Source organism: Rhodanobacter geophilus, from assembly GCF_040812275.1.
Taxonomy (GTDB): domain Bacteria; phylum Pseudomonadota; class Gammaproteobacteria; order Xanthomonadales; family Rhodanobacteraceae; genus Rhodanobacter_A; species Rhodanobacter_A geophilus.
Genome location: NZ_JBFOHL010000010.1, coordinates 54501 through 108848 on the forward strand (window position 1 = coordinate 54501; position 54348 = coordinate 108848).

At 70.1% G+C, this 54348-nt stretch carries 54 protein-coding genes, 4 tRNA genes and 1 riboswitch (2 of these 59 running past the window's edge); of the genes, 29 read left to right on the top strand and 29 right to left on the bottom strand.

What is annotated here, in order from left to right:
* From tuf to ABQJ56_RS12075, 14 genes are all read right to left on the bottom strand, one after another.
* Positions 1–182, bottom strand: the 5' end (the start) of a protein-coding gene (gene tuf / locus ABQJ56_RS12010) for an elongation factor Tu (RefSeq protein ID WP_367845235.1). 1009 nt of this gene lie to the left of the window's left edge; only the first 182 of its 1191 coding nucleotides appear in the window; it begins with the start codon at positions 180–182; its stop codon lies off the left edge, out of view.
* 67 nt (positions 183–249) lie between these two features.
* A tRNA-Thr gene (locus ABQJ56_RS12015) sits at positions 250–325 on the bottom strand.
* 83 nt (positions 326–408) lie between these two features.
* Positions 409–482: transfer RNA gene (locus ABQJ56_RS12020), tRNA-Gly, on the bottom strand.
* Between the two features lie 78 nt (positions 483–560).
* Positions 561–646 (bottom strand) — tRNA-Tyr (locus ABQJ56_RS12025).
* Positions 647–739: 93 nt separating this feature from the next.
* A complete protein-coding gene (locus tag ABQJ56_RS12030) occupies positions 740–1240 on the bottom strand; it encodes an acyl-CoA thioesterase (protein ID WP_367845245.1) in 501 nt (166 codons plus the stop codon).
* A 33-nt stretch (positions 1241–1273) separates the two neighbouring features.
* Complete coding sequence (locus ABQJ56_RS12035; protein ID WP_367845246.1) at positions 1274–1759, bottom strand: GNAT family N-acetyltransferase; 486 nt, start codon at positions 1757–1759, stop codon at positions 1274–1276.
* A gap of 103 nt (positions 1760–1862) precedes the next feature.
* Entirely contained in the window at positions 1863–2954 is a 1092-nt protein-coding gene (gene ychF, locus ABQJ56_RS12040; protein WP_367845247.1) for a redox-regulated ATPase YchF, read from the bottom strand.
* 101 nt (positions 2955–3055) lie between these two features.
* On the bottom strand, positions 3056–3658 hold the full coding sequence (gene pth, locus ABQJ56_RS12045; RefSeq protein WP_367845248.1) for an aminoacyl-tRNA hydrolase: 603 nt from the start codon (positions 3656–3658) through the stop codon (positions 3056–3058).
* A 54-nt stretch (positions 3659–3712) separates the two neighbouring features.
* Positions 3713–4381, bottom strand: a complete 669-nt coding sequence (locus ABQJ56_RS12050; protein WP_367845249.1) for a 50S ribosomal protein L25/general stress protein Ctc — start codon at positions 4379–4381, stop codon at positions 3713–3715.
* 145 nt (positions 4382–4526) lie between these two features.
* On the bottom strand, positions 4527–5465 hold the full coding sequence (locus tag ABQJ56_RS12055) for a ribose-phosphate diphosphokinase (RefSeq protein ID WP_437343427.1): 939 nt from the start codon (positions 5463–5465) through the stop codon (positions 4527–4529).
* Positions 5466–5522: 57 nt separating this feature from the next.
* A tRNA-Gln gene (locus ABQJ56_RS12060) sits at positions 5523–5599 on the bottom strand.
* 162 nt (positions 5600–5761) lie between these two features.
* Positions 5762–7159 (bottom strand): 4-(cytidine 5'-diphospho)-2-C-methyl-D-erythritol kinase, encoded by a 1398-nt coding sequence (gene ispE, locus ABQJ56_RS12065; RefSeq protein ID WP_367845250.1) that lies wholly within the window; start codon positions 7157–7159, stop codon positions 5762–5764.
* 27 nt (positions 7160–7186) lie between these two features.
* Positions 7187–7795, bottom strand: a complete 609-nt coding sequence (gene lolB / locus ABQJ56_RS12070; RefSeq protein WP_367845251.1) for a lipoprotein insertase outer membrane protein LolB — start codon at positions 7793–7795, stop codon at positions 7187–7189.
* Positions 7792–9504: a tetratricopeptide repeat protein gene (locus ABQJ56_RS12075; RefSeq protein ID WP_367845252.1), complete on the bottom strand. Its 1713-nt coding sequence runs from the start codon at positions 9502–9504 to the stop codon at positions 7792–7794. Before ABQJ56_RS12075 ends, lolB begins: the two co-directional genes overlap by 4 nt.
* A gap of 149 nt (positions 9505–9653) precedes the next feature.
* Between ABQJ56_RS12075 and hemA the strand changes: the two genes are divergently transcribed.
* From hemA to ABQJ56_RS12090, 3 genes are all read left to right on the top strand, one after another.
* The gene (gene hemA / locus ABQJ56_RS12080) at positions 9654–10931 is read left to right on the top strand and encodes a glutamyl-tRNA reductase (protein ID WP_367845253.1); all 1278 of its coding nucleotides are present in this window, start codon (positions 9654–9656) and stop codon (positions 10929–10931) included.
* 78 nt (positions 10932–11009) lie between these two features.
* On the top strand, positions 11010–12083 hold the full coding sequence (gene prfA / locus ABQJ56_RS12085; protein WP_367845254.1) for a peptide chain release factor 1: 1074 nt from the start codon (positions 11010–11012) through the stop codon (positions 12081–12083).
* Positions 12084–12121: 38 nt separating this feature from the next.
* The gene (locus ABQJ56_RS12090) at positions 12122–14224 is read left to right on the top strand and encodes an O-linked N-acetylglucosamine transferase, SPINDLY family protein (RefSeq protein ID WP_367845255.1); all 2103 of its coding nucleotides are present in this window, start codon (positions 12122–12124) and stop codon (positions 14222–14224) included.
* Positions 14225–14239: 15 nt separating this feature from the next.
* Here the strand turns inward: ABQJ56_RS12090 and ABQJ56_RS12095 are convergent, their stop codons facing one another.
* Genes ABQJ56_RS12095 through ABQJ56_RS12105 form a run of 3 tightly spaced genes read right to left on the bottom strand, consistent with a single transcriptional unit; the run spans position 14240 to position 16264 of the window.
* A complete protein-coding gene (locus tag ABQJ56_RS12095) occupies positions 14240–14506 on the bottom strand; it encodes an acylphosphatase (RefSeq protein WP_367845256.1) in 267 nt (88 codons plus the stop codon).
* On the bottom strand, positions 14506–14988 hold the full coding sequence (locus ABQJ56_RS12100) for a TlpA family protein disulfide reductase (protein WP_367845257.1): 483 nt from the start codon (positions 14986–14988) through the stop codon (positions 14506–14508). Before ABQJ56_RS12100 ends, ABQJ56_RS12095 begins: the two co-directional genes overlap by 1 nt.
* Complete coding sequence (locus ABQJ56_RS12105; RefSeq protein WP_367845258.1) at positions 14981–16264, bottom strand: YihY family inner membrane protein; 1284 nt, start codon at positions 16262–16264, stop codon at positions 14981–14983. Before ABQJ56_RS12105 ends, ABQJ56_RS12100 begins: the two co-directional genes overlap by 8 nt.
* 67 nt (positions 16265–16331) lie before the next feature.
* Between ABQJ56_RS12105 and wrbA the strand changes: the two genes are divergently transcribed.
* From wrbA to ABQJ56_RS12120, 3 genes are read left to right on the top strand one after another with little or no spacing between them, the layout of a single operon-like run.
* Entirely contained in the window at positions 16332–16931 is a 600-nt protein-coding gene (wrbA, locus tag ABQJ56_RS12110; protein WP_367845259.1) for an NAD(P)H:quinone oxidoreductase, read from the top strand.
* Positions 16928–17275 carry a DUF2069 domain-containing protein gene (locus ABQJ56_RS12115; RefSeq protein ID WP_367845260.1) on the top strand — a complete coding sequence of 116 codons (348 nt, stop codon included), beginning with the start codon at positions 16928–16930 and terminating at the stop codon, positions 17273–17275. Before wrbA ends, ABQJ56_RS12115 begins: the two co-directional genes overlap by 4 nt.
* A 35-nt stretch (positions 17276–17310) precedes the next feature.
* Entirely contained in the window at positions 17311–17778 is a 468-nt protein-coding gene (locus tag ABQJ56_RS12120) for a cupin domain-containing protein (RefSeq protein WP_367845261.1), read from the top strand.
* Between the two features lie 8 nt (positions 17779–17786).
* On the opposite strand, the gene ABQJ56_RS12125 is transcribed toward ABQJ56_RS12120, so the two are convergent.
* Entirely contained in the window at positions 17787–18425 is a 639-nt protein-coding gene (locus ABQJ56_RS12125) for a LysE family translocator (protein ID WP_367845262.1), read from the bottom strand.
* Entirely contained in the window at positions 18422–19294 is an 873-nt protein-coding gene (locus tag ABQJ56_RS12130; RefSeq protein ID WP_367845263.1) for a hypothetical protein, read from the bottom strand. Before ABQJ56_RS12130 ends, ABQJ56_RS12125 begins: the two co-directional genes overlap by 4 nt.
* 80 nt (positions 19295–19374) lie before the next feature.
* Between ABQJ56_RS12130 and ABQJ56_RS12135 the strand changes: the two genes are divergently transcribed.
* The 3 genes from ABQJ56_RS12135 (at position 19375) to ABQJ56_RS12145 (ending at position 22617) form a co-directional block, all read left to right on the top strand.
* Positions 19375–20355, top strand: coding sequence for a helix-turn-helix transcriptional regulator (locus ABQJ56_RS12135; RefSeq protein WP_367845264.1), 981 nt, complete (start codon positions 19375–19377; stop codon positions 20353–20355).
* 75 nt (positions 20356–20430) lie between these two features.
* On the top strand, positions 20431–22068 hold the full coding sequence (locus ABQJ56_RS12140) for an acyl-CoA dehydrogenase family protein (protein WP_367845265.1): 1638 nt from the start codon (positions 20431–20433) through the stop codon (positions 22066–22068).
* Between the two features lie 57 nt (positions 22069–22125).
* Positions 22126–22617, top strand: coding sequence for an asparaginase domain-containing protein (locus ABQJ56_RS12145; protein WP_367845266.1), 492 nt, complete (start codon positions 22126–22128; stop codon positions 22615–22617).
* A 149-nt stretch (positions 22618–22766) separates the two neighbouring features.
* Here the strand turns inward: ABQJ56_RS12145 and sufT are convergent, their stop codons facing one another.
* Complete coding sequence (sufT, locus tag ABQJ56_RS12150; RefSeq protein WP_367845267.1) at positions 22767–23324, bottom strand: putative Fe-S cluster assembly protein SufT; 558 nt, start codon at positions 23322–23324, stop codon at positions 22767–22769.
* A gap of 227 nt (positions 23325–23551) precedes the next feature.
* On the opposite strand from sufT, the gene ABQJ56_RS12155 reads away from it, so the two are divergent.
* The gene (locus ABQJ56_RS12155) at positions 23552–23974 is read left to right on the top strand and encodes a hypothetical protein (protein WP_367845268.1); all 423 of its coding nucleotides are present in this window, start codon (positions 23552–23554) and stop codon (positions 23972–23974) included.
* 230 nt (positions 23975–24204) lie between these two features.
* Here ABQJ56_RS12155 and ABQJ56_RS12160 read toward each other — a convergent pair whose 3' ends face one another.
* Both ABQJ56_RS12160 and ABQJ56_RS12165 read right to left on the bottom strand, forming a co-directional pair.
* On the bottom strand, positions 24205–25701 hold the full coding sequence (locus ABQJ56_RS12160; protein WP_367845269.1) for an NAD(P)(+) transhydrogenase (Re/Si-specific) subunit beta: 1497 nt from the start codon (positions 25699–25701) through the stop codon (positions 24205–24207).
* Complete coding sequence (locus ABQJ56_RS12165) at positions 25698–26000, bottom strand: NAD(P) transhydrogenase subunit alpha part 2 (protein ID WP_367845270.1); 303 nt, start codon at positions 25998–26000, stop codon at positions 25698–25700. Before ABQJ56_RS12165 ends, ABQJ56_RS12160 begins: the two co-directional genes overlap by 4 nt.
* 153 nt (positions 26001–26153) lie before the next feature.
* Here ABQJ56_RS12165 and ABQJ56_RS12170 point away from each other — a divergent pair, with 153 nt between their 5' ends.
* From ABQJ56_RS12170 to ABQJ56_RS12180, 3 genes are read left to right on the top strand one after another with little or no spacing between them, the layout of a single operon-like run.
* On the top strand, positions 26154–26741 hold the full coding sequence (locus tag ABQJ56_RS12170; RefSeq protein WP_367845271.1) for an RNA polymerase sigma factor: 588 nt from the start codon (positions 26154–26156) through the stop codon (positions 26739–26741).
* Positions 26738–27169 (top strand): hypothetical protein, encoded by a 432-nt coding sequence (locus tag ABQJ56_RS12175; protein WP_367845272.1) that lies wholly within the window; start codon positions 26738–26740, stop codon positions 27167–27169. Before ABQJ56_RS12170 ends, ABQJ56_RS12175 begins: the two co-directional genes overlap by 4 nt.
* 3 nt (positions 27170–27172) lie before the next feature.
* Positions 27173–27652, top strand: coding sequence for a DUF3106 domain-containing protein (locus ABQJ56_RS12180; protein ID WP_367845273.1), 480 nt, complete (start codon positions 27173–27175; stop codon positions 27650–27652).
* A 51-nt stretch (positions 27653–27703) separates the two neighbouring features.
* On the opposite strand, the gene ABQJ56_RS12185 is transcribed toward ABQJ56_RS12180, so the two are convergent.
* The gene (locus ABQJ56_RS12185; protein WP_367845274.1) at positions 27704–28804 is read right to left on the bottom strand and encodes an NAD(P) transhydrogenase subunit alpha; all 1101 of its coding nucleotides are present in this window, start codon (positions 28802–28804) and stop codon (positions 27704–27706) included.
* Positions 28805–28930: 126 nt separating this feature from the next.
* On the opposite strand from ABQJ56_RS12185, the gene cdd reads away from it, so the two are divergent.
* The 3 genes from cdd to ABQJ56_RS12200 are packed head-to-tail and all read left to right on the top strand — an operon-like array spanning position 28931 to position 30861.
* Complete coding sequence (cdd, locus tag ABQJ56_RS12190) at positions 28931–29344, top strand: cytidine deaminase (protein WP_437343424.1); 414 nt, start codon at positions 28931–28933, stop codon at positions 29342–29344.
* Between the two features lie 51 nt (positions 29345–29395).
* Positions 29396–29965: a nitroreductase family protein gene (locus tag ABQJ56_RS12195; RefSeq protein ID WP_367845276.1), complete on the top strand. Its 570-nt coding sequence runs from the start codon at positions 29396–29398 to the stop codon at positions 29963–29965.
* Positions 29962–30861 (top strand): 5'-3' exonuclease, encoded by a 900-nt coding sequence (locus ABQJ56_RS12200; protein ID WP_367845277.1) that lies wholly within the window; start codon positions 29962–29964, stop codon positions 30859–30861. Before ABQJ56_RS12195 ends, ABQJ56_RS12200 begins: the two co-directional genes overlap by 4 nt.
* A gap of 11 nt (positions 30862–30872) precedes the next feature.
* Here ABQJ56_RS12200 and ABQJ56_RS12205 read toward each other — a convergent pair whose 3' ends face one another.
* Positions 30873–31442 carry a hypothetical protein gene (locus ABQJ56_RS12205; protein ID WP_367845278.1) on the bottom strand — a complete coding sequence of 190 codons (570 nt, stop codon included), beginning with the start codon at positions 31440–31442 and terminating at the stop codon, positions 30873–30875.
* Between the two features lie 158 nt (positions 31443–31600).
* Here ABQJ56_RS12205 and ABQJ56_RS12210 point away from each other — a divergent pair, with 158 nt between their 5' ends.
* Positions 31601–32254 (top strand): glutathione S-transferase family protein, encoded by a 654-nt coding sequence (locus ABQJ56_RS12210; protein ID WP_367845279.1) that lies wholly within the window; start codon positions 31601–31603, stop codon positions 32252–32254.
* A gap of 3 nt (positions 32255–32257) precedes the next feature.
* Here ABQJ56_RS12210 and ABQJ56_RS12215 read toward each other — a convergent pair whose 3' ends face one another.
* Genes ABQJ56_RS12215 through metX form a run of 3 tightly spaced genes read right to left on the bottom strand, consistent with a single transcriptional unit; the run spans position 32258 to position 35597 of the window.
* Positions 32258–33340, bottom strand: coding sequence for a homoserine dehydrogenase family protein (locus tag ABQJ56_RS12215; RefSeq protein ID WP_367845280.1), 1083 nt, complete (start codon positions 33338–33340; stop codon positions 32258–32260).
* Positions 33337–34527 carry a cystathionine gamma-synthase gene (metB, locus tag ABQJ56_RS12220; RefSeq protein WP_367845281.1) on the bottom strand — a complete coding sequence of 397 codons (1191 nt, stop codon included), beginning with the start codon at positions 34525–34527 and terminating at the stop codon, positions 33337–33339. Before metB ends, ABQJ56_RS12215 begins: the two co-directional genes overlap by 4 nt.
* A 47-nt stretch (positions 34528–34574) precedes the next feature.
* Complete coding sequence (metX, locus tag ABQJ56_RS12225) at positions 34575–35597, bottom strand: homoserine O-succinyltransferase MetX (RefSeq protein ID WP_367845282.1); 1023 nt, start codon at positions 35595–35597, stop codon at positions 34575–34577.
* Positions 35598–35676: 79 nt separating this feature from the next.
* Positions 35677–35789, bottom strand: a riboswitch (SAM riboswitch).
* A gap of 140 nt (positions 35790–35929) precedes the next feature.
* Between metX and ABQJ56_RS12230 the strand changes: the two genes are divergently transcribed.
* The 12 genes from ABQJ56_RS12230 (at position 35930) to ABQJ56_RS12285 (ending at position 51656) form a co-directional block, all read left to right on the top strand.
* Complete coding sequence (locus tag ABQJ56_RS12230) at positions 35930–36565, top strand: peroxiredoxin (protein WP_367845283.1); 636 nt, start codon at positions 35930–35932, stop codon at positions 36563–36565.
* Between the two features lie 226 nt (positions 36566–36791).
* Positions 36792–37868, top strand: a complete 1077-nt coding sequence (locus ABQJ56_RS12235; RefSeq protein ID WP_367845284.1) for a cysteine synthase A — start codon at positions 36792–36794, stop codon at positions 37866–37868.
* A 67-nt stretch (positions 37869–37935) separates the two neighbouring features.
* Positions 37936–38655: a 2OG-Fe dioxygenase family protein gene (locus tag ABQJ56_RS12240; protein WP_367845285.1), complete on the top strand. Its 720-nt coding sequence runs from the start codon at positions 37936–37938 to the stop codon at positions 38653–38655.
* A gap of 129 nt (positions 38656–38784) precedes the next feature.
* Positions 38785–40383 (top strand): sulfatase family protein, encoded by a 1599-nt coding sequence (locus ABQJ56_RS12245; RefSeq protein WP_367845286.1) that lies wholly within the window; start codon positions 38785–38787, stop codon positions 40381–40383.
* Positions 40383–41351: a formylglycine-generating enzyme family protein gene (locus tag ABQJ56_RS12250; RefSeq protein WP_367845287.1), complete on the top strand. Its 969-nt coding sequence runs from the start codon at positions 40383–40385 to the stop codon at positions 41349–41351. Before ABQJ56_RS12245 ends, ABQJ56_RS12250 begins: the two co-directional genes overlap by 1 nt.
* A gap of 84 nt (positions 41352–41435) precedes the next feature.
* Positions 41436–42836, top strand: coding sequence for a M20/M25/M40 family metallo-hydrolase (locus ABQJ56_RS12255; RefSeq protein WP_367845288.1), 1401 nt, complete (start codon positions 41436–41438; stop codon positions 42834–42836).
* Between the two features lie 53 nt (positions 42837–42889).
* Positions 42890–44491, top strand: a complete 1602-nt coding sequence (locus ABQJ56_RS12260; protein WP_367845289.1) for a peptide chain release factor 3 — start codon at positions 42890–42892, stop codon at positions 44489–44491.
* Between the two features lie 85 nt (positions 44492–44576).
* Entirely contained in the window at positions 44577–45476 is a 900-nt protein-coding gene (locus tag ABQJ56_RS12265; protein ID WP_367845290.1) for a CPBP family intramembrane glutamic endopeptidase, read from the top strand.
* Between the two features lie 118 nt (positions 45477–45594).
* Complete coding sequence (locus tag ABQJ56_RS12270) at positions 45595–49218, top strand: response regulator (RefSeq protein ID WP_367845291.1); 3624 nt, start codon at positions 45595–45597, stop codon at positions 49216–49218.
* A 7-nt stretch (positions 49219–49225) separates the two neighbouring features.
* On the top strand, positions 49226–50086 hold the full coding sequence (locus tag ABQJ56_RS12275; RefSeq protein WP_367845292.1) for a CheR family methyltransferase: 861 nt from the start codon (positions 49226–49228) through the stop codon (positions 50084–50086).
* On the top strand, positions 50083–50652 hold the full coding sequence (locus tag ABQJ56_RS12280; protein WP_367845293.1) for a chemotaxis protein CheB: 570 nt from the start codon (positions 50083–50085) through the stop codon (positions 50650–50652). The genes ABQJ56_RS12275 and ABQJ56_RS12280 overlap by 4 nt, the downstream gene beginning before the upstream one ends.
* Positions 50649–51656, top strand: coding sequence for a diguanylate cyclase domain-containing protein (locus ABQJ56_RS12285; RefSeq protein WP_367845294.1), 1008 nt, complete (start codon positions 50649–50651; stop codon positions 51654–51656). Before ABQJ56_RS12280 ends, ABQJ56_RS12285 begins: the two co-directional genes overlap by 4 nt.
* A 4-nt stretch (positions 51657–51660) precedes the next feature.
* Here ABQJ56_RS12285 and ABQJ56_RS12290 read toward each other — a convergent pair whose 3' ends face one another.
* Both ABQJ56_RS12290 and ABQJ56_RS12295 read right to left on the bottom strand, forming a co-directional pair.
* The gene (locus ABQJ56_RS12290) at positions 51661–52131 is read right to left on the bottom strand and encodes a hotdog fold domain-containing protein (RefSeq protein ID WP_367845295.1); all 471 of its coding nucleotides are present in this window, start codon (positions 52129–52131) and stop codon (positions 51661–51663) included.
* Positions 52132–52198: 67 nt separating this feature from the next.
* Positions 52199–54348, bottom strand: partial view of an acyl-CoA dehydrogenase gene (locus tag ABQJ56_RS12295; RefSeq protein WP_367845296.1) — the 3' portion only. Its footprint extends 322 nt past the window's final position; only the last 2150 of its 2472 coding nucleotides appear in the window; the start codon falls outside the window, past its right edge; it ends in the stop codon at positions 52199–52201.

Below are 54348 nucleotides of genomic sequence, written 5' to 3' on the forward strand. Positions count from 1 at the left end.
ATCCCGCGCGCCTTCTCTTCCGGCGCCGCGTCGATCGCGTCGTAGGCCTTGAATTCGCCGCCGAAACGCTCCGCACCAACCTTCGTCAGCGCCGCCGTCAGCGTCGTCTTCCCGTGGTCCACGTGACCGATCGTACCCACGTTCACGTGGGGCTTGGTGCGCTCGAACTTGCCCTTTGCCATACGCCAGAATCCCGGTGGAGTCAGAAAGATGAGGAAACAACCGCCCGGAGCGGGCGACACATGCAGATGGTGCTCATGACTGGAATCGAACCAGCGACCTCTTCCTTACCAAGGAAGTGCTCTACCGACTGAGCTACATGAGCGTAATTTTCAGCCGTCCTCCATGACGGCAAGGAACAGAACCGGCATCCTGCCGGACTCTTCAAGTAAAGCTAAGCGAGATCAATGGAGCGGGAGACGGGAATCGAACCCGCACCATCAGCTTGGAAGGCTGAGGTTCTACCATTGAACTACTCCCGCCCTGCGCGGAGCCTGTTGCCGCATCGACCAACCCGATCCGGCGAAACCAGTCCAACCGCAATCTTTCGCGAACTCGACTGGTGGAGGGAGGTGGATTCGAACCACCGAAGGCGTAAGCCAGCAGATTTACAGTCTGCCCCCGTTGGCCGCTTGGGTATCCCTCCAACAAAGAACGCGTATTGTGTGGATCGGCCTGCCGACTGTCAACACCCGTGAGCGCCTGAAACCGCATCGCAAGCCCGTTCCGCAGGCGGATTTCAGCCCGGATTCTGCTGGTTCTCGTCGGCCCGCAGGTCGACCAGCCGCTCCATCTCCCGCGACAATTCCTGCAGCCGCCGCGCATGCGCCTGCAACTGCCGCTCGCCATCGTCGCGCGGCTCCCAGTGCGGCACCGGCGTGGGCTTGCCGTCCGGGGCGTCCAGCGCCACGAACACCATCACGCAGCTGGTCGCCAGGCGCTGCTCGTTCTTGCGCAGGTCGCTGGCCAGAACATCCACCGCCATATGCATGCTGCTGGTGCCGGTGTGGATCAGCCGCGCCCGCACCGTGACCAGGTCGCCGATCAGGATCGGCGCCACGAACTGGATGCCGCTGACCGAAGCGGTGACGCAGTAGGCCCCGCTCCACGCCACCGCACAGGCGTAGCCGGCCTGGTCGATCCATTTCATCGCCATGCCGCCGTGCACCTTGCCGCCGAAGTTGACGTCGGTGGGCTGGGCGAGGAAGCGGAAGGTCACCTCGTGCTGCTGGCCTGGCATGCGCATCCCGGTTGTTGCGGCTGGGAGTGGGCATTATGCCCGCTTGCCGCGCACCGGCACGCGTTCCAGCGCCATCGGCGTGGTGAGCACGCCGTTCGGTGAAAGCCGCTCCGGCCCGGTGGCCACGAAGCCCAGCCGCAGGTAGGCCGGCACCGCACAGCGCGAAGCGTTGAGCGTGAAGCGGCGCGTGCCGGCGCGGCGCACCGCGTCGGCCATCGTACGCTGCCACAGCTGCCGCGCGATGCCGCGACCCTGATAGCGGGTGCCGACGAAGAGCTGGGTGAGGTGACTGTCGTCGCGCAACGTCGCCACGCCCACCAGGGTGGCGCCGTACCAGGCGAGCTGGAAGCGATGGCCTTCCTGCATGCGCAGGCGCTGGGCCGCCGTGCCCTGACGCGCCAGGAGCGCCCGTCCCGCCTCGTGCGGCTGGTCGGGCACGATCCAGCGCCGCGTCACCCGACGCACCAAGGCAGCCACCGCATGCGCGTCGCCGGGACGCCCCGACCGGATCCGCAGCACCGCCCCCGCCATGCCCCACCCCACGCCTTGCCGAGCGGTGCGCATCCTTGCACGGAAGGGGCACCGTCGGCACGTGCCGCCCGCAAGCGGCAGGCGGCGGGACTCAGACGTTGAACAGGAAGTGCAGCACGTCGCCGTCCTTGACCACGTAGTCCTTGCCTTCCTTGCGCAGGCGGCCGGCGGCGGCGGCGCCGGACTCGCCCTTGTACTGGATGAAATCGTCGTAGGAGACGGTTTCGGCGCGGATGAAGCCGCGCTCGAAGTCGGTGTGGATCACGCCCGCGGCCTGCGGCGCGGTATAGCCGCGCTTGATCGTCCAGGCGCGCACTTCCTTCACGCCCGCGGTGAAGTAGGTCTGCAGGTCGAGCAGCTTGTAGCCGGCGCGGATCACGCGGTTCAGGCCCGGCTCGTGCAGGCCCAGGTCCTTGAGGAACTCGTCGCGGTCGGCATCGTCGAGCTGGGCCAGTTCCTCCTCGATGGCGGCGCACACCGGCACCACCTCGGCGCCTTCTTCCGCGGCGCGGGCGCGCACGGCGTCGAGGTGCGGGTTGTTCTCGAAGCCGTCCTCCAGCACGTTGGCGATGTACATCAGCGGCTTCAGGGTGAGCAGGAACAGGTCGCGCACCAGCGCCTTTTCCTCGTCGTCCAGCTTCACGCTGCGCGCCGAGCGCCCTTCGTTGAGCGCCGCGGCAAGCTTCTGCAGCACCGGCTTCTTCGCCAGCGCTTCCTTGTCGTTGGCCTTGGCGGCGCGCTCGGCGCGGTTCAGCGCCTTCTCCACCGATTCCAGGTCGGCCAGCGCCAGCTCGGTGTCGATCGTCTCGATGTCGGCAATCGGGTCGACCTTGCCGGCCACGTGCACGATGTCGCCGTGCTCGAAGCAGCGCACCACGTGGGCGATCGCGTCCACCTCGCGGATGTGCGCGAGGAACTTGTTGCCCAGGCCCTCGCCCTTCGAGGCGCCGGCGACCAGGCCGGCGATGTCGACGAACTCGACCGCGGTCGGGATCACCTTCTGCGGCTTGACGATCCCGGCCAGCGCGTTGAGGCGCGGGTCGGGCACCGGCACCACGCCCACGTTCGGCTCGATCGTGCAGAACGGGAAGTTCGCCGCGGCGATGCCGGCCTTGGTCAGCGCGTTGAACAGGGTGGACTTGCCGACGTTGGGCAGGCCGACGATGCCGCATTTGATGCCCATGGTGGAACTCCGGGGAACACAGGGAATGAGGAAACGGGGAATGGGGAACGGGGAGCGTGCGGGTCAGGAAAAGACGGAACGGCGCGGCGCTTGCCGGGCGCTCATGTTCCCCGTTCCCCGTTCCCCGCTCCCGCCGTATGAAGCTGCTGCATCGCCTTGTCGAACTGGCCTTGCACGGCCAGCGGCAGCACGTCCAGGGCGCGGGCGATGCCGTCGAGGATCGCGTCCTCGTCCTGTGCCGAAGGCCGGCCCAGCACCCACGGGGTGACCTGGTCGCGATGGCCGGGATGGCCGATGCCGAGGCGCAGGCGATGGAACTTGCCGTGGTCCAGGTGGGCCACGATGTCGCGCAGTCCGTTCTGGCCGCCGTGGCCGCCATCGAACTTCAGGCGCGTGGTGCCGGCGGGGAGGTCCAGGTCGTCGTGGGCGACCAGACACTCCTCCGGCGAAATCTTGTAGTAGCGCAGCGCGGAGGCGACCGCGATGCCGCTCTTGTTCATGAAGGTCGCAGGCTTGAGCAGCCACACAGGCTCGCCGCCGACGCGCAGCTTGCAGCTCTCGCCGTGCAGCTTGCCGTCGAAGCTCCAGCGCCCGTCCTGCCCTGCCGCCAGGGCATCAACAAACCAGAACCCGGCGTTGTGCCGGGTTCGGAGGTATTCGGCACCGGGATTGCCCAGCCCGACGATGAGTCGCAAACCCGCCATGACGGCCAGCAAGCGCCTGGGCCCGCGCTCCAGCGGAGCGCGGGCCGCAGCGGCTTACTTCTTGGCGTCCTTGGCCGGCGCGGCGGCGGCAGGGGCGGCCTCGGCAGCAGCGTCCTCGGCGGCCGGCGCTTCCTCGGCCTCTTCCTTCACCGTGTTCGCGGTGACCACCGTGGTGTCGTGGTCGGCGCCCAGGTGCAGTGCCACGATCTCCACGCCCTTCGGCAGCGTCAGCTGCGACAGGTGGATGATGTCGCCGGGCTTCAGGCCGGCCAGGTCCAGCTCGATGAACTCGGGCAGGTCCTTCGGCAGGCAGGAAACCTCCACTTCCGTCAGGTTGTGCGAGATCACCACGCCGGAGGTCTTGGCGGCGTCGGACTTCTCCTGGTTCAGGAAGTGCAGCGGCACGTTCACGCGGATGGCGTGGTTCTCGTCGATGCGCAGGAAGTCCATGTGCATCATCTGCTGCTTGAACGGGTGCTTCTGCCAGTCGCGCACCAGCACCTTCTGCACCTTGCCGTCGACGTTCAGGTCGAGCACGGAGGAGAAGAACCACTCGTGCTTGGCGGCGAGCAGGATGGTGTTGTGCTCGATCTGGATGCTCTGCGCGGGCTGGCCCGCACCGTAGACGACGGCCGGAACGTAGCTCGCGCGACGCAGGCGGCGGCTCGCACCCTTCCCCTCGTCCTTGCGGCTCTCGGCCTTGATTTCATGAGTCTGTGCCATTTCGGTACTACCTTGGGTTGGAAAACCGCCTCGCGACGGTTGCTCGACTTTTCCGCGACCAGAAAAGCCGGTTGCTTCTGCGCGCCATCCTTGCCGCGAAAAGCTGGACATCAAAACCGCCCGTCCCGGGCGGACTTTCAAATTCTCAATCGATGTACAGCGAACTCACCGACTCGCCGAAGGCGATGCGGCGGATCGTCTCGGCCAGCAGCTCGCCCACCGAGAGCTGGCGGATCTTCGCGCAGGCCTGCGCCTCGGCGCTCAGCGGCAGCGTGTTGGTGACCACCAGCTGGTCGAGCTGGGAGTTCTCCAGGTTGCTCATCGCCGCACCGGACAGTACCGGATGCACGCAGTAGGCCACCACCTTCCTCGCACCGCGCTCCTTCAGCGCCGCGGCCGCGGCGCACAGCGTGCCGGCGGTATCGACGATGTCGTCCACCATCACGCAGGTCTTGCCGTTCACGTCGCCGATGATGTTCATCACCGTGGCCACGTTCGCCTTCGGGCGGCGCTTGTCGATGATCGCCAGGTCCGCGTCGTCGAGGCGCTTGGCCAGCGCGCGGGCGCGCACCACGCCGCCCACGTCCGGGCTGACCACGATCATGTCGTCCATGCTGAAGTGGCGCCAGATGTCGGCCAGCAGCACCGGCGAGGCGTAGACGTTGTCCACCGGGATGTCGAAGAAGCCCTGGATCTGCTCGGCGTGCAGGTCCACCGTGAGCACGCGGTCGACGCCGGCGGTGCCGATCATCTTGGCCACCAGCTTCGCGGTGATCGGCACGCGCGCCGAACGCGGGCGGCGGTCCTGCCGCGCGTAGCCGAAGTACGGGATCACCGCGGTGACGCTGGCGGCGGAGGCACGCTTCAGCGCGTCGGCCAGCGCCAGCAGCTCGACCAGGTTCTTCGCGCTCGGCGCGCCGGTGGGCTGCAGCACGAACACGTCCTGGTTGCGGACGTTCTCCTCGATCTCGATCTGCACCTCGCCGTCGCTGAAGGTGCTGACCAGCGCCTTGCCGAGCGGCACGCCCAGGCGATGGGCGACGTCCTCGGCCAGCGCGGGGTGCGCCTTGCCGGCAAACAGCATCATCGGGCTGGACCTGTCCACGCTCGCGTTCCTCGGAAACCTGCAATCTGTACTGGATGGCTGGGGCGGCAGGATTCGAACCTGCGCATGCGGGAATCAAAATCCCGTGCCTTAACCAGCTTGGCGACGCCCCAACATTTGTTCACTGCGCCACGTCCGTGTGACGAGAAGCCCCAGCGGCCGTCCGGGCCAGACTTCTCGACATTCACCACGCCACATCCATGCAACGGAAAGCTCCCTTGGCCGTCCTGGCCGTACTTTTCAATAAACCGCGCCGCTGCGGCCACGGCGTCGAGTCAACTCGTCTTCGCTCCGGCTGAAGCCGCGTGGTGACGGTCCAGTGCCGCCAGCAGCGGCGAGCGGCTCACGCCATTCGCCACGTGGGCGCCGAACTCACTGGGGCACTGCGCCGCCACGGCTTCGGCCTGCTCTCGCGTAGCCGTTTCCAGGAACATGCAGCCGCCGCTGCCGGAAAGCCGTGCCGGCCCATGCCGACCCAGCCAGTCCAGCGCCGCCGCCACGCGGGGATGGCGCTTGCGCACCACCGGCGTGAAGGCGTTTTCCGTCGTTTCGCCCGAAACAAAGGATGAAATTGTCGCCGGGGGCGCATTTCGTGTCAATTCAGGCGCTTGAAACAGCGCTGTGGTGGGCACGTGCTCGTGCGGATCGAGCACCACGTAGTGCCGCCGCGGCAGCGCCAGCGGGGTGAGCCGCTCGCCCACGCCCTCGGCCCAGGCCGAGCGGCCGCGCACGAACACCGGCACGTCGGCACCCAGCCGCCGGCCCAGTTCGGCCAACGCGTCCTCGTCCAGCCTGCAGCGCCACAGGTGGTTCAGCGCCACCAGCACGGTGGCGGCGTCCGAACTGCCGCCGCCGAGGCCGCCACCCATCGGGATGCGCTTTTCCAGCCCGATCTCGGCGCCTGGCGCGACACCCGCGTGCTCGCGCAGCAGGCGCGCGGCGCGTACCACCAGGTCGCTTTCGGCCGGCACGCCGGGCACGTCGGTGACACGGCGGATCGCACCATCCCCGCGTACGCGCAGGCGCAGCTCGTCGCCCCAGTCGAGCAGGCGGAACACGGTCTGCAACTCGTGGTAACCGTCGGCGCGGCGGCCGGTGATGCGCAGGAACAGGTTGAGCTTGGCCGGCGCGGGCCAGCGCGTCCAGCCTTCGGATGAAGCCTGCAGCCGGCGGCGCATGAAGACGCGCAGATGCATCGGGAAACCGCGCTCGCGGTCATGCGCATGGTGTTCCACCAGCGCCGGGGTGTATTGCCGCGGATCGATCGCCTCGAAACCATGCCGCGCATAGAACGGCGCATTCCACGGCACATCCGAAAGCGTGCCCAGCACCACCGACGGATAGCCCGACTCGGCCGCCCACGCGCAGGCATGCTCCAGCAGCGCCGCGCCGATGCCGCGCCGGCCGTGGCTGGGCAGCACGTCGATCTCGGCAATGCCGATCTCGCCGTCCTCGACCGCCACGCCCACGAAACCCGCGGCGCGGCCATCCTCGTCCAGGGCCACCCACACATGCCCCGCAACGATGGCCTCGGCCAGCGCCTGCGCATCCATCGGCGCGGCGGCATAGGACGGCCACGCGGGATGGCCGCGAAACAGCTCCTGCGCCGCGCGCTCGATGTCGCGCAGCGTGTCGGCCTGGTCGAGGCGGGCGGGAACGATGGTGCAGCTCATGCGGGAAACCCTGGCGGGCCGCGCAGTCTAGCGGATCGTCCAGTTCTCCACCGACAGGCGCACCTTGTACGGCGGTCGCGAGGCGAAGATGGTGGTGGGCAGCGGCGGCTGGCGCGTGATGTCCCAGGCGCGGTAGTCCACCGCCCAGCCGTCCTGCGTGAGCAGCGAAGGCAGGCGGTTGTCGCCGAACGCCAGCTCGGCGGGGCCGCTGTCGGCGCGCAGGCCCAGCACCCAGGCGCGCAAGTCGTGCAGCGGGACTTCCCAGCCCAGCGCGCGGCGCATCAGTGCCTCGGCATCCGCGCCCTGCAAGGGGCCGCCGTCCAGCCCCTTCAGCAGGGCGCCGTCGGGGCCGCCGCTGAGCTCGAAGCTGCGGCCGGTGATCGGCGTGCGGAACACGAAGCGGTAATGGTCGCCGTCCTGGGTCCAGGTGAAACCGCCGCTGCCGCCGTCGCGGCCGTCGGAGACCCCCAGCCGCCCTTCCAGCGTCCAGTGGTCGGCATGCGCGAGCGCCTGTTCGCGCGCGTGCTGCGCATTGAGCAGGGACGCGTCCCCCTTGAGGCGCACCGCCTGCTGCGGCACGCAGGCGGCCAGCAGCAGCGGCAGCACCGCCGCGAGGAGTCGCACGGGATGTTTCATGGGTTCAACCGTTTCAGGGCGCTTTGCAGGCTGGCGTTGTGCGGGTCGATCTTGCGCACTTCATCGAACACGCGCTGCGCGCCCTGGCGATCGCCCTGCTTCCACAGCACCTCGCCCAGGTGCACGCCGACGTCGGCATCCTTGCCCGCCTGCCACGCGCCACGCAGGGTCTGCACCGCCTGCCGCAGGTGACCCAAGCGGTACTGCACCCAGCCCCAGGAGTCGGCGATCGCCGGGTCGTTCGGCCGCGCCGCACGCGCCTTGGCCACCAGCTGCTCCGCCTCGGGCAGGTCGCGGTTCGCGTCGGCCAGGGTGTAGCCCAGCGCATTGCTGGCGTCGATGTCGCCGGGCTTGAGCTTGAGCAGGCTGCGGAAATCCCGCACCGCCAGATCGATCTGGCCGGCCTCGGCATAGGCCAGGCCACGGCCGTACAGCAGGCCGGGATCGTTCGGCACCACCTGCAGCGCGCGGGTGAACGCATTGATCGCCGGCACGTAGCGTTGCTCGCGCATGTAGAGCTCGGCGTCGAGCTGCCAGGCCTGGCGCAGCTGGGCCGGCTGGTCGAGGTAGTCCAGCTGCATCTGGCCCAGCAGTTCGTGCGCCGCGGCGCTCTTGCCCTGCGCCTGCAGCAGCACGGCGCTGCGCAGGTCGGCATCGAAGGCGTGCGGATCGTCGTCGCCGACCTGGCCGTACCAGGCCAGCGCCTCGGTGTCGTGGTGCTGCATCTCGGCCAGCTGGCCGAGCAGGAAGGCGTTCTGCTCGCGCACGTCGGGACCGGCCTGCTGCAGCTGGCGGTACAAGGCGGCCAGGGCCTTGGTGTCCTTGCTGCGCGCGGCCAGCGCGGCGCGCAGCTGGTAGGTGTCGGCGTCCTGCGGGCCGTGGTCCAGCAGCTTCGCGGCCGCCGCGTAGTCGCCGGCCTCGCTGAGCATGCTGGCGTAGACCAGGCGCAGGCGCACGTTGTCGGGTGCCTTGGCGATCGCCTGCTGCAGCAGGGCGCGCGCGCCCTGGCTGTCGCCGTTGCGGGCCTTCATCTGCGCCGCCCAGGCGTAGACCTCGGCATTGTTGCGGAAGCGCCCCATCGCGGCATCCGCGATGCGCTGCGCGTAGGCGTGGCGGCCCAGCTTGTCGCCCAGCTCGCTCATCGCCAGCCAGGCCTGCGGATCGGCAGGCAGGCGCTGCGGCGTGGCCAGCGCCTCCAGCAGCTGCCCGGCCTGGGCCTGGTCGCGCGCGCCCAGCAGCACCTGGCCGAATTCGCGCCAGGCATTCTTGTCATGGCTGCCGGTGAGGATCTGCAGCTGGCGCTGTGCCTCGTCCGTGTCGCCGCGGTTCAGCGCCAGCCGGGCGCGCGCCTGCGCCATCGCCGCCGGCTTGGCACCCAGCGCCTGCCAGCGGTCCAGCGCGCGGCCGGCAGCCGCATCGTCGTGTGTCGCGATCGCCAGCATCGCGGCGCGCTCGGCCACTTCGGGGTCGTCGCCCAGCGTCATCGCCTTGCCGTAGTGGACGGCAGCGGTCTTCAGATCGCTGTGGCCCAGCGCCATCTCGCCGGCCAGCAGCTGCGCGAGCAGGTCGTGGTCCTCGTCCGGCGTCACCACCGTCATCCGCGCCAGCGGCTGGGCGGCCCCTGCCGCCTTGGCAGGCTGCCTGAGCGGCGCCTGGGCGCAGGCGGCCAATCCGAGCATCAGCGTCGCGGCTGCCGTAAAATGCCGCATCTGCTTGAATCCGCAACACCTGCTTCGCACACTGACCACCGTCTGTCCGTTCGTCTGCCTATCCAGCCACGACCGTGTCCGTATCCACGGCGCCTCGACGACAAGCTTAGCCTACGCCGCCAGATCCACGCCGGAAGATTCGCCACACCATGCCGCTGATCGCCCTCGGGCTCAACCACCTCACCGCGCCGGTCACCCTGCGCGAACAGGTGGCGTTCGACCCCGAAGCCACCGCCGCCGCCCTGCACGAACTGCAGCAGGAACCCGGCGTGGAGGAGGCGATGATCCTGTCCACCTGCAACCGCACCGAGCTGTACGTGGGCGTGGCCGCCGGCGCCGAACAGCTGCCGCTGGCGTGGCTGAGCCGACACCACCGTCTGACTCCCGGCAAGCTGGACGAGTTCCTGTATCGGCACGACGAGCAGGACGCGGCGCGCCACCTGTTCCGCGTCGCCACCGGACTGGATTCGATGGTGCTGGGCGAGCCGCAGATCCTCGGCCAGGTGAAGGACGCCTACCAGCTCGCGCGCGAGGCGCACACGCTGAAGGCGCCGCTGGACCGCCTGCTGCAGCACACCTTCGCGGTGGCCAAGCGGGTACGCACGGAAACCCGCATCGGCGCGCACACCGTGTCGGTGGCGTTCACCGCGGTGCGCCTCGCCGAGCAGGTGTTCGCCGACCTGCGCGAGGCCTGCGTGCTGCTGATCGGCGCGGGCGACACCATCGAACTGGCCGCACGCCACCTCGCCGACAAGCAGGCACGCCGGCTGATCGTGGCGAACCGCACGCTGGAGACCGCGCAGGAACTCGCCGGCCGCTACGGCGGCTACGCGGTCGCGCTGGCCGACCTGCCACAGCATCTGGCCGAAGCCGACATCGTGATTTCCTCCACCGCCGCGCGCCAGCCCGTCGTCACCCGCGCGATGGTCGAACAGGCGCTGGCCGCGCGCCGGCGCAAGCCGATGTTCATGGTCGACATCGCCGTGCCGCGCGACATCGAGCCCGCCGTGGCCGAACTGCCCGACGTGTACCTCTACGGCATCGACGACCTGCAGCAGGTGATCGACGACAACCGCCGCTCGCGCGCCGCCGCCGCGCGCGAGGCCGACGCCATCATCGACCTGCAGGTGGACCGCTACATGGCCTGGCGCCGCGCGCTCACCCTGCGCAATCCCGCGCTGGACCTGCGCCAGCACGCCGAGGCGTACCGCGACGAAGTGCTGGACAAGGCCCGCGCCATGCTCGCGCGCGGCAAGTCGCCCGAGGAGGCACTGGGCTTCCTCGCCCATACGCTCACCAACAAGCTGCTGCACCACCCCAGCGCGCGCCTGCGCGAGGCGGCGCTTTCCGGCGACCTCGACCTGCTGCACGCGGCCGGACGGCTGTACGGGCTGGACGAGGAAGAACCGGGCCCGCGGGACGCGTAGCGAGGGCGGCTGGCTGCCGCCTCCCGCACCCGTGCGGTCGCTGCGGCGGCCGCCCCGTCCCCGCACTCACGCCCGCCCATGACCCCTTCCATCCGCCGCAAACTCGAAACCCTCGCCGAACGCCACGAGGAGATCGGCCTGCTGCTGGCCCAGCCGGACGTGCTCGCCGACGGCACGCGCTTCCGCGACCTGTCGCGCGAGTACGCCCAGCTGGATCCGGTCACCACTGCGCTGCGCGAGCACGACGCTGCCGAACGCGAACTGGCCGATGCGCGCGCGATGCTGGACGACCCCGACCTCGCGGGGATGGCCGCCGACGACATCGCGCGGCTGGAAGCGCGCCTCCTCGAACTGGACGGCGAGCTGCAGGTCCTGCTGCTGCCGAAGGACCCGCGCGACGAGGCCAACCTCTACCTCGAAGTGCGCGCGGGCACCGGCGGCGACGAGGCGGCGATCTTCGCCGGCGACCTGTTCCGCATGTACCTGCGCTACGCCGAGCGCCGGCGCTGGCAGGTGGAAATCCTCAGCGAGCACGCCGGCGAGCACGGCGGCTACAAGGAGATCGTGGCGCGCGTCGAGGGCAAGGGTGCCTACTCGCGGCTGAAATTCGAGTCGGGCACCCATCGCGTGCAGCGCGTGCCGGAGACCGAATCGCAGGGGCGCATCCACACCTCGGCGGCCACGGTGGCGATCCTGCCCGAGCTGGACGAGATCGAAGCCATCGCGATCAACCCCGCCGACCTCAAGATCGACACCTTCCGCGCTTCCGGCGCCGGCGGCCAGCACGTCAACAAGACCGACTCGGCAATCCGCATCACCCACCTGCCCAGCGGCACCGTGGTGGAGTGCCAGGACGAACGCAGCCAGCACAAGAACCGCGCCCGCGCGATGAGCCTGCTGCAGGCGCGCCTGCTGGACGAGGCGCAATCGAAGCAGAGCGCGGCGCAGGCGCAGGAGCGGCGCCTGCAGGTGGGCTCGGGCGACCGCAGCCAGCGCATCCGCACCTACAACTTCCCGCAGGGCCGCATCACCGACCACCGCGTCAACCTCACCCTGTACCGCCTGCCCGAGATCATGCAGGGCGACCTGGACGAGCTGGTCGACACGCTCACCCGCGAGCACCAGGCCGACGCGCTGAAGGCCCTCGCCTGACGTTTGGCAACGCTGGCGGCCTCGGTTAGCGTTGCGCCATGGCCAGCACATCCTTCGCCGATGTCAACGCCGTACTGAACCGGCTGAACGCCCTGCTGCAGGACGGCGCGTTTGCCGATGCCGCGAATCTCGCTGCCGGCGCACGCCTGGGATTTCCCATGGCGGCGGAACTGGCCCGATTGCACGGCATCGCCCTCATGCAACTGGGGCGCATCAGGGAGGCGCGGATGGCCCTGGTCCGTGCGGCGGAACTGGCGCCCGAAAGCGTCGAGACGCAATGCAGCCTGGCCAGCATTGCGCTGGCCGACGGCGGGGCCGACGCCGCCATCGAGCGCATGCGCGCCACGCTGCGCCGCGCGCCGGATCACCCTGCGGCCCTGCAGATGCTCGGCACCGCGTTGATGGTCGCCACGCGCTATACCGAGGCCCGCGATTCATTCGCCCAGGCCTTGCAGGCCATGCCGCAGCATCCGGCCCTGTGCCTGGATCTCGCCAACGCCGAACTGCAACTTGGCCATGTCGAGCAAGCCGAGGCGCGGGTGCGCGACGCCCTGCAGATCGCACCCGGGTCCGACACCGCGCACGCCCTGCTCGCGCAGGTGCTGCAGGTGCAGGGCCGTTCCCGGGAAGCCGTCGATGCCTGGCTGCAGGCCGAGCGCCTCGACCCGCGCAACGCGCAATATCCCTGCGAAGCGGGCCGGATGCTGGAGGGGATGGGCAAGCTCGAAGCGGCTGCCGATGCCTTCGACCGGGCGCTCCGTGTGGACCCGAATCACCTCCAGGCACTGGGCCGGCTGGTCTCCCTGCGGCGCCGGCTGTGCGACTGGCGCGAGCTGGACACGCTTGCCCAGCGCCTGCGCCAGGCAGCAGCTTCGGGCCGCGCCATCGTCAACCCGTCGGCACTGCTTTCCGAGGACGTGGAGCCGGCCGTGCAACAGCGCGCCGCCAGGGCCTGGGCGGCCACCGTCGAGCAACGGCTCGCGCCATTGCGGCGGCGGCTCGACTTCACGCACCCCAGGCCCCCGCTGGACATGCCGATACGCGTGGGCTTCGTCGCCGATGGCTTCAACGAACACGCCACCGGCCTGCTGGTGGTCGCGCTGCTCGAAGCCTTGCCCGGCAACCCGCTGGAACTGCACCTGTTCGCCACCACGCCGGACGACGGCGGCCCCACCCGCCGCCGGCTGGCCGCCGCCGCCAGATTGCACGATGTCTCGACGCTCAAGCCGGCGCAGGTCGCCCGGCGGATCCACGCGGCCGGCATCGAGATCCTGTTCGACCTCAACGGCTATCGCGGCAAGGACGGTGCCGAGCTGATGGCCTTGCGCGCCGCACCGCTGCAGGTGGGCTGGCTGGCCTGCCCCGGCACCTCGGGCGCGCCCTGGATGGATTACCTGCTGGCCGACGCCGTGATGCTGCCGGACAGCCTGCGTGTCCACGTCCGCGAAAAACTGCTGCGCCTGCCGCGCTGCTGCCAACCCAGCGACACCACCCGCATCGTGCGGCCCGCGCCCGCGCGCGCGGACTGCGGCCTGCCCGCACACGGCACCGTATTCGCCTGCTTCAACGGCAGCCACAAGCTCAACGCGGCCTCGTTCGGGCGGATGACGAAGATCCTGCAGCAGGTGCACGACAGCGTGCTGTGGCTGTGCTCCGGCCCGGAAGGCGCGGACGATCGCCTGCGCGAGGCAGCCGCCGCTGCCGGCATCGCGCCGGAGCGGCTGGTCTTCATGCCGCGCCTGCCGCATCTGGAGTACCTGGCGCGCTACAACCACGCCGACCTGTGCCTGGACACGCTGCCCTGCACCGCGCACGCCACCGCGTCGGATGCGCTGTGGGCAGGCTGCCCGCTGCTCACCTGCCGCGGCCACGGCTTCGCCGGCCGGATCGCCGCCAGCCTGCTCCATCACCTGGACATGCCGGAGCTCGTCTGCGAGAACGAGGACGCCTTCATCGCCACGGCCGTCCTGTACGGCAACGATCGCGACGCGCTCGACATGCTTCGCCTGCGCCTTGCGATGCAGCGCGCCAACAATCCGCTGTTCGACATGCAAGGCTTTGCCGCTGACTTCCGCCGCATGATCAAGGCCATCAGCGCCAGGTATCGCAGCGGGCGCCCAGCGGCAGACCTGGATGGGTAACCCGCGTACGGCCGATCAGGCGATATGGAATCCGCGCAACGGCTGATCGGGCAGCGCCGTGCGATCCACGGCCGTCACCGTCGCGTGCGGTGGCCCCTGGCGCAGCCAGCGCCCCAGGGCATCAAGCGCCTCCGCCGTGCCGCTGGCGACCACTTCGACACGCCCGTCCGGCAGATTCTTCGCGCAACCGGCCACGCCCAGGCCGAGCGCCTGCTCGCGGGCGCCGGCGCGGAAGCACACGCCCTGCACCCGGCCGCTGACCAGGAAACGCGCGGCCGGCATCAGCGCCGGCCCTTGCCGATCGCCGCATCGAGTTTCGCGGCGTCGATCGGACCGATGAAATGCGTCGCCACCGTGCCGTCCGGCGCGATCAGCCAGGTGGTGGGCAGGCCGAGCGGTTCGTCGAAACCCTTGAGCGGCTTGTCCAGCGTGACCTGGGCGACCGGGTACACCACGGGATGCTTCCTGAGGAAGGACTTGATGTCGGCCGGCTCGCTGTCCTCGTAGGCCAGGCCGATCGCGCGCACATTCGGATGCGTGGCCACGTAATGCGAGAGCTCGGGCATCTCCGTGATGCAGGGCACGCACCAGGTGGCCCAGAAATTCACGATCACCCAGTGCCCGCGCTGCGCGGCGAGGTCGTAGGGCCTGCCGTCCAGCGTGGTGACGCGGATGGCCGGGTGCGCGGGCATCGCGGCACGCGCCGTGCCCAGCAATGCGAGCGGCAGCAGCAACAGTGCAGCGAACCGGATACCGCTATTCATGTGGAAGACTCCGTGCATTGGAGGCCGCGGATGCGGCCGGGAAAACGTGTGCCAGCGATGCGCCCAGCGTCGAGCGCATGACCGCGGCAAGCTCGGCCAGCATCGCCAGCAATTCCTGCGGCAGTTCCAGCTTCAGCTCCGCCGCCTCCTGCGCCGGCTGCAGCGGCAGGCGGTAACGGGTGTGCTGGTATACGCGCAGCAGGTCGGCGCTATCCAGGCTGCGGCTGAGCAACCAGCCGCCGGCCTCGTTGCGCTGGATCAGGCCGGCACGCACGAGGTCGTCGAAATACGCCGCCACCGGCGCGCCACGCAGGCGCGGTTCGCTGGCGCAGATCGATGCGGGAGCCACGCTCTCGCCGCGCCGCTGCGCATCGACGAAATGCCTGAGCACCACCAGCAGGCCGAGGAACTCCGCGCCTTCCGGCAACACCTCGTCGGGCGAGCGGTACTCGTATGCCGAGATCGAGGCGGCGATCGACGCGCCAAGGATCACGATGATCCACGACAGGTAGATCCACACCAGGAGGATCGGGATCGCCGCCAGCGCCTTGCCGTAGATCTGCTGGTAGGTGTGCGCCCCATGCACGAACAGGCGGAAGCCCCAGCGCGCGAACTCGAACAGGATCGCCGCAACCAGCGCGCCCACGGTCGCGTCGCGCCGCGACACGCGGCGGTTCGGCACCAGCGTGTACATCAGCCACAGGGTCACGAAGGTGGCCACGAACGGCACCGCGCGCAGCACGTGCATGCCCTCGCCCGCCGGCGCGGGAGCGGACGCGCCCTGCAGCAACGGCTGCGCGCTCAGGTAGGAACTGATCGCGATGCCGCCGCCCACCAGCACCGGCCCCAGCGTCAGCGCCGCCCAGTACAGCAGCAGGCGCGCACCCCAGCTGCGCGAGCGCTGCACGCGCCAGATGCGGTTCAGGCGGTCCTCGATGCTGACCATCATCGAGATCGCGCTGAACAGCATCATCAGAATGCTGAGGCCCGTGAGCTGGCTCGCGTTGCCGGCGAAGCCCTGCAAGGCGTCCTGGATGTGATGGCCCGCCGCCGGCACGAAATTGCGGAACACGAAATCGAGCAGCAGGTCGCGCGACTGCGCGAACACCGGGAACGCCGCGAACATCGCCAGCGCCGCCACCATCAGCGGCACCAGCGACACCAGGGTGGTGTAGGACAGCGCGCCTGCGGTCTCGAAGCACTTGTCGTCGACGAAGCGCTGCCACAGGAAGCGCCCGAAACTCTGCGTGCGGTCGCGGTCGATGCGCAGTTTCATGGACAACTCGCCAGGCTCGCGGATATCACTCGTACACTAGCGCATCCATCGCAACGCGCCCATACGCATGAACGACATCCTCGTCCTCTACTACAGCCGCAGCGGCCACACCGCGCAGCTGGCGCGACTGATCGCCCGCGGCATCGAGGAGATCCCCGGCGCACGTGCGCGCCTGCGCCAGGTGCCCCCGGTGGCGCCGCTCACCGAAACCGCGCAGCCGCCGGTGCCGGACGAGGGCGCGCCCTACGTGACGAAGCAGGATCTCGCGGAATGCAGCGGGCTCGCATTGGGCAGCCCCACCCGCTTCGGCAACATGGCCGCGCCGCTCAAGCACTTCCTCGACACCACCGGCGCCGAATGGGCCAGCGGCACCCTGGCCGGCAAGCCCGCCGCGCTGTTCACCTCCACCAGCACCATGCATGGCGGCCAGGAATCCACCCTGCTGACGATGGCCCTGCCGCTGCTGCACCACGGCATGCTGATCGTCGGCATTCCCTACACCGAGCCCGCGCTCACCACGACCCGCAGCGGCGGTTCGCCCTACGGCGCCAGCCACGTCGCCGGCCCCAAGGGCGAGCACGCCATCAGCGAGCACGAGCGCGAACTGGCCCGCGCGCTGGGCCATCGCCTCGCCGAAACCGCGCGCAAGCTGGCCGCGGACGCATGAGCACCACCGCCTTGCCGGTCGAGCAGAAGCTCGGCCTCGCCGCCTGGGCCGCGCTCACCGTACTGCAGCTGCTCTGGCACGGCTGGCTGCTGCCGCCGCAGGGCATGCCCGCGGCACCGGTGCTGGCGATCACGGTGATCCCTCTGCTGCTGCCGCTCGCCGCGTTGCGCCAGCCACGCCGCGCCCTGCTCTGGGTCGGCATCCTCGCCTTGTTCTATTTCTGCCACGGCGTGGCGGAAGCATGGAGCGCACCGGTAGAACGCACGCTGGCCATGGCCGAGATCGCGCTGACCCTGCTGCTGATCGGCACGCTGGGTGCGGGCGTGCGGCGCCCGCGCCGCTGACGACGCCTCATCCATCGATCGATCGGGAGACCCGCATGTCCCAGCCCCGCGAACTGCTGAAGGCCGCCGACATCGAGGCCATGGAGGCGGTGGCCAGCCCCCATCCGCTGAACCCGAACGCGCTGTGCCTGCGCAAGTCGCTGGGCGACGCCACCGGGCTCACCCAGCTGGGCTTCCATCGCATCGAGCTGATGCCCGGCCGCGACTCCAGCGAATACCACCGCCACCACTACGAGGAAGAATGCGTCTACGTGCTGGCCGGGCACGGGCGGGCGCTGATCGACGAGCAGGCGCATGCCGTCGGCCCCGGCGACTTCCTCGGCTTCGCGCGCAACGGCGCGGCCCACGTGATCACCAACACCGGCGACGCGCCGCTGGTGCTGCTGGTCGCCGGCCAGCGCCTGGCGCAGGACATCTGCGACTACCCGCACCGCCGCAAGCGCCTGTACATGCGCGGCGAGCAGGGCGACCTGGTCGACTTCGACGCGATCGTGCCGGACTGACCGCTTGCTCACGACGGGCGCAGGCCCTCCAGCCCGGCAAGCACCACCACCGCGATCAGCAGGCCGCCCACGCAGCGCGTGGCCAGTACGCCGCTCGCCGGCCGCCCCTGCATCCAGCTGCGCACGCGACCGGCCAGCAGCGCCAGCGTGCCGTACACGCCGCATTGGGTGAGCGCGATGATCGCCCACAGCACCAGCGCCTGCAGCCACAGCAGGCCATCGGCGGGGCGCAGGAACTGCGGGAAGATCGCCAGCATGAACAGGTAGGCCTTGGGATTGAGCAGGCAGGTGAGCAGCCCCTGGCGGAAGGCCACGCCCAGCGATGATGCCGCGTTTCCGGTCGCCGGCGCCTGCAACACCGCAGCGCTGCGCAGCAGCGAGACGCCGATCCAGGCGATGTACAGCGCGCCCGCCAGCAGCAGCGCGTCGAACACGCCCGGCACCAGCCGGACCAGCACGCTGATCCCCAGCGCCGTCATCAGCACGTGGCAGGCGCCGCCGGCCACGATGCCGCCCAACGCCGCCAGCCCGCGCGCGCGACCACCGCTCAGCGCGCTGCCGAACACGAAGGCCATGTCCAGCCCCGGCAGCGCGATCACTCCGAACACCACCACGAAGAACAGCCACAGCTGGGCGGCGTGGCTCATCGCGCCGCCTCGGCGGCATCCGGCAACCAGCGCAGCCGCGAGCGCGACGTGGGGGCCATCGCCAGCTGTTCCGGCGCGTCGCGCAACATGCCGCTGGCAAGCAGGGCCCTGCCGACGGCCCGCATCGCCGGCTCCAGCCGCGCGTGCAGCGTGGCCTCGTCGCGCACCACGCCCAGCCAGACCAGCCACGGGCCATCCGTGCGCACCGGCAACTGCGGGAAGTTGTTTGGCTCGTCCAGCGTGACCAGGATGCCGGCCGGCCGCGCGCCTGCAACGCGGTAACTCTCGAACTGCGCCTCCGCATGCGCCGCGAGCACTTCCTCGCTGCCCGGCTTCACCGCGAACAGCTGCGCCACCACGATGCCCTGCGCACCCTGCGGTTCGTCCACCGGATCCACCGCCGGCAGCACCGCGACGCCGGCGTCCGCCCGCAACGGGCGCAACAGCAGCACGTCGTCGCTGTCGGGCAGCAGCGCGTTCACTTTCAGGCGGTGCTCGCGCCACAGCGGGCCGTAATAGAACTGCGCGTTCACCACGGGCCGCGCCGGCATGTCGCGGAAGCCGCGCAGCCACACGAACCGGTCCGGCTGCCCGCGCGGCAGGAACTGCCCGAACACCATCGCGCCCAGCTGCTCGAAGGCCTCGGGGAAATAGGCGTCGAAATAGCTGGCGAAGCGCGCCCGCCCGCCCGGGCTCGTGGTGTAGCGGCGCAGTTCGACGACCTGGTAATCGCGCAAGTGGCCGACGCTTGCCGGCACCGGGGGAACTTCGTGCGCCTGCGCGTCGGGGGAGCCGACCGGCGGGGCGTTACCCGCGCCGGCGGTGGGCGGGGCGGACCATCCCGGCAATGGGTGCTGCGGTTCGTTCATGGCGGCTCCCCGGGCGCCGAACGGCGCGGATGGTCGAGTCGCGCACACGCTATGCCTCAATCAGGACAAATCCCGCCCTGATGAATCGCTACACTGCGCGCATGACCCGCCCCACCACCCGCGTGCTGGCCGTGCTGGAGCTGCTGCAGGGCCGCGGCCGCATCAGCGGCCCGGAACTGGCGCGGCAAATCGGCGTGGACGGCCGCACCCTGCGCCGCTACATCGCCATGCTGGAGGAACTGGGCATCCCGATCGTCGCCGAGCGCGGCCGCTACGGCGCCTACCTGCTGGTGCCCGGCTTCAAGCTGCCGCCGCTGATGTTCAGCGACGACGAGGCGCTGGCGCTGTCGGTGGGCCTGGTCGCCGCGCGCGGGCTGGGCCTCGCCGAAGCCGCGCCGGCCGTGGCCAGCGCCCAGGCCAAGCTGGCGCGCGTCACGCCGGAACGCCTGAAGCGCCAGCTGCATGCGATTGCCGAGACGGTGCGCGTCGACCTCGTCCACGCGAGCGACGCGCCGCACAGCAACGACACGCTGATCGTGCTCACCGCCGCGGCGCAGGCGCAGCAACGCGTGCATCTGGACTACACCACGCCGCAAGGCCAGCGCAGCGAACGCGACGTCGATCCCTACGGCCTCGCCTGGCGCGCAGGGGCGTGGTACGTGGTGGGCTGGTGCCACCTGCGCCACGACCTGCGCTCGTTCCGATTGGATCGCGTCGGCGCGGCGCAGCCGCTGGCCGCGCATTTCGAGCGGCCGGCCGGCTTCGATGCGCTGGAGCAGCTCGCCTTCAGCATCGCCACCCTGCCGCGCAGCATCGCGATCGAGGTGCTGCTGCGCACCGACCTGAAGACTGCCAGCGACGCCTTCTCGCTCGCCTTCGGCCTGTTCGAACCGGTGGCCGGCGGCGTGCTCCTGCGCAGCAGCGCGGACGATCTCGACTGGTTCGCCCGCCAGCTGGCGCGCCTGTCGTTCGACTTCGAGGTGCGCGCACCGGCGCGCCTGCGCGGCGCGCTCAGGCGCCACGCGGCACGCCTGCAGAAGCGGGCCAGCGCCGGCGCCTGAGCGCGATCCACGACTCACGCGGCGCGGACGGCCCCTTGCCTATACTGGCGCGGTCGATCCGCACCGGAGCCGGTCATGGGATTCCTGCAAGACGCCCCGCAGCTTGCCCACCCGTACCGCAGCGACCGCCTGCTGCACGCGCTGCTGGATCGCGCCCTGCCCACTGCACGCCGCGCCGCGCTGGACGCCGACCTCGATGCGCTGGGCGATTACGCGCTGATGGCATGGCAGCGCGCCGCCGTCACCACGCGGCGCAAGCCGGTGCTCACGCCGTGGGACGCCTGGGGCCGCCGCGTCGACCGCATCGAGCTGACCACAGCATGGCAGGAAGGCCCCGGCATCACCACTCGCCACGCCGTGCTGGCCAGCGGCCACGAGAACCACGAGCACGCGCGGCTGGAGGAATTCGCCCGCGTCTACCTCTACCACGTGGCCAGCGAGTTCTACACCTGTCCGCTGGCGATGACCGACGGTGCGGCCACGGCGCTGAAGGCTTCCGGCAACCAGGCGCTGGTCGAGCGCGCGCTGCCGCATTTCCTCAGCCGCGACGCGGCGACGTTCTGGCTCAGCGGCCAGTGGATGACGGAAACGCACGGTGGCTCGGACGTGGGCCACACCGAAACGCAGGCGCGGCAGGGTGCCGACGGCCAGTGGCGGCTGCATGGCCGCAAGTGGTTCAGCTCGGCCGTGGTGGGCGAGGCGGCGCTGGCGTTGGCCAGGCCCGAAGGCGCCGGGAGTGGCTCCGCGGCGCTGGCGCTGTTCTACGTGGAGACGATGGACGGTGCCGCGCGCAAGTCCGGACTCGTCATCGACCGCCTCAAGGACAAGCTGGGCACGCACGAACTGCCCACCGCCGAGATCCACCTGGACGGCCTGCCGGCCTGGCCGCTGGGCGAGCTGGCGAACGGCGTGCGCCAGGTGGCGCCGATGCTCAACGTCACGCGCACCTGGAACGCGGTGTGCGCCGTCGCCAGCATGGCGCGGGCGATCGCGCTGGCCCGCGACTACGCCGGGCGGCGGCAGGTGTTCGGGCGGCCCTTGGTCGAGCAGCCCTTGCACGCGCAGACGCTGGCCGACATGCAGGCCGAGTTCGAGGGCGCCTTCGCGCTGGCCTTCGAGGTGGCGCAGCTGCTGGGCCGGGTGGAACATGGCGCCGCCGCACCGCACGAGGCCACGCTGCTGCGCCTGCTCACCCCGCTGGCGAAACTGTGGACGGGCAAGCTCGCGGTGCGCCTCTGCTCCGAGGCGCTGGAGTGTTTCGGCGGCGCCGGCTACATCGAGGACACCGGCCTGCCGCAACTGCTGCGCGACGCGCAGGTGTACGCGATCTGGGAAGGCACCACCAATGTGCTGGCGCTGGACGCGCTGCGCGCGCTGGCGGGCGACGGGCTGGGCGCGCTGCGCGGCGCCATCGCCGCGTGGCTGCAGGACGGCGATCCGCACGCCGCGTTCGCGATCGACGCCGCACTGGACGCCGCCGCCAGCCATCTCGATGCACCATCCACCGATCGCGCCGTGCTGGAAGCCGGTGCGCGGGGGCTGGCACTCACCCTGGCACGCAGCGCGGCGGCGGCCCTGCTCGCCAGACAGGCAATGCGGGCACAGGCGCGTGGCGACGCACGACCTGCCGCAGCCCTGCGCCGCTTCCTCGGCCACGGCCTGCTGCGGCTGGCCGATACCGGCATGGACGACACCGCCCTGCTGCTGGGTTGAGCGGGTGGACGGCATGAACGGCTAAAATGCCGTTCTACCCCTCTCGGCGCAGCGACCATGCAGCATCTCACCATCGTCACCACCGGCGGCACCATCGACAAGATCTACTTCGACGACAAGTCGGACTACAAGATCGGCGCGCCGCAGATCGGCGAGATCCTGGGCCAGCTCGGCGTGGCGTTCCAGTTCGACGTGATCCCCATCCTGCGCAAGGACAGCCTGCACGTCACCGACGAGGACCGCACGCTGATCCGCTCCACCATCGAGGCGCAGCCGCATCGCCACGTGCTGGTGACCCACGGCACCGACACCATGGTGGAAACCGCCAGGGTGCTGGCCAGTATCCCCGGCAAGGTGATCGTGCTCACCGGCGCGCTGAACCCTGCACGCTTCCAGGGCTCGGACGCGGTGTTCAACATCGGCTGCGCGGTGGCCGCGGTGCAGACCCTGCCCGACGGCGTGTACATCGCGATGAACGGCCGCGTGTGGGATCCGGCGAAGGTGCGCAAGAACCGGGCGGAGAACCGGTTCGAGGAAGCGGGGGGCTGAAGAGCGCTTTCTTCCTCCCCCTCGGGGAGAGGATCGAGGCGAGGCGCTGGCTTGCGGAAGCGCTGCAAGGGAAGCGCGCTTCGATCTTCCATTTTCGCGAGGTTGGCCCCTCACCCCCGCCCACTCCCCGCAGGGAGAGGGAGCAAAAGCTAGAGCATCCCCGTTTCCAGCTTCGCCAACTCGGACATCATCGAGTGGTTCCACGGCGGGTCGAACACCAGGTCGATGTCGGCCTCGGCGATGGTGGGGATCATCTCCAGCTTGGTGCGGGCGTCGTCCACCAGGATGTCGCCCATGCCGCAGCCGGGCGCGGTGAGGGTGAGCTTGACGTAGACCTTGCGCTGGCCGTCCTCGCGCTGTTCCAGGCTGAGGTCGTAGACCAGGCCCAGCTCGACCACGTTCACCGGGATCTCCGGGTCGAACACGGTGCGCAGCTGGTCCCACGCGAGTTTTTCCACGTCGGCGTCGGTGGCGTCGTCCGCTACCTCGATCGGCGGCGGCGGCTCCTTGCCCAGCGCGTCGGCGTCCTTGCCCGCGATGCGGAACAGGTTGCCTTCCACGTACACGGTGAAGCTGCCGCCCAGCGCCTGGGTGATGTAGCCGATCTGGCCGGCGGGCAGGTTCACCGTTTCGCCCTGCGGCACCATCACCGCCTCGCAGTCGCGCATCAGGGTGAAGGGTTCGCTGCTCAGACTGAAACCGCTCATGCCACTCGCCAATCCGTCGTCAATGAAGGGCGCCACGCGGCGCGCCAGACTGCCTATTATGCCGTGCCGCGCCGCTGCCTACCTGCTCCAGATCAGGCCGGCGCCGCGGAATTGCAAGCTGCGGCATGCCCGCGCAGGGCGGCGACCGGCCATGGCGACCGGCTATGATCGGCGCCTTGCCTGCCGGACCGATGCATGCGCCACCTCCCCTCATTCCGCCCTGCGCCATGAAGCCGCGCGACGTTCCGCTGTATGTGTTCGCCCTGTTCTGCGCCGCGATGATGGGCCTGGCGGTGGGCGCGACGTGGATGGTGGCGGCCATGTACCTGCGCCAATCCGCGCCCTGGCTGGCGCTGGCGGCAGGCGTGGTGCTGGCGTGGGCGATCCGCCACTGGGTTCGCCGCCCCGGTGCCGGCGCGGCGGTGCTGGCGGCCTTCGCCACCCTGCTGGCCGCGCTCTACTTCAACGTGCTGATGGCCGCGATCAAGCTCGCCGGCAACTTCGGCATGAGCCTCACCGACACGCTGCACACGGCCGGCACCGGCATGCTGCTGTCGCTGGCGCGGCTGGGCCTGCGCCCGGTCGACTGGATCTGGTACGCAGTGGGCGCGCTGCTGGCGGCGTGGCTGGCCTGGCGCCGGAAGCAGTGATCCTTGCGGGCACCACGACCGTCCCCTTCCGTACCTTTGCGATCATCCCTGATCGCTGAAATCAAACGGGCGGCCATCCGTGGCCGCACTCTTCATACGTAACCTTTGCGCTCATCCATGATCGCTAGAGTCAAACGGGCGGCCATCCATGGCCGCACTCTTCATACGTAACCTTTGCGCTCATCCATGATCGCTAGAGTCAAACGGGCGGCCATCCATGGCCGCACTCCTCATACATCGAGAGACTTCAACTCGCTGACCAGTTGGCCGGCGGCGGCCTGGCCGTCGCCGTACAGCATGCGGGTGTTGTCGGCGTAGAACAGGGCGTTCTCGATGCCGGCGAAGCCGGTGCCCTTGCCGCGCTTGACCACGATCACCTGCTTCGCCGCGGCCACGTCGAGGATGGGCATGCCGTAGATCGGCGAGGCCGGATCGGTCTTCGCCACCGGGTTCACCACGTCGTTCGCGCCTATCACCAGCACCACGTCGGTGTTCGGGAACTCGGGGTTGATGTCGTCCATGTCCTCGATCAGGTCGTAGGGCACGCCCGCCTCGGCCAGCAGCACGTTCATGTGGCCGGGCATGCGGCCGGCCACCGGGTGGATCGCGAACTTCACCTTCACCCCGCGCTCGATCAGCAGCTTGGCGAATTCCCACACCTTGTGCTGCGCCTGCGCCACCGCCATGCCGTAGCCCGGCACGATCGCCACGCGCTCGGCGTAGGCCATCATCACCGCCGCGTCGGCGGCCTCGATCGGCTTCTGCGCGCCGGCGATTTCCTGCGCCACGCCGCCCGCCGCCGCGCCGAAGCTGCCGAACAGCACGTTGCCCAGCGAGCGGTTCATCGCCTTCGCCATCAGCTGGGTCAGCAGGGTACCGGCCGCGCCCACCACCATGCCGGCGATGATCATCGCCTCGTTGCCCAGCACGTAGCCCTCGAACGCCACCGCCAGTCCGGTGAAGGCGTTGTACAGCGAGATCACCACCGGCATGTCGGCGCCGCCGATCGGCAGCGTCATCAGCAGGCCGAACAGCAGCGCGAACACGAAGAAGCCTGCGATCACCGGCAGCGTGAGGTCGCCACCGACCAGCATCGCGCCGTGCAACAGCGCCAGCAGCAGCACCAGCAGGTTCACGATGCGCTGGCCGGGGAACACGAAACGCTTGTCCAGCCAGCCCTGCAGCTTGGCGAAGGCGACCAGCGAGCCGGAGAAGCTCACCGCGCCGATCAGCGCACCCAGCACGCCCAAGCCCAGTGCCACAGGCGGCAACGGTGGCGGTACGCGAATGAGGTCAATTGACGAATTCATCGCCCAGACTTCAGGGCGCAACGGCGAGATGTTCGGCACCAACACTGGTGAGCCGTCCCCCATCCGCATCACAACGTGCTGAACGTGGGCCACCAGCTCCACCGCGCCGATGCCCGCCGCCGCGCCGCCGCCCATGCCGTTGTACAGCGCCACCATCTGCGGCATCGCGGTCATCGCCACGCGGCGGCCGCTCCACCACGCCGCCGCCACGCCGATCAGCACCGCGGCGAGGATCAGCCCGCGGTGGTGCATGTCCGGCAGCGCGAAGGTGGCCAGCACCGCCAGCAGCATGCCCACGCCCGCCCACACGATGCCGCCGCGTGCGGTGCGCGGCGAACTCATGCGTTTCAGACCCAGGATGAACAGCAGCGCGGCGAGGAAATAGCAGGCCTTGACCAGGGTGGGCAGCCAGCTCATGCCTTGCCTCCCGGCTGCTTCGCGCTGGGCTTGAACATCTCCAGCATGCGCTCGGTGACCACGTAGCCGCCGGCGGCGTTGCCGGCGCCCAGCAGCACGGCGAGGAAGCCCAGGCCGGTCTCGAACGGCGTGGTGGCGTGGCCAAGCGCTATCATGGCGCCCACCAGCACGATGCCGTGAACGAAGTTGGAACCGGACATCAGCGGGGTGTGCAGGATCACCGGCACCCGCGCGATGATCTCGTGACCGGTGAACGCGGCCAGCATGAAGATGTACAGCGCCAGGAACCCGTCGATCATGACCCCGCCCCCAATGAGTGCCGCCTGCCGGGACACCGGCATCCCCGCATCATACGGGTGCCGGTCAACCCGCGCGAGCCTGCGGCGTTGAGCACGGGTGTCGATCCGATGGAGCCCAGGCATGCATCTGCCGACGATGCGGACGAGGCGGCCATGAACAGCCTCGCCGGCACACTCGATGCCGAACTGCTGGCCGAAACCGCGCAGGAGACCCCGGCCACCCTCGACGCCTTCCTGGCGCAGGTGGAGCGGCGCGCCTTCCGCGTGGCGGAGCTGAACTTGCGCCAACGCGAGGACGCCATGGACGCGGTGCAGGACGCCATGCTGCGGCTGGTCAAGCATTACCGCGACAAGCCGGCCGCCGAATGGGCGCCGCTGTTCTGGGGCATCCTGCGCCGGCGCATCGTCGACCTGCAGCGCCGCCGCAAGGTGCGCTCGATCGTGGTGGGCTGGCTGGGCGGCGGCCGCGACGACGAGGGCGACGAATTGCCCAGCTGGGAGCCGGCCGACCACGGCCCGGGTCCGCTGGATCGCCTGCAGGATGCGCAGTCCTGGAGCGACCTCAGCGCCGCGCTGCGCGAATTGCCGCAGCGCCAGCGCGAGGCCTTCATGCTGCGCATGCTGGAGGGCCTGGACGTGGCCGAGACCGCACAGGCCATGGGCTGCTCCGAGGGCAGCGTGAAAACGCATCTGTCGCGCGCCATGCAACGGCTGCGCGGGCAACTGGAGGACTGGCGATGAACACGCCCGACAAGCACAGGCCTGATGAGAGCAGGCCGGACCACATGCCGGACAAGCGGCTGGAACAGCGCGCCCGCGCGCTCTACCACGAGGCCGCGCGATGCATCGACCCCGCCACCGCGGGCCGCCTGCGCGCCGCGCGCCGCGAGGCGCTGGCTGGCGCGCAACAGGCGCACCGGCCGCACCATCTCGCGCGCTGGCTGGTGCCGTCAGGCGCCTGTGCGGTGATCGCGTTGGCCGCCTTGCTGGTATGGCCGTCCGCGCCGCGCCCGATCGTCGCCACCCCGACCACTGCCGCAGCCGGCACCGGCGGCGAAACCGACAACGCACTGCCGCCCGACCCCGAGCAGGCCGATCCCAACCTGTACCAGAACCTCGACTTCTACGGCTGGCTGGCCGCCAACGACAGCCAGCCCCCCACGCACTGACCCATGACCCTGCCCGCACGCCCGCTGCTGTCGTTCACCCTCGCCATCCTGCTCGGCGGCCTCGCCGCGCCCGTGCTGCATGCGCAGAATGCGCCGGTGCCGACCCGGTGGAACAGCCTCACGCCCGCCCAGCGCGACGTGCTGGCGCCGCTGCGGCAGGAGTGGAACGGCATGCCGCCACGCCGGCAGCAGCGCCTGCTGGAGAAGAGCGAGCAATGGGTGACCCTGCCGCCCGCCAAGCGCGAGGAAATCCGCGAACGCATTGCGCGCTGGCAGCAGATGACGCCGGCCGAGCGCCAGCAGGCGCGCGAAAACCAGCGCCTGTTCCGCCAGCTGCCGCCCGCGCAGCGCGAGCAGCTGCACGCGGCCTACCAGCGGTTCCAGCAATTGCCGCCGGAGCAACGTGCCCGGCTGATGCAGCAATGGCACGCCATGCCGCCGGAACAGCGGCTGCAGTGGCTGCACCACGGTCAGGGACACTGACCGGCCGCAGCGCCGGTGCCGCGCCAGCCACGACGCACGGCACCCGAACGATCAGCCCCTGAACAGCACCTCGCCGGCGCGCACCAGGCAGCTCTTCGCCACCAGCTCGTCGTCGAAGTCCGGCTGCAGCGCGCCATCCTTCAGCAACAGCTCGGCGAAGTTCACCACGTTGCGCGCGTACATCTCCGAGGCATGCAGCGGCGCACCGGCCGGCAGGTTCAGCGGGCCCAGGATGCTGACGCCGCCCTGTTCCACGCGCTCGCCTGGCCGGGTCAGTTCGCAGTTGCCGCCGCTTTCGGCGGCGAGGTCCACGATCAAGGCACCGGGCTTCATGCCCGCCACCATCGCGGCGGAGAGGATCTTCGGCGCCGGCCGCCCCGGCACCGCGGCCGTGCTCACCACCACGTCGAAGGCCTTCAGGTGCTCGGCCAGCGCCTGCTGCTGCGCCGCGCGCTCTTCCGCCGACAGCTCGCGCGCATAGCCGCCGCTGCCGGCGGCGCTGACGCCAAGGTCGAGGAACTTCGCGCCCAGCGATTCCACCTGCTCGCGCGTCTCCGGGCGCACGTCGTAGCCCTCGGTCTGCGCGCCCAGCCGGCGCGCGGTGGCGATCGCCTGCAGGCCGGCCACGCCGGCGCCGATCACCAGCACCTTCGAGGGACGGATCGTGCCCGCCGCGGTGGTGAGCATGGGGAAGAACTTCGGGCAGGCCTCGGCGGCGATCAGCATGGCGCGGTAGCCGGCCACCGCCGCCTGCGAGCTGAGCACGTCCATCGCCTGCGCGCGGGTGGTGCGCGGCAGCAGTTCCAGCGCGAACGCGGTGAGCCGGCGAGCGGCCAGCGCCGCGATGCGCGCGGGCGCGCCGTAAGGCCGCAACTGCCCCACCACGACCACACCTTCGCGCAGCTGCGCGAACACCGCATCCGCGGGCGGCAGCACGCAGGCCAGCAGGTCGGCCTGCGCCAACACTTCGCCGGCAGCCGCGAAATCCGTGTTCGCATACAGCTCGTCCGGGAAGCCGGCCGACGCGCCCGCGCCGCGTTCCAGCAGCACGCGCAGGCCCTTGCCGCCGAGCTTCTTCGCCATCTCGGGCGTGATCGCCACGCGGCGTTCGCCGGCGACGGTTTCGCGCAAGGCGGCTACGGTGATCGGCATGGCGCATCCCCTCGTGGACGATCGCCGCATCTTATCGGTTCGGCCCGCAAACGCCACTCATCCACGCCGGCGGGTGCGCTTGGACATGCCGGCTGCGCGCGCTAATCTGACCCACCGCCGGAGAACATGATGCCCGTGTCCACCCCGCACGACGAACTGCTGGCGCTGGCGCGCGCGGCCCGCGCGCAGGCCCACGCCCCGTATTCCGGCTTCGCCGTGGGCGCGGCCCTGCTCGCCCGCGACGGCCGCCGCTTCGCCGGCTGCAACGTCGAGAACGCTGCCTATGGCCTGTGCAACTGCGCCGAGCGCACCGCGCTGTTTGCCGCCATCGCGGCCGGCTGCAAGCCGGGCGACTTCGCCGCGATCGCGGTGATCGCCGACACCGACGCGCCGGTCAGCCCCTGCGGCGCCTGCCGCCAGGTGCTGAGTGAACTGTGCGACGGCGACATGCCGGTGCTGCTCGCCAACCTGCACGGCGACACCACGCAGACCAGCGTGGCGGCGCTGCTGCCCGGCGCGTTCACCCTGCCGCCACGCTGATGCACCGCCCCGCGCGGGTTACCATGCGGCTTTCCGCAACACGGTTCCACCATGGCCGCCCCGCTTGAACTGCTGCTGCAGCGCCATTCCGTTCCCTCGCGCCAACTGGGCGAACCCGCACCCGACGAAGCCACGCTGCGCGAGCTGCTCGGCGCCGCGATCCGCGTGCCGGATCACGGCAAGCTGGTGCCGTTCCGGCTGGTCCGCCTGGCCGGCGAAGCCAAGCTGCGCTTCGGCGAGCGACTGGCCGAACTGGCGATCCGCAAGCAGCCGGAACTGTCCGAGGCCAAGCGCGAGAAGGAACGCCTGCGCTACACCTTCGCGCCGCTGGTGATCGCGGTGGTCGCGCGCCTCGACGACACCAGCAAGGTGCCCGAGATCGAGCAACGCCTGTGCGCCGGCAACGTGGCGTACAACATCCTGCTCGGCGCCAGCGCGCTGGGTTACGGTGCGCAGTGGCTCACCGGCTGGGCCGCCTACGATCCCGACGTGGCGGCCATCCTCGGCCTGGCCGCGAACGAGCACGTGGTCGCCTTCGTGCACCTGGGCACGCCGCAGATCGAGGTGCCCGACCGCGAGCGCCCGCTGCTCGATGAGCTCCTGGGCACCTGGACGCCATGAGCGCGCGACACCGCGATGCCGCCCACCTGGTCGACGGCAGCCTGTACGTGTTCCGCGCCTGGCACTCGATGCCGGACGAGTTCCACGACGCCGACGGCCATCCGGCCAACGCCGTGCACGGTTACACCCGCTTCCTGTGCGAACTGCTGGAAAAGGCGCGGCCGGAACGGCTGGCGGTGGCCTTCGACGCCTCGCTCACCAGCTCGTTCCGCAACGCGATCTACCCACCCTACAAGGCCAACCGCGAGCTGCCGCCGCCCGACCTCGAACGCCAGTTCGTGCTGTGCCGCGAAGTGACCGCGGCGCTCGGCATCACCGTGATGATCGACCACAGCTACGAAGCCGACGACCTGATCGGCAGCGCGCTGTGGAGCCTGCGCGCACACGGCGTGCCCGGCGTGATCGTCTCCGCCGACAAGGACTTCGGCCAGCTGCTGGGCGAGCACGACGAGCAGTGGGACTACGCCCGCAACCTGCGCTGGGGCCCCGCCGGCGTGCACGAGAAACTCGGCGTGCACCCGCACCAGGTCGCCGACTACCTCGCGCTGTGCGGCGACGCCGTGGACAACATCCCCGGCGTGCCCGGCATCGGCGCCAAGACCGCCGCCGCCCTGCTCAGCCACTTCGGCAGCCTCGACGCCCTGCTCGAACGCGTGGACGAGGTCCCCTTCCTGCGCCTGCGCGGCGCCGCCAGCTGCGCCGCGAAACTGCGCGAACACGGCGAACAGGCACGGCTCTACCGGCGGCTCACCCGCATCGCGCTGGACGCGCCGGTGCCCGAAGATGCCGATTCACTGCTGCGCCTGGCCGGCGACAGCGCCGCGCTCGATGCGCTGTGCGAGCGCTTGCGCTTCGGGCCGTTGACGCGGACGCGGCTCAAGGCCCTGCTGGCGTAAACCGGCGCCGCTCAATCCGCATCCTCGGTCGACTGCCTGTCTCCGTCCACGCCCAGCGTGCGCACCTGAAGTTGCTTGCCGTCCGGTGTCAGCGCGGACACCTGCAGGCTGCCACCCTTGTCGCCGCCTTTCGCCACCACTACCGGCACGGCCTTGGCATCGAGCAGCATGAACATGGTGTTGCCCTTGCCGTCGACCATCAGGCCGACGCGATCGCGATCCGTGCCCTTCGGTGTGCTCGACGCATCCAGTGCCACCGCCGCGCTGCCATTGGCCATGGTGCCCATGCCGCCGCGCTCGAGACCGGTGCCATCGTAGAAGGTGACGCCCGCAACACGGCTCAGCCGATGACCGCCCGCGGGATCCTGACCGATCCGCACGCGCACCGTGCCGGTGTCATCCACCGCATAGATGCGATGCACCCGTATCTCGCGCTGCACGATGCCGCCCACGCCGTACCAGGCGAGGAACAGCGCCACCACCAGCAACAGCAGGCCGAGCATGCCCCAGCGGGCGCGCTGCAGCGAGCGCTCCAGCCGGGCCAGGCGCACCTCCAGGACTTCGGGGCTTGCCGAATTCATGCGTGTTCCTTTGCGGTGGGTGGGGACGCGACGGACGCTAGCACCCGGGTGAATCCGGCGGCAATCGCCTGTCCGTGTCGATAATCCGCCGCCCCGTTCGTCGCTGCAGCGGAAGGCCGCCGGCACGGCCCCGCCTCCGACCACCCAAGGACCCCGCCATGAGTCTGCTGCTCTACATGCACCCGCTGTCCTCGTTCTGCCACAAGGTGCTGATCGCGCTGTACGAGAACGACACGCCGTTCGAGCCGCGCGAGGTGCGGCTGGACGAGGAAGCCTCGCGCGAGGCGTTCCGCAAGGTCTGGCCGATCCTGCGCTTCCCGGTGCTGCGCGACGAGGCGCGCGGCCGCACCGTGCCGGAATCCAGCATCGTCATCGAGTACCTGGCGCGGCACTATCCCGGCCGCACGGCGCTGCTGCCCGCCGATCCGCAGGCCGCGTTCGAGGTGCGCGAGCGCGACCGCTTCTTCGACCTGTACCTGCACGTGCCCACGCAGAAGATCATCACCGACCGGCTGCGCCCCGAAGGCGGCCACGACGCGGTCGGCGTGGCGCAGGCGCGCGGGCAGTTGCGCACCGCCTACGCGCTGGTCGAGCAGGAAATGCGCGAACGCACCTGGGCCATGGGCGACACATTCAGCATGGCCGACTGCGCGGCGGCGCCGCCGCTGTTCTATTCCGCGTGGGCGGAGCCGCTGGACGACTTCCCGCACGTCGCCGCCTACCGGCAGCGGCTGATGGAGCGGCCGTCCTTCGCCCGCGCGCTGCGCGAGGCCGAGCCGTACCTGCAGTTCGTGCCGAAGGCGGCACCCTGAGAATCAGGCCAGCGCCAGCACGTCGCCCAGCAGCGCCTGCGCGGTGACTTCCGGCCCCGCGCCCGGCCCCTGGATCACCAGCGGCTGGGTGTGGTAGCGGGTGGTGGTGAGCGCGAACTGGTTGTCGGTGCCGTGGAGGCGCGCGGCGGGATGCCCGGCGGGCACTTCGACCAGGCCCACGCGGGCGCGGCCACGCTGGTTGAGCCGGGCGAGGAAGCGCAGCACGTTGCCGCGTGCCTTCGCCTCGGCGTGGAGCGTGGCGAGCGGTTCGTCGAGTTCCTCGAGGCGGGCGAGGAACTGCCCGGTGTCGAGCGCACGCAGGGCTTCCGGCACCAGGCTTTCCACCTGCACCTCGTCCCAGCCCAGCGCGAAGCCGGCGTTGCGGGCGATGATCAGCAGCTTGCGCGCCACGTCCTCGCCGGACAGGTCGGCGCGCGGGTCAGGCTCGGTGTAGCCCAGTTCGCGCGCCTCGCGCAGCAATGCGGAAAACGGGCGACTGCCGTCGTAGCTGTTGAACAGGTAGCTGAGCGAGCCGGAGAACACGCCCTCCAGCGTGAGCAGCGCGTCGCCGCACTGGCGCAGGCGGCGCAGCGTGGAAAGCACCGGCAGGCCCGCGCCCACGGTGGCGGAATCGCCGTAGCGCGCGCCGTTGGCCAGCGCCGCCTGCAGCGCGCGCCACCCCTGCAGTTCACCGCCGCCCAGCGACTTGTTGGCGGTGACCACGTGATAGCCGCGATCCAGCCATTCCGCATGGCGTGCGGCGAGCGTGGCGCTGGCGGTGGCATCCACGATCACCTTGATCGCGGCATCGCCGGCGTCGAGTGCGGCGAGCAGGGCCGCGTCGTCGCGCGGCGCGCCGGCCCCCTTGAGCTGCTCGCGCAGGTTGCGCTCGGCCAGCTTCGCGGGCTCGGTCTGCTGGTGGCGCGAATTGGCCGCGCCCACCAGTTGCAGCGCGGCGGCGGCCGGCGTGTTGAGCAACTTCAGGAAGGCGCCGCCGACCACGCCGGTGCCCAGCAGCACCACGGCGACGGCGGGCGCCGCCGCGCGTTTCGCCGCGGGCGCGGCTTCGGCCAGCACCGCGCTCATGCACCCACCACGCGTTTGGATTTGCCCGCGGCCGCCGCGCGCGCCAGCCCGGCGTCGAGGTCGCGCAGCAGGTCGTCGCCATCCTCGATGCCCACCGACACGCGCAGCAGGGTGTCGGCGATGCCGGCCTTGCGGCGCGCTTCCGGCGCCATCGCGGCATGGGTCATGGTGGCCGGGTGCGCGACCAGGCTTTCCACGCCGCCCAGCGACTCGGCCAGCGAGAAGTATTCCAGGCCGTCGACGAAGGCGGCGATCTGCGCCTCGCCACCTTCCAGCTCGAAGCTGAGCATGGCGCCGAAGCCCTGCTGCTGGCGCGCGGCCAGCGCGTGGTACGGGCTGGACGCGAGGCCGGGGTAGTACACCTTGCGCACCACGGCATGGCCGTCCAGGTGCGCGGCGATGCGCTCGGCGTTTTCCTGGTGCTGGCGCAGGCGCACGCCCAGCGTGCGCAGGCCGCGCAGGGTGAGGTAGCTGTCGAACGGCGCGCCGGTGAGGCCGTTGCAGTTGCCCCACCACTTCAATTGCTCGGCCAGCTCCGGCGTGCGCGCCACCACGGCGCCACCCACCACGTCGCTGTGGCCGTTGATGTACTTGGTGGTGGAGTGCACCACCACGTCGGCGCCCAGCGCCAGCGGCTGCTGCAGGGCGGGCGACAGGAAGGTGTTGTCCACCACCACCAGCGCGCCGACGGCGTGCGCGGCCTGCGCCACGTGGCGGATGTCGGTGATGCGCAGCAGCGGATTGGACGGCGTCTCCACCCACACCAGCGCGGGCCTGGCGGCAAGGCCGGCGGCCAGCGCGGCGGGATCGGTGAGGTCGGCGAACTGCACCGCGAAGCGGCCCTTCTTCGCCCAGGCGTCGAGCAGGCGCCAGGTGCCGCCGTAGCAGTCGTGCGCGGCCAGCACCGTGGCACCGGCCGGCACCAGTTCCAGCGCCAGCGCCACCGCGGCCATGCCGCTGGCGGTGACCACCGCGCCCGCGCCCTGCTCCAGCTCGGCCAGCGCGTTCGCCAGCAGGTCGCGCGTGGGGTTGCCGCTGCGCGAATAGTCGTAGGGACGCTTCTTGCCGAAGCCCTCGAAGCTGTAGTTGGTCGAGAGGTGCAGCGGCGGCACCACCGCGCCGTGCTGGGTGTCGCTCTCGATGCCGGCGCGCACGGCGCGGGTGCTGGAGGCGGTGTCGTCGCTCATGGGGTTCTCCCGAAATCCAAGACGTTGCTATGTGTTGTATGCGTGTTTCAGCGCAGGGCTTCGCGCAGCAGCGGCGCGAGTTGCTCCGGCTCCTTGAGGAAGGCGTCGTGGCCATAGGGCGACTCCACCACCTCCAGCGTGGCGGGGCCACGCAGGCGGCGCTGCAGTTCGCAGAGGTCGGCCAGCGGCACCAGGCGATCGGAGGGGAAGCCGATCAGGGTGGCCGGCAGCGGCACCTGCTCGGGCTTCACGTCGTGCAGGTCGATGGACTCGGACAGCGCGAGGAAGCGCTCGGCGTCGAAGCGTTCGACGAAGCGGCGGCCCTGGTGTTCCAGGTAATCCTCGACCGGGAAATGGAAGCGGTCGCCGCGCCACTCCGGCGCGCCGGCGAAGCGGCGACCGAACTCGGCGCTGCCGCGGTAGGTGGTCATAGCCAGCTGGCGCGCCAGCGCCAGCGCCTCGTCCAGCCGGCCGCTCTGCTGGCCCAGCCGCACGATGCCGCGCTGCACGCTGCGCTGCGCGGTGGAAAGCGGATGCGCCCGGTGCGCGCCGCACAGCAGCACCAGCCGCTCGGCCCGCTGTGGATGACGCGCGGCGAAGGCCAGCGCCACCATCGCGCCATAGGACGAACCGATGAAGGCCTGCGCGCGGGCGATGCCCAGCGCGTCCAGCAGCGCGGCCAGCGCATCGGCCTGGTCCTCGCTGGAGACGGTGCTGGTGCCCAGTTCGGCGGGGACCAGCCAGTCGATCGCCAGCACGCGGTAGCGCTCGAGATCGACCGCCGCGCCCGCGGCCACCAGCGGCTGCCACCAGCCCGGCGCCGCATCGGCCGGCGCGGTGACGTCGCGGTCGGCGGAGATGCCGCCCTGCACGATCACGGTGGGCGCATCCGGCGCACCGCACCACAGGTAGCGCACGTCGACCCCGCGCGGGCCGCTGCCGTACTTCGGATTGAGCGCCAGCCGCCGCGTGCTGCGCTGCACGCCGAGCCCGCCGCGCGCACGCGGCACGACGGGGAGCGCGACCACTTCGGCGGTACAGGGGGGGCGGGTTTCGGGCAGCTGGCTCATGCGTCTCTCCGGTCGGCATCGCCCTGCGGATGCCGGAGAGGAGCCCCGCGCGTACGGCACGAGTGCCGCCTGCGCAAGCCGCCCATCTGCCGGGGCGCCATGGCGCCACCGCAGGAGTTGGCACCGTCGCGGAACATTCCGCAGGTTGCCCCGGCTTCAAAGGGCCTGTCCCTCAGCCGGTCTCGATGAGTGGGGCAAATATGCCGGTGCCGCGCAAACCTGTCAATAGACGTCTAAACGTCTGGACGTGCATATGCATATTAGTGATATGTATTTGCCGCCCGCATGATGACCGGCGCAGGCTGGGTGCACCGTTCGCAAAGGAGTACCGCATGAGCCTGCAACTGGGCGACACCGCTCCCGACTTCACCCTCGATTCCACCGCCGGCACGGTGCGCTTCCACGACTACGCGGGCGACCACTGGGTGGTGTTCTTCTCGCACCCGAAGGATTTCACCCCGGTGTGCACCACCGAGCTGGGCGCGTTCGCCAGCCGCAAGGCGGAGTTCGACGCGCGCAACACGAAGCTGATCGGCCTGTCGGTGGACTCGGTGGCCGACCACCACGGCTGGGCGAAGGATGTCGCCGAGGTGGGCGGCGCGGAAATCAACTACCCGCTGCTGGCCGACCCCGAGCTGGAAGTGGCGAGGCTCTACGGCATGTTCCACCCCAAGGCCGACCCCAAGGTCACCGTGCGCTCGGTGTTCGTGATCGACCCGCAGAAGAAGGTGCGGCTGATCCTCACCTACCCGCCGAGCGCGGGCCGCAACGTGGACGAGGTGCTGCGCGTGCTCGACTCGCTGCAGCTCACCGACGGCCGCAAGCTCACCACGCCGGTGGACTGGCAGCCGGGCGACGACGTGATCATCGCCCCCTCGGTGTCCGACGAGGACGCGCGCAAGCTGTATCCCGAGGGCTGGCGCACGCTGAAGCCCTATCTGCGCCTGGTGCCCGCTCCGGCGGCGTGAATGGTTTCCGGCCCCCGCACGCAGCCTGCCAAATGCAAAAGTCTCGGTGGAAAGTCCTGTTCGCGCTGAGCGTGGCTTGCGATAGTAAGCGCAGTCGAAGCGCCGCCACGACGTCCCTTCGACTTCGGCCCTTCGGGCCTTCGCTCAGGACGAACGGTGACAGGCTATCGAGACTCGTTGCCAATCAGGCTGCGCACCATCACCCCACCCGAGCCGCGTGCAGACCATGAGCATCCAAGCCGACCTCTCCGCCAGCGTGGGCCACACCCCGCTGATCCGCCTGCGCCACGCCAGCGAGCTCACCGGCTGCGAGGTGCTGGCCAAGGCCGAGCTCCTGAATCCCGGCGGATCGATCAAGGACCGCACCGCGCTGGGCCTGGTGCTGGATGCGGAGCGGCGCGGCGAACTGCAGCCGGGCGGCCTCATCGTGGAGGGCACCGCGGGCAACACCGGCATCGGCCTGGCGCTGGTCGGCGCCAGCCGCGGCTATCGCACGGTGATCTTCATGCCCGACACGCAAAGCGCGGAGAAGATCGCCGCGCTGCGCGTCACCGGCGCCGAGGTGCGGCTGGTGCCCGCCGTGCCCTACAAGGACCCCAACCACTACGCCCACCACGCACGCCGCCACGCCGAGGCGCTGAACGCGGCGCGGCCTGGCAGCGCGTGGTTCGCCGACCAGTTCGACAACACCGCGAACCGCGACTGGCACGCCGCCACCACCGGCGTGGAGATCTGGGAGCAGACCGGCGGCCGCGTGGACGGCTTCGTCTGCGCCGCCGGCACCGGCGGCACCCTGGCCGGCGTGGGCCATGCGCTGAAGGCGCGCAAGCCCGCGGTGCGCATCGCGCTGGCCGACCCGGCCGGCTCCGCGCTGGCCAGCTACGTGCGCACCGGCGAGCTCGCCGCCAGCGGCAACTCGATCAGCGAGGGCATCGGCTCCAGCCGCGTCACCGCGAACTTCGACGGCGCGCCGATCGACCTCGCCTGGTCCATCCCCGACGACGAGTCCGTGCCGCTGGCGCACCGCCTGCTGCACGAGGAAGGCTGGTGCGTGGGCGGCTCCAGCGGGGTGAACATCGCCGGCGCGATCCGGCTCGCCCGCGCGCTCGGCCCCGGCCACACCATCGTCACCGTGCTCGCCGACGCCGGCACGCGCTACCAGGCCAAGCTGTTCAACCCCGCCTTCCTGCGCGGGAAGGGCATCCCGGTGCCGGCGTGGCTGAAGCAGGCGTTCCCGGCCGCGGCACCGGTCCAGCCGCCACAGGCGGAAATCGTGCACCGGGTGTTCGCCAAGGCGCTCTGATCCACTGCCCGCCCACGGCCACGCGCAAGGCCGTGCCGCTGCACGGGCTTCCTGCTAGCGTGCGCGCATGAACGCCCCCACGCCTCCCGATTTGCGCGTCGCCCTGCGGCGCGACGGCTTCGCCTTCGTCACCGCCGACACCATGCGCGACCTGCTGGCCGCGACCGCGCTCGACGACTGGCCCGCGTTCGCCGCGAGCTGGAACCAGCTCGGCGAAGACGGCTACCTCGCCGCGCGCGGCCGCCAGCGCCGCCGCCGGCACGCGGTGTTCGCCGCCGATGCCGGCGGCGCGATCCGCCGCGAGCCGCACCAGCCGCATTACCAGAGCTTGGCCTACAACCCGCTGCAGGGCGACATCGAGCGCTGGTTCGAGCCGGTCGCGCCGGCGATCGCGGACGGCGCCAGCCTGCAGCGCATCCTCGCGTTCTGCCGCGACGGCTTCGGCGCGCTGGCGCCGGAGGTACGGCAATGGCGCATCGAGGTGCACCAGTTCCGCATCGAGGCGCGCGCCGACGAGGCCGGCGAGCCCACCCCCGAAGGCGTGCACCGCGACGGCGTGGACTACGTGCTGGTATTGCTGATCGACCGCGAGAACATCGAGCGCGGCACCACCACCATCCATGCCCCCGACGGCCGCGAGCTGGGCCAGTTCACCCTCGCGCGTGCCTTCGATGCCGCCCTGCTCGACGACCACCGCGTGTTCCACGGCGTCACCCCGGTGGTGCCCAAGGATCCCGGACAACCCGCGCACCGCGACGTGCTGGTGGTGACGTTCAAGGCAAGCTGAGCGCCCACTCCACGCCAGGGATGGTGCGCAAGAGCGCAAGCCCACACGCCGTCCGGAGCCTTTCTTCACGCATCGTCCGTATATTGGTGCCTCCCCGACGTCGCCCGCGGTTTCCGGAAAAGGTGGCATATGACCGAACACGAACACGACGGCATCGACTCACCATCGCGTCGCAACGCCCTGCGGAAACTCGGCACTGCGGCGGGACTGGCACTGGCTGCGCCCCGCCTGCTGGCTGCACCGGGCACCGGGAATGCCGCCGCGACGTCCGCAAACGGCCCCGGCGAACATCCGCATATCCTGTGGATCAACCTCGAAGGCGTGCCCATCAGCGTGCTGAGCTGCTACGGCAGCAAGCTGATGGACACACCCAACATCGACCGCCTCGCCCGCGAAGGCATGCGCTTCGAGAACGCCTTCTGCACCAACGCGCTGTGCGCGCCGAGCCGCGCCACCTTGCTGACCGGCAAGTACGACCACCTCAACGGCATGATCGCCAACGACCCCGGCGGCGGCTCGACCGGCGAGCCGGTGTCGCGCTTCGACGTGGCGCAGGAGACCTTTCCCAGGATCATGCAGCGCGCCGGCTACCAGACCACGCATGCCGGCAAGTGGCATGTGACCGGCACGCCCGGGCAGGCGGGTTTCGACGCCTTCATCTACAAGGACGGCGCCGGCGGCCCTTATTACGCCGCCGGCGGCTACATGGAGAACACGGCCCGGCCCGGCGACGGCAGCGTCCGCCATACGAGCCATGCGGGCTACCAGACCGACATCCTCACCGACTACGCCATCGCCGCCATCGACCGCATGGCGCAGTCCGGCAAGCCGTTCCTGATGTCGTACCAGCCGTTCAGCGACCATCGCCCGTTCGATCCGCCGCACAGGTACGATCATATTTTCGACGACCACCGCTTCCCCGAAGCGGGGACGTTCTGGGACGACTACAGCCACCGCGCCGCCGCCGCGCGCGAGGCGCACATGCGCCTGGCCGACATGCCCGATTTCAACCCGCCCGGGGATCTCACCCGGCGGCAGCGGCAACAGTGGAACCACCAGCAGTTCATGCGCCGCTTCATGGCCAACCTGAAGGCGCTGGACGACAGCGTGGGGCGGCTGCTCGACCACCTCGACCAGACCGGCCTGGCCGGCAGGACGATCGTCGTGCTCAGCTCCGACCACGGCTTCTTCATGGGCGACCATGGCTGGTTCGACAAGCGCATTATGTACGAACAGGCCATCCGCGTCCCCCTGATGGTGCGCTGGCCCGGCCGCGTCAAACCCGGCTCGGTCAACGGCGACTGGACTTTCAACATCGACAACGCGCCGACCACGCTCGCGATGGCCGGCCTGGACATTCCCGCGGACATGCAGGGCAAGAGCATCCTGCCCCTGCTCGACGGCAAGACGCCGGCCGATTGGCACCGCGACCTCTACTACCATTACTACGAGTTCGGGCCGCCGCATTTCGTGTTCCCGCATTACGGCATACGCACGCAGCGGCACAAGTTGATCTACTACTACCGCGTCAACGAGTGGGAGCTTTTCGACCTGGAAAAGGATCCGGACGAAATGGAAAGCCTGTTCCAGCACCCGGACTACAAGGTTCTGGACGGTTATCAGGACGTGTTCGAAGACCTGGCGGAAAGGCTCCGGCAGTTGCGCACCCGGTACGCCGACAACAGCGGGATCGCGCCGCAGATCTACCCGTTGCCCGATTACGATTGATGGCCGATCCGACCTTGGACAAGCCGGGCAAACCCTGTTGCACGGCCGGCCGCGGAACATCCCCCGCGGCGCCAGCGCAACCGGGTGAACCGAAGATCGCCGACACCATGGACGCCACGTCCATGACCCGACTGCCGGGCGGCGCGTTCCTGATGGGAGCCGACGACGAACAGGGCCTCATCGCCGATGGCGAGGGACCCGTGCGCGAGATCGAGCTGGATCCGTTCCTCATCGGAGTGACGGCCGTCAGCAACGCCGATTTCGCCGCCTTTGTCGATGCCACCGGTTACGTCACCGAAGCGGAACACTTCGGCTGGTCGTTCGTGTTTTACGGCCTGCTTGCGCAGTCGGTGCTGGACACGCACCCGCAAGTGGCCGCCGCAGCGCCATGGTGGTGCGCCGTCGCGGGTGCGCATTGGCGTGCGCCGGAAGGGCCGGGCAGCCGCCTCGACGCACGCATGGACCATCCCGTCGTGCACGTGTCGTGGAACGACGCCGCCGCTTACGCGGCATGGGCAGGCAAGCGCCTACCCAGCGAGGCGGAGTGGGAATACGCCGCGCGCGGCGGCCTGGTGCAGCAACGTTACCCGTGGGGCGACGAGCTGACCCCGGGCGGCGAACACCGCTGCAACATCTGGCAAGGCCGCTTTCCCGAATACAACTCCCTGGCCGACGGCTATCTGGGCACGGCCCCCGCCCGCAGCTTCGAGCCCAACGGCTACGGCCTCTACAACATGGTCGGCAACGTGTGGGAGTGGTGCCGGGACTGGTTCGCCCGCGAGCGCACGCCGGAGCGCCGCAACCCGGGCGGCCCCGCATCGGGGACGGCACGCGTGATGCGCGGCGGCTCCTTCCTCTGCCATGCCTCGTACTGCAACCGCTACCGCGTCGCCGCCCGGTACTGCAACACGCCCGACAGCACGGCCTCGAACATCGGCTTCCGCTGCGTCGCAGATATCCAGCCCTGAGAGCCCCCTCCCGATGCATGCGGCGAATGCGTCGCGCATACTCCCCGTGCAGCGCCACCGGGCGCACCACGGGGAGATCGCCGGATGAAGGCAACACATTCGCTGCGGCCACTGGCCGCCCTGCTCGCCCTGGGCCTCGTCGCCGGCACGGCGCTGGCCGATACCGCGCCACCCGCACGCGAGCTGGCCGACACCATGGCGATGCTGCGCCACGCGATCGGCGTGCCCACCGTGCAAGGCCGGCATCAGGTACCCGCACTCGCGGCCTATCTCGCCGACCAGCTCAAGGCCGGCGGCTTCGCCGCCAGCGACGTGGAGATCATCCCGGTGGGCGAGACCGCCGCGCTGGTGGCACGCTACCGCGGCACCGGGCACGGCAAGCCGATCTACCTGTCCGGGCACATGGACGTGGTGGCGGCGAAGCGCGCCGACTGGACACGCGACCCGTTCACCCTGGTCGAGGAAAACGGCTACCTCTACGGCCGCGGCAGCGCCGACATGAAGACCGCGGTGGTGGTGATGGTGGAAACCCTGATCCGGCTCAAGCGCGAAGGCTTCAAGCCCGGCCGCGACATCGTCCTGCTGCTGTCGGGCGACGAGGAAACCGACATGGCCACCACCCGCGAGCTGGCCAGGCGCTACCACGACGCGGAATTCCTGCTCAATGCCGACGCCGGCGGCGGCACGCTCGACCCCGCCACGGGCAAGCCCGTGGTGTACGAAATCCAGGCGGCGGAGAAAACCTATGCCGACTTCCGCATCGGCTACAGCTCGCCCGGCGGCCACTCCAGCGAGCCCTCGCCGGACAACGCGATCTACCGGCTGGCCCGCGCCATCGACAAGGTCGCCGCCTATCAATTCCCGGTCATGGGCAACGCGATCACCCTTGCCTCGCTGCGCGCCACCGGCGCCCACACGCCGGGAGCGCTGGGCGCAGCGATGACGCGCTTCGCGGCACATCCCGGCGACGCGCGGGCAGCCGCCACGATCTCGGCCGACCCCGCCTACGTGGGCCAGGTCCGCACCACCTGCGTGGCGACCATGCTGCAGGGCGGCCATGCCCTCAACGCGCTGCCGCAAAGCGCCAGCGTCAACGTGAACTGCCGCATCTTCCCCGGCACCCCGGTGGCCAGCGTGCGCGACACGCTCGCCAGGGTGATGGACGACCCCCAGGCCACGATCACCACGCTGGACCCGCCACCGGTGGAAAGCCCCGCCTCGCCGCTGCGCCCGGACGTGATCGCCGCGGTCACCGATGCCGTGCACGCGCGCTTCCCCGGCGTGGAGGTGGTGCCGGGCATGTCCGCCGGCGCCTCCGACAGCATGTATTTCCGCAACGCCGGCGTGCCCTGCTACGGCGTGGATGCCTCCTTCACCAAGCCTGACGACACCTTCGCCCACGGCCTCAACGAGAAGCTGCCCGCCACGGAACTGGCGGCGGGCCTGGCGTTCTGGCACCGGCTGCTGACGCGGCTGGCGGAATAAGGAGCGCGGGCCAGCCGCTATAATGGCCGGTTCCCGCGCATCGACACGTCGCCATGTCCACCCATCTCGCCGAAACCCGCCGCCGCCGCACCTTCGCCATCGTCAGCCATCCTGACGCGGGCAAGACCACGCTGACGGAAAAGCTGCTGCTGTTCGGCGGCGCGATCCAGATGGCCGGCAGCGTGAAGGGCCGCAAGGCCGCGCGCCACGCGACGTCCGACTGGATGGCGCTGGAAAAGGAGCGCGGCATCTCGGTGACCTCGTCGGTGATGCAGTTCCCGTACGAGGGCAAGATCGTCAACCTGCTGGACACGCCCGGCCACGCGGACTTCTCCGAGGACACCTACCGCGTGCTCACCGCGGTGGACTCGGCGCTGATGGTGATCGACTGCGCCAAGGGCGTGGAGGAGCGCACGATCAAGCTGATGGAGGTGTGCCGCCTGCGCGACACGCCGATCATGACCTTCATCAACAAGCTCGACCGCGAGGGCAAGTCGCCGATCGAGCTGCTGGACGAAGTGGAATCCGTGCTCGGCATCGCCTGCGCGCCGCTGACCTGGCCGATCGGCATGGGCAAGCGGCTGAAGGGCGTGTACCACCTGCTGCTGGACGAGGTGCACATCTTCGAGCAAGGCAAGAACTTCACCCGCCAGGATTCCACCATCTTCCGGGGCCTGGACGCGCCCGGCCTCGAAGCGGCCATCGGCAGCGAGGCGCTGGCCGAGCTGCGCGAGGAACTGGAGCTGGTGCAGGGCGCCGCGCCTTCGTTCGACCTCGACGACTACCTCGCCGGCAAGCTCACGCCGGTGTTCTTCGGTTCCGCGGTGAACAACTTCGGCGTGCAGCTGCTGCTGGACTTCTTCGTCGAGCACGCGCCCGCGCCGCGCCCGCGCGCCACCACCTCGCGCGAGGTGCAGCCGGAGGAGGAAAAGCTCACCGGCTTCGTGTTCAAGATCCAGGCCAACATGGACCCCGCGCACCGCGACCGCGTGGCCTTCATGCGCGTGTGCTCGGGCACCTACAGCGCCGGCATGAAGATGATCCAGACGCGTACCGGCAAGGACGTGCGCATCGCCAATGCACTCACCTTCATGGCATCCGACCGCGAGATCGTGGAAACCGCCTACCCCGGCGACGTGATCGGCCTGCACAACCATGGCACCATCGCCATCGGCGACACTTTCACCGAGGGCGAGCCGGTCTCGTTCACCGGCATCCCGAACTTCGCGCCCGAGCTGTTCCGCCGCGCGCGCCTGCGCGACCCGCTGAAGATGAAGGCCTTGCAGAAGGGCCTGGCGCAGCTGTCCGAGGAAGGCGCCACGCAGTTCTTCCGCCCGCTGATGTCGAACGACCTGATCCTCGGCGCGGTGGGCGTGCTGCAGTTCGACGTGGTGGCCTACCGCCTCAAGGACGAGTACGGCGTGGACGCCGCGTTCGAGCCGGTGACCGTGGCCACCGCACGCTGGGTGCATTGCGACGACGCGAAGAAGCTGGAGGAGTTCCGCGAGAAGAACGCGATGAACCTCGCCATCGACGCCGCCGGCGAGCTGGTCTACCTGGCGCCGTCGCGGGTGAACCTGCAGCTGGCGCAGGAACGTTCGCCCGCGGTGCGCTTCTCGGCCACGCGCGAGCACGCGACTGCCGTGGAAATGTGATGCGGCTTCCGATGGCGGAAGTCACGCAGACGGGATGCCGCATGGTTGCCACCCTTCGTGGCACTTCGCCCAGGGGATTGCACGCATGAACGCCACGCCGTCGCTCGCCTACGTCACGCCAGCCGCGACCCCGCCATGGAAGCGCTGGCTGGTGTGTTCGCCGATGGCGCGCATCGTGATCTGCGTGGTGCTGTTCATCGTGCTGAACCGGTCGGCTTCGGCACTCGTGCATGCGCTCACGCAAGGCATGGCCAAGACAGCGATGAGCCCGGCCCTGGTCTACCTGGCGGTCGCCCTGCTGCCGGCTATCCTCACCTACGCGTTCCTGGTCCGCGTCGTGGAGCGCCGCAGGCCGGCGGAACTCGCGCCGCGGCGCTGGCCCGATGCGCTGCGCGGCCTGCTCGCGGGTGGCCTGCTGCTCAGCGCCGTGGTCGGCGTGCTGTGGCTGCTGGGCAGCTACCACGTCACCGGCTTCAATCCCCGCGCCAACTGGCTGCCGGCCCTGCTGGTCGCCGGCATCGGCGCCGGCATCGGCGAGGAGATCCTGTTCCGCGGCGTGCTGTTCCGCATCGTCGAGGAGGGCCTGGGCACCTGGGCAGCGCTGCTGATCTCGGCCCTGTTCTTCGGCTTCGCCCATGCCGGCAACCCGGGCGCCACCGCATGGAGTTCCGCGGCCATCGCGATCGAGGCCGGCCTGCTGTTCGGCCTGCTCTACCACGTCGCCCGTTCGCTGCCGCTCTGCATGGGCCTGCACGCGGCCTGGAACTTCTGCCAGGGCACGGTCTACGGCATCCCGGTTTCCGGCATGAAGGCCGACGGCTGGCTGGTGTCCACACGCACCGGTCCGGACTGGCTCAGCGGCGGCGTGTTCGGCGCCGAAGCCTCGGTGGTGGCGCTGGCGCTGTGCCTGCTGTGCTCGGCGGCCCTGCTGGCACTCGCCCTGCGGCGGCACTCGCTGGTGCCGCCCAGCTGGCGCCGGCGCTGATCCCGGCGGCGCCGGCTATGGCTGGATAACCGCAGCGGTTACGCTGTGTGCCTACCCGCCCCCGCGCACGGCAGGGATCTGCGGCGGCCGGTCCCTCGAACCGTTTGGCGCAACGACCATGCCCGCAACGCCCCGCACGACGCCACGCAAGTACTCCTGGCTGGCGAACCAGCCGATCCAGCACAAGATCCGGCTGGCCATCGTGCTGCTGCTCGGCGTGTCGCTGGCCGCCAACCTGCTCACGCTGGACTCGCTGCGCCAGCAGGACGTGGCACGGCACTGGTACGTGCACACCTACGCCGTGCTGCAGCAGATCGACGAGATCCACGATGCGACCAAGGCCATCCAGGTCGATGTGCGCGGCTACCTGCTGGACCGGCGCACCGGGAAACGGGACGCATACCAGAGCGGCGTGCAATCGTTCGGCGGGCAGCTTGGTCGCCTGCGCGCACTGACCACGGACAACCCGTTGCAGCAGGGGCGCATCGACCGGCTCGAGACCGCGATCACGCAGTGGAGCCGGGAAGTGGACGACGGCGTGACCCTGCCGATGACGCACCTGGCCGCGCTGGCACCGGCAGAGCAGGCGACGGAACAACAGCGCATCGCGGCCGCCTACATGGACCACGGTTCCGCGCGGGCCACCAACATCCTCGCCCTGCTCGACCAGATGAGCGCCAGCGAGAAGGAGCTGCTGACCAGCCGCACCGCGCGCCTGGACAGCCTGATGACGCGTACCCGCGTGATCGACGCGGTGGTCACCCTGCTCATGCTGCTGCTCGGCTGGTGGGTGATCTCGCTGTGCTTCCGCCTGATCACCCGGCCGCTGCGCCGCATCACGGACCAGATGAGCCGGCTCGCCGCGCACGACCACAGCGTCGAGGTGCGCCAGGTGGAGCGGCAAGACGAGATCGGCGAGATCGCCCGCGCGCTGCAGGTGTTCAAGGAGATGGCGGTCGAGACACACGACAACGCCCGGCTGAAGAGCCAGGTCACGGCGATCTCGCGGCAGCTGCAGGAAGCCACCACCCATCGCGCGTTCGCCGAACGGCTGACCGGCGAGCTGATGCCGCTGCTCAAGGCCGGCGTGGGCCTGCTCTACCTGTACGACGAACCCAGCGGGCGGCTCGACCTGATCGGCAGCTACGGCCTGCGGCTGGGCGCCGACCCCGCCGTGCGCTACCTGCCGGGCGAGGGCCTGGTCGGCCAGTGCGCGCAGACCCACCAACCCATCGAACTGGACCGGCTGCCGGACGACTACCTGCGCATCGATTCCGGCAGCGGCAGCGCATTGCCGCGCCACCTGCTGATCCTGCCCGTGCTGCTGCGCGGCCGCCTGGTCGGCGTGCTGGAATTCGCCGGCTTCGAAACTCCGACGTCCCTGCATCGGCAATTGCTGGAACAGCTGCTGCCAATGGTCGCGCTGTCGCTGGACAACCTCAGCCGCGCCATCCGCACCCAGGACCTGCTCGAACAGACCCGGGAACAGGCCGACCAGCTGCGCGTCAGCAGCATCACCATGCGCCAGCAGCAGGAAGCCCTGCGCGAGTCGCACGACACCCTGGAAGCAAAGACGCTGGAGCTGGAGGAACAGTCGCAGCGCCTGCGGGTATCCGAGGAGGAATTGCGCGTGCAGGCGGAGGAGCTGCAGGCCTCGAACGAGGAGCTGCGCCTGCAGAGCGACACCTTGCACGAGCAGAAGCGCACGCTGGAAGCGCTGCAGGCGGAGACCGCCGGGAAGGCGCAGGAGCTGGCACGCGCCAGCCAGTACAAGAGCGAGTTCCTCGCCAACATGTCGCACGAGCTGCGCACGCCGCTGAACAGCCTGCTGATCCTCTCGCGCAGCCTGGCCGAGAACGCGGGTGGCCGGCTGGACGCCGAGGAAGTCGAGTCGGCGCAGATCGTCCACGACGCCGGCAGCAGCCTGCTGCGGTTGATCAACGACATCCTCGACCTGTCCAAGATCGAGGCCGGCAAGATGGAGCTGGCGCTGGATGACTACGCGCTGGATGACCTCGCCCGCAGCCTGCGCCGCAACTTCGACCACGTGGCCCGCGACAAGGGTCTGGACTTCGGCGTGCAACTGGCCGACGGACTGCCTGCGCATATCCACACCGATCCCGGCAAGCTCGAACAGATCGTCAACAACCTGCTGGCGAACGCGTTCAAGTTCACCGCCAGCGGATCGGTGCAGGTGCGCATCGGGCGCCCCGCCGCCGACCTGCCGCTGTCCGCGGCACTGGCCGGCCAGCCGCTGCTGGCGATCGGCGTGACCGACACCGGCATCGGCATCCCCGCCGACAAGCTGGAAAAAGTGTTCGCCGCGTTCGAGCAGGTCGACTCCAGCACCAGCCGGCACTACGGCGGCACCGGCCTGGGCCTGAGCATCTCGCGGCGCATGGCCGGGCTGCTTGGCGGCGACATCATGCTGCGCAGCGAGAGTGGCCGCGGCAGCGAATTCACCCTGCTGCTGCCCGAGCGCGGCGTGGCCAGCGCGCCGGCCACGGAACCTTCGGCCGCGGTGCCCGTGCGGCCGCTGCCGAACCCGGCGCTGCTGCCGGGCAGCCTGCCCGACGACCGCGAGCGCCTCGTTCCCGGCGACGCGCCGATCCTGATCGTCGAAGACGATCCCGCGTTCGCCCGCATCCTCGCCGACATGGTGCGCCAGAAGGGCCATCCCATGCTGCTCGCCGCCGACGGCGAGAGCGGGCTGGAGCTGGCGCGCCGCTTCCGTCCGCTGGGCATCCTGCTCGACGTGATGCTGCCGGGCATCGACGGCTGGACGGTGATCGAGCGGCTGCAGGCCGATCCGGCCACGCGCGCCATTCCGGTGCATTTCCTCTCCGCGGCCGACGGCGCCGAGCACGGCCGCGAACTCGGCGCGGTGGGCTTCCTCACCAAGCCGGTCAGCCGCGAGCAGATCAACGCGGCGGTCGAGCGCCTGCTGCACGTGGCCCGCGACCGCACCCGCCGCCTGCTGGTGGTGGACGACGATGCCGCCGAACGCAGCGCGCTGCGCAACCTGCTGCGGCAGGACCGGGTCGAGATCGACGAGGCGGGCTCCGCCGAAGAAGCGCTGGAACGGATCGCGCGCGGTGCCTACGACTGCGTCGTGCTCGACCTCGGCCTGCCTGGCCTCTCCGGCATGGAACTGCTGGAACGCCTTGCCGCCGCCGGCAGCGTGCCGCCCGTGGTGATCTATTCCGGCCGCGACCTCAGCCGCGAGGAAAGCCTGCGCATCCGCCAGTACACCGACAGCATCGTGATCAAGGGGTCGCGTTCGCCGGACCGGCTGCTGGACGAAGTCAGCCTGTTCCTGCACCGCATCCGCCAGCCCGCCGCGGGTGCGGCGAACATCGCCGACGGGCTGCAGGGCCACCAGTTGCTGCTGGTCGACGACGACATGCGCAACCTGTTCGCGCTGTCAAAGGTGCTGCGCGGCTGGGGCCTCAAGGTCAGCATGGCGCAGGACGGCCCGCGGGCGTTGCGCATGCTGGACGAGGAGGCCGCGCTGGAGCTGGTGCTGATGGACATCATGATGCCGGGCATGGACGGCTACGAGGCGATCCGGCAGATCCGCGCCCAGCCGCGCTTCGCGCAACTGCCGATCATCGCGCTCACCGCCAAGGCCATGCGCGGCGACCGCGAGCAATGCCTAGCGGCCGGCGCGAACGACTACCTCTCCAAACCGGTCGACCTCGACAAGCTCGCCTCGATGATCCGCGTCTGGCTGCGCCGCTGAAGACCCGATGAGCGGCACGCCGGACGATCCCGAACTGGAAGGCATCGAACTGGACCTGTTCGTCGAGGCGATGCGGCGGCGCCACGGCTACGACTTCGGCCAGTACGCGCCGGCCTCGTTGCTGCGCCGCGTGCGCCAGCTGGCGAAGGACTTCGGCGACGGCGCGATCAGCGCGCTCACCCATCGCCTGCTGCACGAACCGGGGCTGCTGCCGGAATTGCTGGAAGGGCTGTCGGTGCCCGCCTCGGACATGTTCCGCGATCCCTCCGTGTTCCGCGCCCTGCGCGAACAGGTGCTGCCGCTGCTTGCCTCGTACCCGCAGATCACCATCTGGCAGGCCGGCTGTGCGCACGGCGAGGAAGTCTATTCGCTCGCCATCCTGCTGGAGGAGGCCGGGCTGTACGAGCGCAGCCAGATCTTCGCCACCGACCTCAGCGCGAAGGCGCTGGAGCGCGCGCGCGAAGGCATCTACCCGCTGCACACGGCCCAGCAATGGTCGCGCAACTACCTGGCGGCCGGTGGCAACCACTCGCTGGCCGACTACTACAGCGCACGCTACGGCCTGCTCAAGCTCGACCGGCGGCTGCGCCGCCACGTCACCTTCGCCCAGCACAGCCTGGTGGCCGACGCGGTGTTCTGCGAGGCGCAGCTGGTGTTGTGCCGCAACGTGCTGATCTATTTCTGCAACCCGCTGCAGCAGCGCTGCCTCGCGCTGTTCCGCGATTCGCTGGTGCGCGGCGGCTTCCTCTGCCTGGGGTTGCGCGAGCGCCCGGATGCCGCCGAAGCCGCGGCCGACTTCGCGCCCGTCGATGCCAGCCTGCGCATCTACCGGCGCATTGATCCGGCGGCGGGGGAACGGCGGCCATGACGCGCCCGGCCGCGATCGTGCTGGGCTGTTCGGCCGGCGGCCCCGAGGCGCTGAAGACCGTGCTGGGCGGGCTGGACCCGCGCCTGCCGCAGGTGGTGCTGGTCTGCTGCCACACCGGCTCGGAGACGGTGGAGCTGCTGTGCGAACTGCTGGCCCGTGCGTCGAGCCTGCCGGTGATCGAGGCCGCGGAGCGCGAACCGGCGCGGGGTGGCGTGGTGCAGGTCGCTCCCGCCGGCTACCACCTGCTGGTGGAGCGCGACCTGCATTTCACGCTGTCGACGGATCCGCGCGTCAATCTGGTGCGGCCCTCGATTGACGTCCTGTTCGCTTCCGCTGCCGCAGCATGGCGCGACGCCCTGGTCGGCGTGGTGCTCAGCGGCGCGAATGCCGACGGCGCCGGCGGCCTGCGCGAGTTGCGCCGGCTGGGTGGCTGCGCCATCGTGCAATCGCCGGACGGCGCGCTGGCAAGCGCGATGCCGCAGGCGGCGATCGACCGCGCCGGTGCCGACCACTGCGTCTCGCTGGATGCGATCGCCCCCCTGCTCAACCGGTTGTGCCTGCCATGAACGACCCGCGTCCGAAACTCCTGATCGTCGACGACACCCGCGCCAACCTGGTGGCGATGCGCCACCTGCTCGGCGACTGCGGCGCCGAACTGGTCGAGGCGAGCAGCGGCAACGAGGCGCTGGCGCTGTGCCTGGAACATGCGTTCGCGCTGATCCTGCTCGACGTGAACATGCCCGACATGGACGGCTTCGAGGTCGCCACCCTGCTCGGCGAGGCCGAGCAGCTGCGCGACACGCCGATCATCTTCGTCACCGCCGCCTACGCCGACGACCTCAACCGCCTGAAGGGCTACCGCTCCGGCGCGGTGGACTACATCGCCAAGCCGGTCAACGACAGCATCCTGCGCTCGAAGGTGCGCGTGTTCCTCGAGCTCTACAACGCGCGCATGCAGCTGCAGCAGGCGCTGGGCGAGCTGTCCGAGCGCAATCGCCAGCTGCACGAGGAGATCGCCGAGCGCCTGCGCGCCGAAGCCGTGGTGCGCCACCAGGCCACCCACGACATGCTCACCGGCCTGCCGAACCGCGCACTGTTCCACGAGCGGCTGCACGAGGCCATCCGGCAGTACCCGGCGCACGGTCGCGGCTTCGCGCTGGCCATGCTCGACATCGACGGCTTCAAGGCGGTCAACGACACCCATGGCCATCCCGTCGGCGACGCCCTGCTCCAGGCGATTGCCGCCCGCCTGCGCGGACACGTGCGCGCCGGCGACACGGTGGCGCGACTGGGCGGCGACGAGTTCGCGCTGATCCTCGAGGACGCCGCGCAGCTGCAGCTGCTGCTCGAACGCTGCCAGCAGCTGTGCGACACGCTCGCCCTGCCCTATCCCCTGCCCGGCCCGTCCGGCGAGGTGCTGGCCCGGGTCAGCGCCAGCATCGGCATCGCGGTGTGGCGCCCTGGCATGCTGTCGGACGAGGCCTTGATCCAGGCCGCCGATCGGGCGCTCTATGAAGCCAAGCGGGCAGGCAGGAACCGCTGCCTGCTCGACGTGGCGGACGCCGCCTGAAACCTCATTTCCTGCGTCGCGGCGACAGCCACATCTCGATGCGCGCACGGAACACCTCGGTGCCCGCGTCGTCCCGCACCGTCACCGTCACCGGCCATGCGTAACCGTTGGCAGACTCGACGACGGGATGCTCCGGCAGGGCCGTCGCATGCATGCTGCCGCGCGCCTTCGCGAGGTATTCGACCGTCATGCCCTTCGGGATCCAGCGCATGCCGGCAGGGATCGTGGCCTCGACCATCATGCCCGCACCGAGCTCGGCGAGGTTGCACAGCGCGATCGCGTGCACGGTGCCGACGTGATTGTGCACGCGGCGGCGGTCGCGTATCACGATCTCGCAACGCCCCGCCTCCAGCACCACGAAACGCGGTGCGATGGTGGCGAAGTACGGCGCCTTGAGGCAGATCAGCCGACCGTAGAGCCAGCGGCCGGCGGGCAACCCGGAAAGCCGGTGCCAGAGTTTCAGTGCCGCACTCATGCTCATGCTTCCGGAAGGCACACGGGTGATGCAGCCCGTTCGTCCGTGGCCATCGCCGCGGCACCCCTCAGGCCGCGTCGGCCAGCCGCCTGCGCTCGTCCGCGCGGGTCACCGCCGCGCGCAGCTCGGACGGATCGAAGTCGTCCACCGAGATGAACTCGAACGCCGCGTCGTGCACGCGTTTCAGCAGGTCGCGTTCGGCCTGGCTGATGACGTTGGCGGCCAAGGCCTCGTCCAGCTGGCCGTCGTAGTCGTGGGCCTTGAACTGGCCGGCCTTCAGGCCCTTCAGGAACTTGCGCTCCACCGGCTCGGCGGCGATCACGTCGGGCAGCAGCGCGTTCATGCGGCCCACCGTGTTGTTCGCCGTGGGGGTGAGGTACACCCACTCGGTGAGGCGCGCACGCGCTTCGTTCGGTGCCGTGAGCAACGCGGCGACGCGACGGCCCAGGCGATCCGACGGCGGCACTTCGCGGCGGCCGAATGGGAACACCAGCGCACGCAGCAGCCACGCCACCGGGCGCACCGGGAAGTTGCGGATCGCACCGTCCAGCGCGTTCTGGATCAGCCACATGCACTCGTGGAAACCCCAGGCGAGGAACGGGCGGTCCGCCTCCGGCCGGCCGGTGTCCTCGTAGCGCTTCAGCATGGCGCTGGCGATGTAGAGGTAGCTCAGCACGTCGCCGAGGCGCGCGGAGAGCTTCTCCTTGAACTTCAGCTTGCCGCCCAGCACGCCCATGAAGGTGTCGGCGCACAGCGCCAACGCGGCGGAATAGCGGTTGAGCTTGCGGTAGTAGCGGCGCGTGTAGGCGTCACCCGCGGCGTCGCCCATGCGGCCGCCGGAGAGGCCCATCGCGAAGCTGCGCACCGCGTTGGAGATGCCGAAGCCGATATGGCCGAACAGCGCCTTGTCGAAGCTGCGCAGGCGGGCGCCGTAGTCGCCAATGGACAGCGCCTGCATTTCCTTCAGCACGTAGGGATGGCAGCGGATCGCACCCTGGCCGAAGATCATCAGGCTGCGCGTCATGATGTTCGCGCCTTCCACGGTGATCGCGATCGGCACGCTGGACCAGCCGCGCCCGGCATAGTTCTTCGGGCCCAGCTGCACGGCCTTGCCGCCGTGCACGTCCATGGTGGCGCCGGCCACCACGCGCGCCCACTCGGTGGCGTGGTACTTGGCGATGGCCGAGGGCACCGCCGGCTTCTCGCCGCGGTCCACCGCGGCGGCCGTGGCGCGCGACAGCGCGGTGGTGGCGTAGGTAAGGCCGCCGATGCGGCCCAGCGCTTCCTCCACGCCCTCGAAGCGGGCGATCGCGAGGCCGAACTGCTTGCGCATGCGCGCATACGCGCCGGTGGCCGCGGCCGAACCGCGCATCGCGCCGGTGGCGTTCGACGGCAGCGAGATCGCGCGGCCCACCGACAGGCATTCCACCAGCATGCGCCAGCCGTGCCCGGCCATGTGCGGCCCGCCGATCAGCGTGCTGAGCGGCGCGAACACGTCCTTGCCGTGGATCGGGCCGTTCTGGAACGGGATGTTGAGCGGGAAGTGGCGGCGGCCGATCTGCAGCCCCGGCGTGGAGCGCGGCAGCAGCGCCAGGGTGATGCCGAGGTCTTCCTTGTCGCCGAGCAGGTGCTCCGGGTCGTACATGCGGAAGGCCAGGCCCACCACGGTGGCGATCGGCGCCAGCGTGATGTAGCGCTTGTCGAAGGTGAGGCGGATGCCCAGCGTCTCGACGCCGTCGACGACCTGCTTGCAGACGATGCCCACGTCGGGGATCGAGGTGGCGTCGGAGCCGGCGTAGGGGCCGGTGAGCGCGAAGCAGGGAATCTCCTCGCCCACCGCGAGGCGCGGCAGGTAGTGGTTCTTCTGCTCGTCCGAACCGTAGTGCAGCAGCAGTTCGGCCGGGCCCAGCGAGTTCGGCACCGCCACGGTGGACGCCACCGTGGCGGACATGGTGGAGAGCTTCTGCAACACCGCCGAATGCGCCAGCGCGGAGAACTGCAGGCCGCCGTACTGCTTCGGGATGATCATGCCGAAGAAGCGGTGCTTCTTGATGAAGTCCCAGATCTCCGGCGGCAGGTCGGCCAGTTCGTGGGTGATCTCCCAGTCGTCGATCATCCCGCAGAGTTCTTCCACCGGGCCGTCGAGGAAGGCCTGTTCCTCCACGCTCAGCTCGGGCTTCGGCTGCTTCAACAACTCGTGCCAGTCCGGCTTGCCGG

Coding starts and splice junctions, on each gene's coding strand:
- ABQJ56_RS12030 (WP_367845245.1), bottom strand. CDS start 1,240: ATGCCAGGCCAGCAGCACGAGGTGACCTTCCGCTTCCTCGCCCAGCCC.
- ABQJ56_RS12280 (WP_367845293.1), top strand. CDS start 50,083: ATGACGCGCCCGGCCGCGATCGTGCTGGGCTGTTCGGCCGGCGGCCCC.
- ABQJ56_RS12230 (WP_367845283.1), top strand. CDS start 35,930: ATGAGCCTGCAACTGGGCGACACCGCTCCCGACTTCACCCTCGATTCC.
- ABQJ56_RS12055 (WP_437343427.1), bottom strand. CDS start 5,465: ATGCTGTTTGCCGGCAAGGCGCACCCCGCGCTGGCCGAGGACGTCGCC.
- ABQJ56_RS12160 (WP_367845269.1), bottom strand. CDS start 25,701: ATGAGCTGGCTGCCCACCCTGGTCAAGGCCTGCTATTTCCTCGCCGCG.
- ABQJ56_RS12290 (WP_367845295.1), bottom strand. CDS start 52,131: ATGAGTGCGGCACTGAAACTCTGGCACCGGCTTTCCGGGTTGCCCGCC.
- ABQJ56_RS12205 (WP_367845278.1), bottom strand. CDS start 31,442: ATGAATTCGGCAAGCCCCGAAGTCCTGGAGGTGCGCCTGGCCCGGCTG.
- metB (WP_367845281.1), bottom strand. CDS start 34,527: ATGAGCGACGACACCGCCTCCAGCACCCGCGCCGTGCGCGCCGGCATC.
- ABQJ56_RS12265 (WP_367845290.1), top strand. CDS start 44,577: ATGAACGCCACGCCGTCGCTCGCCTACGTCACGCCAGCCGCGACCCCG.
- ABQJ56_RS12075 (WP_367845252.1), bottom strand. CDS start 9,504: ATGCGGCATTTTACGGCAGCCGCGACGCTGATGCTCGGATTGGCCGCC.
- sufT (WP_367845267.1), bottom strand. CDS start 23,324: ATGAGCGGTTTCAGTCTGAGCAGCGAACCCTTCACCCTGATGCGCGAC.
- ABQJ56_RS12240 (WP_367845285.1), top strand. CDS start 37,936: ATGAACGCCCCCACGCCTCCCGATTTGCGCGTCGCCCTGCGGCGCGAC.
- ABQJ56_RS12095 (WP_367845256.1), bottom strand. CDS start 14,506: ATGCCGGCCGCGCGTTTCCTGGTCAGCGGCCGGGTGCAGGGCGTGTGC.
- ABQJ56_RS12235 (WP_367845284.1), top strand. CDS start 36,792: ATGAGCATCCAAGCCGACCTCTCCGCCAGCGTGGGCCACACCCCGCTG.
- ABQJ56_RS12180 (WP_367845273.1), top strand. CDS start 27,173: ATGACCCTGCCCGCACGCCCGCTGCTGTCGTTCACCCTCGCCATCCTG.
- ABQJ56_RS12175 (WP_367845272.1), top strand. CDS start 26,738: ATGAACACGCCCGACAAGCACAGGCCTGATGAGAGCAGGCCGGACCAC.
- wrbA (WP_367845259.1), top strand. CDS start 16,332: ATGAACGACATCCTCGTCCTCTACTACAGCCGCAGCGGCCACACCGCG.
- ABQJ56_RS12185 (WP_367845274.1), bottom strand. CDS start 28,804: ATGCCGATCACCGTAGCCGCCTTGCGCGAAACCGTCGCCGGCGAACGC.
- ABQJ56_RS12165 (WP_367845270.1), bottom strand. CDS start 26,000: ATGATCGACGGGTTCCTGGCGCTGTACATCTTCATGCTGGCCGCGTTC.
- hemA (WP_367845253.1), top strand. CDS start 9,654: ATGCCGCTGATCGCCCTCGGGCTCAACCACCTCACCGCGCCGGTCACC.
- cdd (WP_437343424.1), top strand. CDS start 28,931: ATGATGCCCGTGTCCACCCCGCACGACGAACTGCTGGCGCTGGCGCGC.
- ABQJ56_RS12145 (WP_367845266.1), top strand. CDS start 22,126: ATGCAGCATCTCACCATCGTCACCACCGGCGGCACCATCGACAAGATC.
- ABQJ56_RS12270 (WP_367845291.1), top strand. CDS start 45,595: ATGCCCGCAACGCCCCGCACGACGCCACGCAAGTACTCCTGGCTGGCG.
- ABQJ56_RS12275 (WP_367845292.1), top strand. CDS start 49,226: ATGAGCGGCACGCCGGACGATCCCGAACTGGAAGGCATCGAACTGGAC.
- ABQJ56_RS12250 (WP_367845287.1), top strand. CDS start 40,383: ATGGCCGATCCGACCTTGGACAAGCCGGGCAAACCCTGTTGCACGGCC.
- ABQJ56_RS12195 (WP_367845276.1), top strand. CDS start 29,396: ATGGCCGCCCCGCTTGAACTGCTGCTGCAGCGCCATTCCGTTCCCTCG.
- ABQJ56_RS12115 (WP_367845260.1), top strand. CDS start 16,928: ATGAGCACCACCGCCTTGCCGGTCGAGCAGAAGCTCGGCCTCGCCGCC.
- ABQJ56_RS12105 (WP_367845258.1), bottom strand. CDS start 16,264: ATGAAACTGCGCATCGACCGCGACCGCACGCAGAGTTTCGGGCGCTTC.
- ABQJ56_RS12135 (WP_367845264.1), top strand. CDS start 19,375: ATGAATCGCTACACTGCGCGCATGACCCGCCCCACCACCCGCGTGCTG.
- ABQJ56_RS12285 (WP_367845294.1), top strand. CDS start 50,649: ATGAACGACCCGCGTCCGAAACTCCTGATCGTCGACGACACCCGCGCC.
- lolB (WP_367845251.1), bottom strand. CDS start 7,795: ATGAAACATCCCGTGCGACTCCTCGCGGCGGTGCTGCCGCTGCTGCTG.
- ABQJ56_RS12140 (WP_367845265.1), top strand. CDS start 20,431: ATGGGATTCCTGCAAGACGCCCCGCAGCTTGCCCACCCGTACCGCAGC.
- prfA (WP_367845254.1), top strand. CDS start 11,010: ATGACCCCTTCCATCCGCCGCAAACTCGAAACCCTCGCCGAACGCCAC.
- pth (WP_367845248.1), bottom strand. CDS start 3,658: ATGGCGGGTTTGCGACTCATCGTCGGGCTGGGCAATCCCGGTGCCGAA.
- ABQJ56_RS12050 (WP_367845249.1), bottom strand. CDS start 4,381: ATGGCACAGACTCATGAAATCAAGGCCGAGAGCCGCAAGGACGAGGGG.
- ABQJ56_RS12215 (WP_367845280.1), bottom strand. CDS start 33,340: ATGAGCGCGGTGCTGGCCGAAGCCGCGCCCGCGGCGAAACGCGCGGCG.
- ABQJ56_RS12130 (WP_367845263.1), bottom strand. CDS start 19,294: ATGAACGAACCGCAGCACCCATTGCCGGGATGGTCCGCCCCGCCCACC.
- metX (WP_367845282.1), bottom strand. CDS start 35,597: ATGAGCCAGCTGCCCGAAACCCGCCCCCCCTGTACCGCCGAAGTGGTC.
- ABQJ56_RS12210 (WP_367845279.1), top strand. CDS start 31,601: ATGAGTCTGCTGCTCTACATGCACCCGCTGTCCTCGTTCTGCCACAAG.
- ABQJ56_RS12255 (WP_367845288.1), top strand. CDS start 41,436: ATGAAGGCAACACATTCGCTGCGGCCACTGGCCGCCCTGCTCGCCCTG.
- ABQJ56_RS12245 (WP_367845286.1), top strand. CDS start 38,785: ATGACCGAACACGAACACGACGGCATCGACTCACCATCGCGTCGCAAC.
- ABQJ56_RS12100 (WP_367845257.1), bottom strand. CDS start 14,988: ATGAATAGCGGTATCCGGTTCGCTGCACTGTTGCTGCTGCCGCTCGCA.
- ABQJ56_RS12155 (WP_367845268.1), top strand. CDS start 23,552: ATGAAGCCGCGCGACGTTCCGCTGTATGTGTTCGCCCTGTTCTGCGCC.
- ABQJ56_RS12200 (WP_367845277.1), top strand. CDS start 29,962: ATGAGCGCGCGACACCGCGATGCCGCCCACCTGGTCGACGGCAGCCTG.
- ABQJ56_RS12090 (WP_367845255.1), top strand. CDS start 12,122: ATGGCCAGCACATCCTTCGCCGATGTCAACGCCGTACTGAACCGGCTG.
- ABQJ56_RS12125 (WP_367845262.1), bottom strand. CDS start 18,425: ATGAGCCACGCCGCCCAGCTGTGGCTGTTCTTCGTGGTGGTGTTCGGA.
- ABQJ56_RS12170 (WP_367845271.1), top strand. CDS start 26,154: ATGAACAGCCTCGCCGGCACACTCGATGCCGAACTGCTGGCCGAAACC.
- ispE (WP_367845250.1), bottom strand. CDS start 7,159: ATGAGCTGCACCATCGTTCCCGCCCGCCTCGACCAGGCCGACACGCTG.
- ychF (WP_367845247.1), bottom strand. CDS start 2,954: ATGGGCATCAAATGCGGCATCGTCGGCCTGCCCAACGTCGGCAAGTCC.
- ABQJ56_RS12120 (WP_367845261.1), top strand. CDS start 17,311: ATGTCCCAGCCCCGCGAACTGCTGAAGGCCGCCGACATCGAGGCCATG.
- ABQJ56_RS12260 (WP_367845289.1), top strand. CDS start 42,890: ATGTCCACCCATCTCGCCGAAACCCGCCGCCGCCGCACCTTCGCCATC.